This is a genomic window from Paraburkholderia sp. GAS199, from assembly GCF_050436585.1.
Taxonomy (GTDB): domain Bacteria; phylum Pseudomonadota; class Gammaproteobacteria; order Burkholderiales; family Burkholderiaceae; genus Paraburkholderia.
Window position 1 is genome coordinate 345587 of record NZ_JBNDMM010000006.1, and the last position, 57170, is coordinate 402756.

The 57170-nt window shown below is 64.6% G+C and carries 49 protein-coding genes and 2 riboswitches (2 of these 51 running past the window's edge); of the genes, 20 read left to right on the forward strand and 29 right to left on the reverse strand.

The features are described from left to right. Nucleotides 1–693 carry the 3' portion of a hybrid sensor histidine kinase/response regulator gene (locus tag P3T18_RS23540; protein ID WP_429302364.1) on the forward strand. 603 nt of this gene lie to the left of the window's left edge, so the window shows 693 of its 1296 coding nt (coding positions 604–1296); its start codon lies beyond the left edge, outside the window; the stop codon is at nt 691–693. Here the strand turns inward: P3T18_RS23540 and P3T18_RS23545 are convergent. Further along, on the reverse strand, nt 677–3328 hold the full coding sequence (locus tag P3T18_RS23545; RefSeq protein ID WP_429302548.1) for an ATP-binding response regulator: 2652 nt from the start codon (nt 3326–3328) through the stop codon (nt 677–679). The genes P3T18_RS23540 and P3T18_RS23545 overlap by 17 nt on opposite strands. A 17-nt stretch (nt 3329–3345) precedes the next feature. Continuing rightward, nucleotides 3346–4572, reverse strand: a complete 1227-nt coding sequence (locus tag P3T18_RS23550) for a hypothetical protein (protein WP_429302365.1) — start codon at nt 4570–4572, stop codon at nt 3346–3348. A 459-nt stretch (nt 4573–5031) separates the two neighbouring features. Between P3T18_RS23550 and P3T18_RS23555 the strand changes: the two genes are divergently transcribed. Further along, nucleotides 5032–6375 carry an LLM class flavin-dependent oxidoreductase gene (locus tag P3T18_RS23555; RefSeq protein ID WP_429302366.1) on the forward strand — a complete coding sequence of 448 codons (1344 nt, stop codon included), beginning with the start codon at nt 5032–5034 and terminating at the stop codon, nt 6373–6375. Between the two features lie 47 nt (nt 6376–6422). Here the strand turns inward: P3T18_RS23555 and P3T18_RS23560 are convergent, their stop codons facing one another. The 8 genes from P3T18_RS23560 to P3T18_RS23595 all read right to left on the reverse strand — a co-directional run bounded on the left by P3T18_RS23560 (nt 6423) and on the right by P3T18_RS23595 (nt 14743). Continuing rightward, nucleotides 6423–7370: a TauD/TfdA dioxygenase family protein gene (locus tag P3T18_RS23560; protein ID WP_429302367.1), complete on the reverse strand. Its 948-nt coding sequence runs from the start codon at nt 7368–7370 to the stop codon at nt 6423–6425. 62 nt (nt 7371–7432) lie between these two features. Beyond that, nucleotides 7433–8821 carry an LLM class flavin-dependent oxidoreductase gene (locus P3T18_RS23565; protein ID WP_429302368.1) on the reverse strand — a complete coding sequence of 463 codons (1389 nt, stop codon included), beginning with the start codon at nt 8819–8821 and terminating at the stop codon, nt 7433–7435. Nucleotides 8822–8867: 46 nt separating this feature from the next. Further along, entirely contained in the window at nt 8868–9734 is an 867-nt protein-coding gene (locus P3T18_RS23570; RefSeq protein ID WP_429302369.1) for an ABC transporter ATP-binding protein, read from the reverse strand. A gap of 86 nt (nt 9735–9820) precedes the next feature. Continuing rightward, nucleotides 9821–10696: an ABC transporter permease gene (locus P3T18_RS23575; protein ID WP_429302370.1), complete on the reverse strand. Its 876-nt coding sequence runs from the start codon at nt 10694–10696 to the stop codon at nt 9821–9823. Nucleotides 10697–10743: 47 nt separating this feature from the next. Next, nucleotides 10744–11604 carry an ABC transporter permease gene (locus P3T18_RS23580; RefSeq protein WP_429302371.1) on the reverse strand — a complete coding sequence of 287 codons (861 nt, stop codon included), beginning with the start codon at nt 11602–11604 and terminating at the stop codon, nt 10744–10746. Nucleotides 11605–11641: 37 nt separating this feature from the next. Further along, nucleotides 11642–12709: an ABC transporter substrate-binding protein gene (locus tag P3T18_RS23585; RefSeq protein WP_429302372.1), complete on the reverse strand. Its 1068-nt coding sequence runs from the start codon at nt 12707–12709 to the stop codon at nt 11642–11644. Between the two features lie 262 nt (nt 12710–12971). Then, entirely contained in the window at nt 12972–13121 is a 150-nt protein-coding gene (locus tag P3T18_RS23590) for a hypothetical protein (protein ID WP_429302373.1), read from the reverse strand. A 155-nt stretch (nt 13122–13276) separates the two neighbouring features. After that, the gene (locus tag P3T18_RS23595) at nt 13277–14743 is read right to left on the reverse strand and encodes an amino acid permease (protein ID WP_429302374.1); all 1467 of its coding nucleotides are present in this window, start codon (nt 14741–14743) and stop codon (nt 13277–13279) included. Nucleotides 14744–15167: 424 nt separating this feature from the next. On the opposite strand from P3T18_RS23595, the gene P3T18_RS23600 reads away from it, so the two are divergent. From P3T18_RS23600 to P3T18_RS23615, 4 genes are all read left to right on the forward strand, one after another. Continuing rightward, nucleotides 15168–16463 (forward strand): acyl-CoA dehydrogenase family protein, encoded by a 1296-nt coding sequence (locus P3T18_RS23600; protein ID WP_429302375.1) that lies wholly within the window; start codon nt 15168–15170, stop codon nt 16461–16463. A gap of 84 nt (nt 16464–16547) precedes the next feature. Beyond that, nucleotides 16548–17024 carry a bacterioferritin gene (bfr, locus tag P3T18_RS23605; protein WP_429302376.1) on the forward strand — a complete coding sequence of 159 codons (477 nt, stop codon included), beginning with the start codon at nt 16548–16550 and terminating at the stop codon, nt 17022–17024. A 255-nt stretch (nt 17025–17279) separates the two neighbouring features. Beyond that, nucleotides 17280–18386 carry a catalase family peroxidase gene (locus P3T18_RS23610; RefSeq protein ID WP_429302549.1) on the forward strand — a complete coding sequence of 369 codons (1107 nt, stop codon included), beginning with the start codon at nt 17280–17282 and terminating at the stop codon, nt 18384–18386. Continuing rightward, nucleotides 18383–18928 carry a cytochrome b gene (locus P3T18_RS23615; RefSeq protein ID WP_429302377.1) on the forward strand — a complete coding sequence of 182 codons (546 nt, stop codon included), beginning with the start codon at nt 18383–18385 and terminating at the stop codon, nt 18926–18928. Before P3T18_RS23610 ends, P3T18_RS23615 begins: the two co-directional genes overlap by 4 nt. A 39-nt stretch (nt 18929–18967) precedes the next feature. Here the strand turns inward: P3T18_RS23615 and P3T18_RS23620 are convergent, their stop codons facing one another. The 4 genes from P3T18_RS23620 to P3T18_RS23635 form a co-directional block, all read right to left on the reverse strand. Further along, the gene (locus tag P3T18_RS23620) at nt 18968–20206 is read right to left on the reverse strand and encodes an NAD(P)/FAD-dependent oxidoreductase (protein WP_429302378.1); all 1239 of its coding nucleotides are present in this window, start codon (nt 20204–20206) and stop codon (nt 18968–18970) included. 69 nt (nt 20207–20275) lie between these two features. Continuing rightward, nucleotides 20276–20629: a RidA family protein gene (locus tag P3T18_RS23625; protein ID WP_429302379.1), complete on the reverse strand. Its 354-nt coding sequence runs from the start codon at nt 20627–20629 to the stop codon at nt 20276–20278. 5 nt (nt 20630–20634) lie between these two features. Next, complete coding sequence (locus tag P3T18_RS23630) at nt 20635–22161, reverse strand: amidase (protein WP_429302380.1); 1527 nt, start codon at nt 22159–22161, stop codon at nt 20635–20637. A 60-nt stretch (nt 22162–22221) separates the two neighbouring features. Next, nucleotides 22222–23517, reverse strand: a complete 1296-nt coding sequence (locus tag P3T18_RS23635) for an MFS transporter (protein WP_429302381.1) — start codon at nt 23515–23517, stop codon at nt 22222–22224. 106 nt (nt 23518–23623) lie between these two features. Between P3T18_RS23635 and P3T18_RS23640 the strand changes: the two genes are divergently transcribed. Beyond that, entirely contained in the window at nt 23624–24262 is a 639-nt protein-coding gene (locus P3T18_RS23640) for a helix-turn-helix domain-containing protein (RefSeq protein ID WP_429302382.1), read from the forward strand. Nucleotides 24263–24289: 27 nt separating this feature from the next. On the opposite strand, the gene P3T18_RS23645 is transcribed toward P3T18_RS23640, so the two are convergent. From P3T18_RS23645 to P3T18_RS23665, 5 genes are all read right to left on the reverse strand, one after another. Beyond that, on the reverse strand, nt 24290–25918 hold the full coding sequence (locus P3T18_RS23645; protein WP_429302383.1) for a hybrid sensor histidine kinase/response regulator: 1629 nt from the start codon (nt 25916–25918) through the stop codon (nt 24290–24292). A gap of 43 nt (nt 25919–25961) precedes the next feature. Then, nucleotides 25962–26651 carry an MEDS domain-containing protein gene (locus P3T18_RS23650; protein WP_429302384.1) on the reverse strand — a complete coding sequence of 230 codons (690 nt, stop codon included), beginning with the start codon at nt 26649–26651 and terminating at the stop codon, nt 25962–25964. Nucleotides 26652–26797: 146 nt separating this feature from the next. After that, nucleotides 26798–27388 carry a TMEM165/GDT1 family protein gene (locus P3T18_RS23655; RefSeq protein WP_429302385.1) on the reverse strand — a complete coding sequence of 197 codons (591 nt, stop codon included), beginning with the start codon at nt 27386–27388 and terminating at the stop codon, nt 26798–26800. Nucleotides 27389–27397: 9 nt separating this feature from the next. Further along, nucleotides 27398–27580: riboswitch (yybP-ykoY riboswitch) on the reverse strand. Between the two features lie 105 nt (nt 27581–27685). Then, nucleotides 27686–28252 carry a manganese efflux pump MntP gene (gene mntP, locus P3T18_RS23660; protein WP_429302386.1) on the reverse strand — a complete coding sequence of 189 codons (567 nt, stop codon included), beginning with the start codon at nt 28250–28252 and terminating at the stop codon, nt 27686–27688. Between the two features lie 10 nt (nt 28253–28262). Beyond that, a riboswitch (yybP-ykoY riboswitch) is annotated at nt 28263–28427 on the reverse strand. Between the two features lie 84 nt (nt 28428–28511). After that, a complete protein-coding gene (locus P3T18_RS23665; RefSeq protein ID WP_429302387.1) occupies nt 28512–29744 on the reverse strand; it encodes an NADH:flavin oxidoreductase/NADH oxidase family protein in 1233 nt (410 codons plus the stop codon). Nucleotides 29745–29930: 186 nt separating this feature from the next. Here P3T18_RS23665 and P3T18_RS23670 point away from each other — a divergent pair, with 186 nt between their 5' ends. From P3T18_RS23670 to P3T18_RS23680, 3 genes are all read left to right on the forward strand, one after another. Next, nucleotides 29931–30413: a MerR family transcriptional regulator gene (locus P3T18_RS23670; protein WP_429302388.1), complete on the forward strand. Its 483-nt coding sequence runs from the start codon at nt 29931–29933 to the stop codon at nt 30411–30413. Nucleotides 30414–30655: 242 nt separating this feature from the next. After that, on the forward strand, nt 30656–31639 hold the full coding sequence (locus P3T18_RS23675) for a LysR family transcriptional regulator (RefSeq protein ID WP_429302389.1): 984 nt from the start codon (nt 30656–30658) through the stop codon (nt 31637–31639). A gap of 107 nt (nt 31640–31746) precedes the next feature. Further along, a complete protein-coding gene (locus P3T18_RS23680) occupies nt 31747–32901 on the forward strand; it encodes a porin (protein WP_429302390.1) in 1155 nt (384 codons plus the stop codon). A 55-nt stretch (nt 32902–32956) separates the two neighbouring features. Here the strand turns inward: P3T18_RS23680 and P3T18_RS23685 are convergent, their stop codons facing one another. After that, nucleotides 32957–33244, reverse strand: coding sequence for a DUF4148 domain-containing protein (locus P3T18_RS23685; RefSeq protein ID WP_429302391.1), 288 nt, complete (start codon nt 33242–33244; stop codon nt 32957–32959). Nucleotides 33245–33498: 254 nt separating this feature from the next. Between P3T18_RS23685 and P3T18_RS23690 the strand changes: the two genes are divergently transcribed. From P3T18_RS23690 to P3T18_RS23705, 4 genes are all read left to right on the forward strand, one after another. Beyond that, nucleotides 33499–34158, forward strand: coding sequence for a response regulator (locus P3T18_RS23690; protein WP_429302392.1), 660 nt, complete (start codon nt 33499–33501; stop codon nt 34156–34158). Further along, nucleotides 34158–35510, forward strand: a complete 1353-nt coding sequence (locus P3T18_RS23695; protein ID WP_429302393.1) for an ATP-binding protein — start codon at nt 34158–34160, stop codon at nt 35508–35510. Before P3T18_RS23690 ends, P3T18_RS23695 begins: the two co-directional genes overlap by 1 nt. A 108-nt stretch (nt 35511–35618) precedes the next feature. Further along, the gene (locus tag P3T18_RS23700) at nt 35619–36296 is read left to right on the forward strand and encodes a heavy metal response regulator transcription factor (RefSeq protein WP_429302394.1); all 678 of its coding nucleotides are present in this window, start codon (nt 35619–35621) and stop codon (nt 36294–36296) included. Then, nucleotides 36296–37867, forward strand: a complete 1572-nt coding sequence (locus P3T18_RS23705) for a heavy metal sensor histidine kinase (protein WP_429302395.1) — start codon at nt 36296–36298, stop codon at nt 37865–37867. Before P3T18_RS23700 ends, P3T18_RS23705 begins: the two co-directional genes overlap by 1 nt. On the opposite strand, the gene P3T18_RS23710 is transcribed toward P3T18_RS23705, so the two are convergent. From P3T18_RS23710 to P3T18_RS23720, 3 genes are read right to left on the reverse strand one after another with little or no spacing between them, the layout of a single operon-like run. Beyond that, the gene (locus P3T18_RS23710; protein ID WP_429302396.1) at nt 37845–39437 is read right to left on the reverse strand and encodes an efflux transporter outer membrane subunit; all 1593 of its coding nucleotides are present in this window, start codon (nt 39435–39437) and stop codon (nt 37845–37847) included. The two genes, P3T18_RS23705 and P3T18_RS23710, sit on opposite strands and share 23 nt — an antisense overlap. Before the next feature lie 27 nt (nt 39438–39464). After that, nucleotides 39465–40724: an efflux RND transporter periplasmic adaptor subunit gene (locus P3T18_RS23715; protein ID WP_429302397.1), complete on the reverse strand. Its 1260-nt coding sequence runs from the start codon at nt 40722–40724 to the stop codon at nt 39465–39467. A 19-nt stretch (nt 40725–40743) separates the two neighbouring features. Beyond that, nucleotides 40744–43971, reverse strand: a complete 3228-nt coding sequence (locus P3T18_RS23720) for an efflux RND transporter permease subunit (protein WP_429302398.1) — start codon at nt 43969–43971, stop codon at nt 40744–40746. Between the two features lie 371 nt (nt 43972–44342). On the opposite strand from P3T18_RS23720, the gene P3T18_RS23725 reads away from it, so the two are divergent. Next, nucleotides 44343–44648, forward strand: a complete 306-nt coding sequence (locus P3T18_RS23725; RefSeq protein ID WP_429302399.1) for a DUF4148 domain-containing protein — start codon at nt 44343–44345, stop codon at nt 44646–44648. Between the two features lie 24 nt (nt 44649–44672). On the opposite strand, the gene P3T18_RS23730 is transcribed toward P3T18_RS23725, so the two are convergent. The 4 genes from P3T18_RS23730 to P3T18_RS23745 form a co-directional block, all read right to left on the reverse strand. Beyond that, nucleotides 44673–45398 carry a hypothetical protein gene (locus P3T18_RS23730; protein WP_429302550.1) on the reverse strand — a complete coding sequence of 242 codons (726 nt, stop codon included), beginning with the start codon at nt 45396–45398 and terminating at the stop codon, nt 44673–44675. A 72-nt stretch (nt 45399–45470) separates the two neighbouring features. Then, complete coding sequence (locus tag P3T18_RS23735; RefSeq protein WP_429302400.1) at nt 45471–48002, reverse strand: TonB-dependent siderophore receptor; 2532 nt, start codon at nt 48000–48002, stop codon at nt 45471–45473. A gap of 115 nt (nt 48003–48117) precedes the next feature. Further along, the gene (locus P3T18_RS23740) at nt 48118–49107 is read right to left on the reverse strand and encodes a FecR domain-containing protein (RefSeq protein WP_429302401.1); all 990 of its coding nucleotides are present in this window, start codon (nt 49105–49107) and stop codon (nt 48118–48120) included. A 3-nt stretch (nt 49108–49110) separates the two neighbouring features. Continuing rightward, the gene (locus P3T18_RS23745) at nt 49111–49623 is read right to left on the reverse strand and encodes a sigma-70 family RNA polymerase sigma factor (protein ID WP_429302402.1); all 513 of its coding nucleotides are present in this window, start codon (nt 49621–49623) and stop codon (nt 49111–49113) included. 250 nt (nt 49624–49873) lie between these two features. Between P3T18_RS23745 and hpnJ the strand changes: the two genes are divergently transcribed. The 3 genes from hpnJ to P3T18_RS23760 all read left to right on the forward strand — a co-directional run bounded on the left by hpnJ (nt 49874) and on the right by P3T18_RS23760 (nt 53640). Continuing rightward, a complete protein-coding gene (hpnJ, locus tag P3T18_RS23750) occupies nt 49874–51295 on the forward strand; it encodes a hopanoid biosynthesis associated radical SAM protein HpnJ (protein WP_429302403.1) in 1422 nt (473 codons plus the stop codon). Further along, nucleotides 51292–52452: a bacteriohopanetetrol glucosamine biosynthesis glycosyltransferase HpnI gene (gene hpnI / locus P3T18_RS23755; protein ID WP_429302404.1), complete on the forward strand. Its 1161-nt coding sequence runs from the start codon at nt 51292–51294 to the stop codon at nt 52450–52452. Before hpnJ ends, hpnI (P3T18_RS23755) begins: the two co-directional genes overlap by 4 nt. Nucleotides 52453–52578: 126 nt before the next feature. Next, nucleotides 52579–53640, forward strand: coding sequence for a lysylphosphatidylglycerol synthase domain-containing protein (locus tag P3T18_RS23760; protein WP_429302405.1), 1062 nt, complete (start codon nt 52579–52581; stop codon nt 53638–53640). Nucleotides 53641–53718: 78 nt separating this feature from the next. Here the strand turns inward: P3T18_RS23760 and P3T18_RS23765 are convergent, their stop codons facing one another. Continuing rightward, entirely contained in the window at nt 53719–55164 is a 1446-nt protein-coding gene (locus P3T18_RS23765; protein WP_429302406.1) for an ATP-binding protein, read from the reverse strand. Further along, nucleotides 55161–55823, reverse strand: a complete 663-nt coding sequence (locus tag P3T18_RS23770; RefSeq protein WP_429302407.1) for a response regulator — start codon at nt 55821–55823, stop codon at nt 55161–55163. The genes P3T18_RS23765 and P3T18_RS23770 overlap by 4 nt, the downstream gene beginning before the upstream one ends. Before the next feature lie 357 nt (nt 55824–56180). On the opposite strand from P3T18_RS23770, the gene P3T18_RS23775 reads away from it, so the two are divergent. After that, complete coding sequence (locus P3T18_RS23775; RefSeq protein WP_429302408.1) at nt 56181–56525, forward strand: hypothetical protein; 345 nt, start codon at nt 56181–56183, stop codon at nt 56523–56525. 12 nt (nt 56526–56537) lie between these two features. Further along, a protein-coding gene (gene hpnI, locus P3T18_RS23780) for a bacteriohopanetetrol glucosamine biosynthesis glycosyltransferase HpnI (protein ID WP_429302409.1) crosses the window boundary here: on the forward strand, nt 56538–57170 show its 5' portion. The gene runs 609 nt beyond the window's last position; the window shows 633 of its 1242 coding nt (coding positions 1–633); it begins with the start codon at nt 56538–56540; its stop codon lies beyond the right edge, outside the window.

Sequence of the window (57170 nt, forward strand, 5' to 3'; positions counted from 1 at the left end):
TCGTCGTTCTGGGCCACGGTGCACAAGAGCGGCGCGCAGCAGTCGGCGTCGGCGCCCGGCAGCCGCGAAGTGCGGGCCACGCGCCTGATCGCCACGCTGCTCGACACCTATCCGTTCGCCGGGCCGCAACGGGACTGGATCGGGCTCGACGTGCAACGCGACTTCGTCGTGCACGCCATGCCGAATTGCGTGGCGCTGGTGTTGTCTTCGTTATTGTCCAATGCGTTGCGCGCGCTCGCCGGCATGGCGGCGCCTTCGTTGCGCATCGAAGTGGTGGCCGAGCCGGAACCGCAAATCCGTGTGCGCGATAACGGCCCCGGCATCGCGCCGGACATCAAGGCGCGTCTGCTGCTCGATCCCGTCACCACGCACGCCGGGTCGGGCGGTCATGGCATGGGCATGATCTTCTGCAACCGGATCATGCAATCGTTCGGCGGTTCGATGCGAATTGAATCGACGGTCGGTGAGGGGACCACCGTCGTGATGGGCTTTCCGAATTTCCACGGCCACGCCCGCGCAATCGCCGCGAGCAACGTGGAAGAAAGCGAAAATGGGAGCGGCAAGCGCACCGCCAGGGTCGTCGGTATCGATAACCTCGGCGACAAGCTTGGCGCCAACGCTAATGCCAACGTCAGTGCGAACATCGGCGGCCCGGTGCCGCCCGTTTATCCGTCGCTCAGCGCGTCGCTGTAATCGGCGCTGGGACTTTCGTGCGGCCCGGTTTGGCTGCCGAAAAGTAATTCTGCAAGGCGTCCGCCGAACGCTCGCCCAGCGAGCCGATGCGTTGCAGCCAGTCGGACTCGGACGGCCATGCGCCTTCCACGACACGCGGATAAATCTGCCGCGCATACTGATGCAAGGCCTTCGCGCCGATATTGCCGCTCACGCCGAGCAACAGATGCAAGGCGCTGTGCACGGCGTCGAGATCCTGTGCCGCTTCGCTCGCCGCGAGTTGCACGAGCGTCGCACGAATCTGCGCGATACCGTTGAGGAAAGTCTGATCGAGCAGGTCGAGCGAGACCAGTTCTTCCAGATGCCTCTCGTCGAGTAAGGGCGTTTCCGCGGCCGCCGCGAGCCGGGCGAGCGGCACCGGTTGCGCGACCGGCGACTCGGCGTTGGCCGCCGCGTTCAGGCTCGGGTCCCGGTCGCGCTCGCGTGCGCCCGTGGCGCCCGATCCTGCCGCCATGGCCGCCAGGCCCGGTGCCGCGCTCGCGCCGCGTGTGCTGGTGGTGCGCTGCTGCGCGAATTGCCGCGCGAGCGAGGCGTACAGCGATCCCACCTGCACCGGCTTGACCATGACCTCGTTCATGCCCGCGGCAAGACAGCTTTGCACCGCGTCCATGTCGGACTGACTCGTCAGGGCGACGATCGGCACCCTGGCATAGGCGTCGCTGCGCACACGGATCAGCGCGGTGGTTTCCACGCCGCCCATGCCCGGCATGTTCAGGTCCATCACGATGGCGTCGATGCCGCTTTCGGCGTTCAAGCGCGTCAGCACCGCGCGGCCATGCTCGGCTTCGATCACGCTCGCGCCGTAGCGCTCCAGATAGCCCTTGGTGACGAGCCGACTATAGGTGTCGTCGTCGGCCACCAGGATCGTCTTGCCGGCAAAGCCGTCGAAGCGCTGGCTGCGCTGATGACGGTTGCCGTTCTCGAACAGCGTCTGCAGCGAGGTGATGAGTTCGACCACCGTGGACGACTTGCTGATCATGTCGTCCATGCCGGCGCGCCGCGCGAGCACGCGGGTCACGTTGCCCGGTTCCGCCGTGTAGGCGGCGATCAGCACGTTCCAGTTCGGACTCCGATGGTCGGCGCGGATCTTCTCGGCGGCGGTATAGCCGTCTTTCACCGGCATGTTGATGTCCATCAGCACGAGATCGCAGGGCAGCGGCTGGCGCAGCATGACGAGCGCCTGCTCGCCGTTCTCCGCCTCGCGCACCTGCGCGCCGACCTTCGAGAGCGCGCGTGCGGTGCGGGCGCGCTGGGTCGGTTCGTCGTCGACGATCAGAATATGCTTGCCGCTGAAAAACGGCCTGGCGTGGTCGAAGATTTTCTGTTCGTGTTCCGCTACTTCGCTTTCCGAGACGAGCGGGAACTGCAGCGTGAACTGGGTGAACTTGCCGAGTTCCGAGCGGCAGGCGATGCTGCCGCCGAAGGCGCGCATGGCGCGCTGGCAATAGGCCAGCCCGAGTCCGGTGCCGGCCGAGTTGCCGGCGGTGCGGAACGGCTCGAACAGGTGCGGCAGAATCTCCGGGGCGATGCCGGGGCCGGTGTCGTGCACGATCACGGTCTGGCGCTCCACGGTGAGCGTGAGCGTGGCCGACGCCTGCGTGGCGATGTGATGCAACGCGTTCTTGATGAGGTTGAACAGCGTGAACAGATAGACGGTTTCGTCGACCTTGAAGGTGAAGTCTTCGATCACCACGAGCCGCACGCGGCCGCGCTCCACCTGGTCGGCAAAACCGTATTCGTCGAGCGCCTTGCGGGTGGTCGCCGCGGCGCTCAGATAGGCGAGGTGATCGGAGCGGATGGGCTTCGCGCTCACTTCGTCGAGCGTCATGGCGATGATCCGCAGGCCGCGTTCGATCGACAGTTGCCCGTGCGCGAGATGACGGTACAGCGACGCGGCGCGTTCATGCGACAGCACCGGCGCGCGGCTCGACTCGGACGCCGCCGGCAGCACTTCTTCCACACGGTCCAGCACGTGACGCAACTGGCTGAGCGGGTTGCGCATCTCGTGGGCGATCGAGCCTGCCAGTGCCTTCAGCGCCCGGTTTTTCTCGACGAAGATACGGCCTTTGCTGATCGCATGGCTGAACGCCATGCTGCACAGCACGACCACCGGCAGCACGGCCAGGTCGGACTGGTTGGCGGCCGTGAGCACGATGGGCGCGGGCGAGCTGAATATGGCCGCGAGCGAGCCGGAAAAGATGCCGGCGCCGATGCAGCCCATCAGCAAAATCGGGTTGTCGATACACAAGGCCATGATGAAGAGCATCATGACTTCGGTCATCATCCACATGGTGGAGAAACCGTTGCGGATGGCGAGGAACGTGCAGACGAAGGGCAGCACGTAGATCAGGCAGCAATGCCAGTAGATCAGCAAGGCGTTGTTCAGCCGCTTGGGCCAGCGCGCCTGAAAGATCAACGGAATGCACACGGCAGCCGCGCTCAGGCGCAGCGCCAGGTTGTCGTACGGCTGGGGCAGGACGTAGGTCCAGACGATGTAATAGATGGGGTGGCACAGGAGGCCCAGTGCGCCGCCCCATCGAATTGCAAACCGGCTTCTTTCCAGCAAATCCCGCATGCTTTCCCGCGGCATCACCATCAGGCCTCCAATGATGTTCACGACCCCATCAGTTCATGTTTGTCGCGATGTTGGGCATCGAGCGTAATCGCCTGGCCGTTTTTCCCGTGGAACGGCCCAACCGAAAACCCGTATTTTTTCAGCAAGCCGTGGGTATAAGACACCGACCACACAGGCGGGCTGCCGATGATGAAATCGGAAGCGATGCCTTCTTGCCAGGCTGCATAACCTTCGGCGAAACAGGTGTAGCAATCGCGTGTGCTGGGCAGTCTGAACGGGAACATGGTGTTCAATCCGGCCGGGCCACGCGCGAAACACTCAATATATAGCGTATGGCCGCGGGACGCGAGTTCCGCCTCGACGCTCGCCGCCCGTGGATGCGAGTCGTCGATCCAGAACTGGGCCCGTTTGAGGTCGGCGGCGGTGAGATACGGCACGCTGGTGCTGCTCGCGAGAATGGCGCCGTCGAAGGCCGGCAGGGGCGTGTCGGGGCTGAACGTGTGGACCGAGACGCGGGTGCGGCCGCGCGGGTCGGCGGCCAGCAGCTCCTGCGCCTGGTCGCGCAGCAGGTTCAGCTTGTCGGGCAGGTCGATCAGGATCAGCTCTTTCGGCGCGTCCTTGTAGAGCAGGTATTTGGCGACCGTCGTGCCGAGCCGTCCGGCCGCGCCGAACAGGGCGAGGCGGGTCTTGCCGAATTCGAGGTCGAGCTCGTTGCAGCAGTGCATCGCCCAGTCCTTGAGCATGGCGCCGGTAGCGGCATGTCCCGTGGTGATGTGGGGCGGTTTGGTGGGACGGGCCAGCGCGCCGTAGTTGCACGCATACGGCGTGGAGGCGCCCATCGCCACCATGTTCAGGCCGGCCTGGCGAGCCAGTTCCAGCGCAGGAAAGAATTGCGTCTCGCGAAAACGCTTGATGCCGCGCGGACTGCCGAGCCACATTTCGAGCGGCACCGGACATGCGATATTCGCGCCGATCATTTGCGAGCCCTGATAGATCGGCGAGGCAATAAACGGACTGGTATTCCATAGCTCTTCTTCGAAAGCGCTATTCCGGTGTTTTACATTGTGGAAAGAAAAGGAAAGCGTTTCCCAATCGGTCGCGTGAAATAAAAACCCGATACCGCCCTGACCGGCGGGCAGGTTGTCCCGTATTTCTTCTGGTTGAATGGTGTGCTTGAGCGCGAGCGGAGCACTATTGGCGTGCAGGATAGGGCTGAGCGCCTCCATGGAGTCGGTCAACGCTACCTGGTGAACGGATGTTCTCATTGGTTTTCCCTTGGGTTGAATCCGCATTGAGAGAAGTCAATGCGATGTTGTCCGTCGGAATTGACCGACAACCCTTCAACTCTAGAGAAATCCATAAAGAATTGTCCGTGTGTTCGTTCGCATGGACGTGAGAATCAAACGGCTTTCGCGCTAAAGCGTCGTGAAGCAGGCAATCCGGTTTCATGCGATTTGCATAAACCCGATAGTCGCTCCGCCCCGGTTCGATGTGATCGCAACGGGATACGGCCGGCTTGCCAGGCCGGCTTTTCAACGGGCTTTCGTTAGCGCGCTCACGAATATGGTTTCGTGGATTTGTTCGTGGCGGCGCGCGCGGTGTGCACTGAGAATCACGTGAGCGGCCGCGCGGCTGCCTGCACGGTGCGCCGCCCGTCGGTCCCGGCATGGCGGCGGCAGCAGTGGCGCGCGCCACCCCGGACCCCTTCCTCTTCGCGGACTTCCATGAGCAGACGTAGCGGACACCTGCGCCTCGGCGCGTTTCTCTATCCTTCCGGACACCACATCGCGGCCTGGCGGCATCCCGGCGCGCAGGTGGATGCCGGCGTGAACTTCGGCCACTACGTGCGGCTCGCGCAGACCGCCGAGGCCGCGAAATTCGACCTCGTGTTTCTCGCCGACGGCGTCGGCACGCGCGGCGACGACGTCGAGTTCCTGAGCCGCACCGCGCACAGCTACGTCGCGCAGTTCGAGCCGATCACGCTGCTCTCGGCGCTCGCCGCCGTGACGGAGCGCATCGGTCTGGTCGGCACGGCCTCGACGAGCTTCAACGAGCCGTATCACATCGCCCGCAAATTCGCGTCGCTCGATCACATCAGCGGCGGCCGCGCGGGCTGGAATCTGGTGACGTCGTCGAGCGAACACGAAGCGAAAAACTTCAACCGCGAGCGGCATTTCGCGCACGCCGAGCGCTACGAGCGCGCGGCCGAATTCGCGGAGGTCACGGCAGGCCTGTGGGACAGCTGGGAAGACGATGCCTTCGTGCGCGACCGGCAGGAAGGGCGTTTCTTCGACCCGGCCAAGCGTCACGTGCTGGATCACAAGGGACGCTTCTTCCAGGTGAAGGGGCCGCTGAACGTCGCGCGTTCGCCGCAGGGGCATCCGGTGGTGGTGCAGGCGGGTTCGTCCGACGCGGGGCGCGAACTGGCCGCGAAAACGGCCGAAGTGATTTTCACGGCGCAGCAGACCTTGCCGGACGCGATCGATTTTTACGCGGACGTGAAAGGGCGGCTGGAGGCATACGGCCGTCGCCCGGACGATCTGAAGATCATGCCCGGCGTGCTGCCGATTGTCGGGCGCAGCGAAAGCGAGGCACGCGAGAAGTTCGAGGAGTTGCAGTCGCTGATCGATCCGACCGTGGGACTCGCGCTGGTGTCGGTGCTGACCGGCGGCTTCGATCTTTCCAGCTATCCGCTCGACGGTCCGATTCCCGAACTGCCGGAAACGAATGCGAGCAGGAGCCGCCAGACGCTGACGATCGAACTCGCCCGCCGCGAGAATCTGACCATCCGCCAGCTTTACCTGCGTGTGGCCGGCGCGCGCGGCCACTGGCAACTCGTCGGCACGCCCGCGCAGATCGTCGATCAACTCGAAGAGCGCTTCGTCAACTATGGCGCGGACGGCTTCAACGTGATGCCGCCGGTGCTGCCCGACGGTCTGACCGATTTCGTCGAACTGGTGCTGCCCGAGTTGCGGCGGCGCGGGCTCTTTCGCGAAGAATACGAAGGCCGCACGTTGCGCGAGAACCTCGGCTTGCGGCGTCCGCAAAACCGGTACTTGCGCGCCTGAAGCTGCGGCGTGCGCAACGGCGGCGATTCAGCCGCCGTGCGCGTCGATCAGTTCAGCGCGACGGCCGCGGCGGCGCTCACCGGCGAACCTTCGATCGCCACCGACCGCCGGCCATCCGTCCCGACCGGCACGTCGCCGACCAGCGTGGTGCGATACAGCTGCCGGTCGAACTCCAGATCGAAGATATCGGTGGGCGCGAGATGGGCGGTTGCGCGGTTGTCCCAGAAGGCAACGCTGCCGGCTTCCCACTTGAAACGCACGGTGAATTCCGCACGCGTGACATGCTCCCAGAGCAATTCGAGCAGAACCTGGCTCTCGCGCGGCGTCACGCCCACGATGGACTTCAGGAAACTCGGGCTCACATACAACGCGCGTTCGCCCGTTTCCGGATGCACTCGGACGAGCGGATGCTCGGTCACGAGGATGCGTTTTTCGACGGCCTTCGCAAATTCCTCGGTGCCGCTCGCGCCGGCCGGCGGCGTGAAGCGGTGCAGTCCACGCAACCCGTCGACGAAATCGCGCAGCGGCGCCGAGAGTTTCTGGTAAGCCGTCACGAGATCGGTCCATTGCGTATCGCCGCCATACGGCGGAATCGTCACGCCGCGCAGGATCGATGCCCACGGCGGATTGACGGCGGCGGTGACGTCGGTGTGCCAGCCGGTCCATGGCCGCAACACCGCCTGTCCTTCGAAACGCGTGGCTTTGCGGTACTTCGAGATCGAATAGATTTCAGGGTGCCCGTCGACATGACCGAATACCGGATGACCCAGCGTCAGTTCGCCGAATTGCGCAGCGAAGGCCACATGCTGCTCGTGCGTGAGGAACTGCTCGCGGAAAAACACCACGCGCCATTTCAGCAGGGCGGCGCGAATCTGCGCGACCTGCTGCGTGTCGAGTTTTTGCGTGAGATCCACGCCGTGAATCTCGGCGCCGATGTGCGCGGAGAGCGGCTTGATCTGGATCGACTGCACTTCCTGCAATGCGGCTGCGCTCATGCGAGCCTCCGTCGTGAGATGAATGTGGGGGACAGGTAGCTGTTTTCTGAACCTTGACGATGCTAGCGGCCGGCCGCCGCGGCCGTCTGCCTGCGCGCGTCGGTATGGCGATTCACCGGCTTCGGCAATCCGAGGTTGTCGCGCAGCGTGCTGCCTTCGTATTCGGTGCGGAACAGGCCGCGCCGCTGCAATTCCGGCACGACCTGATCGGCGAACTCCGTCAGGCCGCCCGGCAGCCACGGCGACATGATGTTGAAGCCGTCCGCGCCTTCTTCCTCGAACCATTGCTGCAACTGGTCCGCGATACTTTGCGGCGTGCCGACCACCTGCTGATGACCGCGCGCGCCGGCAATGCGCAGATACAGGTCGCGAATCGTGAGGTTTTCGCGACGCGCCAGATCGAACAGCAGCCGCTGGCGGCTCTTGCCGCCGTTGGTTTCCGGCAACTCGGGCAGCGGGCCGTCCACGGGGTATTGCGACAGGTCCACGCCGCCCGACATGTTCGACAGCAGCGACAAGCCCACGGTGGGATGAATCAGATCCTGCAACGCCGCAAACTTCTCATCGGCTTCTTCCTGCGTGCGTCCAATGATCGGAAAGATGCCCGGCATGATCTTCAGGTGATCCGGCGCGCGGCCGTATCTGGCGAGCCGCCCTTTGACGTCGCGATAAAAGGCTTTCGCTTCGTCGAGCGTCTGATGGGCGACGAAAATGACCTCGGCGGTTTGCGCGGCGAGTTCGCGTCCCGCTTCGGAGGCGCCGGCCTGCACGACAACCGGCCAGCCTTGCGGTGAACGCGCCACGTTGAGCGGTCCGCGCACCTTGAAGTGCTTGCCGGCGTAATTGAGGGCATGCAGTTTTTCCGGGTCGAAATAGAGGCCGCTTTCCTTGTCGCGCAGAAAGGCGTCGTCTTCCCAGCTGTCCCAGAGACCCGCGACGACGTCGTAGAATTCGCGCGCGCGCTCATAGCGAACGGCGTGATCCGGATGACGATCGAAGCTGAAATTCAGCGCTTCCGATTCCGTGCTCGACGTGACCAGGTTCCAGCCGGACCGTCCGCCGCTCAGATGGTCGAGCGAGGCGAACTTGCGCGCGAGGTTGTACGGCTCGTTGAAGGTGGTCGAGACCGTCGCGATCAGGCCGATGTTTTTCGTGACCACGGAAAGCGCGGACAGCAGCGTGATCGGCTCGAAATGATCGGCGCGCGCGGTGCGCGACAGCGAGGGCAGATTCGTATCGCGCACGCTCACGCTGTCGGCGAAAAACACGGCGTCGAATTTGGCGCGCTCGGCGATCTGCGCCAGCTCCGCGTAATGCGAGAAGTCGAGGCCGCCGCCCGCGTGCGCATCGGGATGCCGCCATGCGGCGATGTGATGGCCGGTCTCCATGAGGAATGCGCCGAGTCTGATCTGCCGCTTCGGCGCGCCGTTCGATTGCTTGTTGCCGCTCATTGTCTGCTCCGTGTTCTGTTGATCTGAGAGGAAGGCCTGCCGTGGCTCACCACGCAAGCCGCCATTCGGTAATCGGCGGATTCGCGGCCGGCACCCGTGAGCCGCCGCGCGGCACGTCGTCGTCGGTCGGCGGTTCATGCGAGGCCTGCTGTTCCGCGAAATCGGCCAGCACTTCCTCGCGTAATTGGATGAAGCGCGGGTCGTTGCGGTCGCGCGGACGCGGCAGGGCCACGTCCACGATGCGCTTGATGCGGCCCGGCCGCGGCGCCATGGTGACGACGCGGTCGCCGAGATACAGCGCTTCGTCCACGTCGTGAGTGACGAGAATCATCGTGATGCGCTCGTGTTCCCAGATACGCTGCAATTCGTTTTGCAGACGCGCGCGCGTCAGGGCGTCGAGTGCGCCGAACGGTTCGTCGAGCAGCAGCACGCGTGGCCGGTTCACGAGGCCGCGCGCAATCGCTACGCGCTGCGCCATGCCGCCCGATAGTTGATGGGGATACGCGTTTTCGAAGCCGTTCAGTCCGACCAGCGCGATGTGCTGCGCCACGGCATCGCGTTTTTCATGCGTCGAGAGCGGCGCGTTGCGCAAGGCGGCGAGAATGTTCTGCGAAGCCGTGAGCCACGGAAACAGACGGTGGTCCTGAAACACGATGCCGCGTTCGAGCGATGTGTCGCGCACTTTCTCGCCGGCCACGACGATCTCGCCGGTGTAGTCGGTATCGAGCCCCGCGATGAGCCGTAGCAAGGTGGATTTGCCGCAACCGCTCGACCCCAGCACGCTGACGAATTCGCCGGGACGTATGCGCAGATTGATGTCGTCGAGGACGGCAAGCGGTGCGCCGCCTTGCTGCGTATAACGCTTGCTCACATGAAGAATGTCGATGCTTTCGGACAGCGTGGAAGAGGTCATGGCGCGATGGATATCCGTGCAGATTCAAAGGAAATTCAGTGGCACATTCGTATGCGAGTACGGCTTGGACGCGGTCCAGGTGCGGTCTAGGCACGACGGGCAAAGATCGCGCGTTCGACCGCGCGGGCCAATGCGTTCAACGCCCAGCCGGTCACCCCCACCACGATGACGCCGAACAGCACGAGGTCCATGCGGAACTGTTCACTGCCGTCGATCAGCGTGTTGCCGATGCCGCTGCCCGCCACCAGCAGATATTCCGCGCCGAGCGTGGCGAGCCACGAATAGATCAGCGCGAGATAGATGCCGGTGAAAATCGAAGGCAGGGCGGCGGGCAGAATCACCGCGCGAATCAGTTGCCAGCGTGAATAGCGGAAGGCGCGCGCGACTTCGATGTAAGCGCGCGGCACGGCGTGTATGCCGTCGCAGGTGTGAGCCGCTACCGGCAGCAAGGCCGCAAGCGAAAGAAACACCACTTTCGCGGCGTCGCCGAGACCGAACCAGACGGAGATCAGCGGAATCCACGCGAATAGCGAGATCTGCTTGAACGTGTCGAAGCTCGGTCCGATCATGCGTGTGGCGAGCCGCGACAAGCCGAGCACGCTGCCGAGCAGCAGACCGCCGAGCGAGCCGATCACGAACCCGCTGGCCTCGCGCGCGAGCGAAGCCGACAACGCCTTCAGCAGCGCGCCGCTTGCGATCTGCTGCCGCGCGGTGTCGAGTACCTGCGCGGGGCTCACCAGTAAGCCGCTTTTGACGACATGCGCCTGCGACACGCCCCACCAGATTGCGACGGCGATCAGCGGCAGGACGGCGCCCCGCGCGTCGATGCGGGACAGGCGCGCAAGCAGCGAGCGGCGCGGGCGCGCGGCGCGCTGGAACGACGAGGGCACGTCGGCGCATTCGCACGACGTTCCGGTTGGCGGCTGCCGGTCGATAAAGCGTTTGAACATGGCGAGACTCATCGTGGAAACCTCTTTGATGCGACACGGGGTGACCGTCGGGACGACGGCTATTGCTCGCGGAATGCCGACGGTTGACCGCGCCGCAGACGCGCTTCGATCGCGTCGAGCGAGCGGTTCATCGCATAACCGATGGCGCCGACCACCACCACCGAGGCCATCACCAGATCGAGCTGGAATAGCTGGCGGCCGTAGACGATCAGATAGCCGAGTCCTTCGGACGACGCCACCAGTTCAACCACGACGAGCGCGAGCCATGCCTTGGTGAACGCGAGACGCACGCCGGTCGCGAGTGTCGGCACGGCGGCCGGCAACACCAGATAGACGATGCGTTGCCAGCCGCGATAGGCGAAAACGCGCGCGACTTCATCGAGCGCAGCGGGTGTCTGGCGAAATCCCTGCAGCGTGCTCAACGTCACGGGGACGAGCGCGGCGTGCGCGATCAGGATGTACTTGAGCGGCTCGCCCACACCGACGAGCAGCAGCAGGAACGGCAGCCAGCCGAGCACGGGAATCTGCACGAGGGCGTTGAAACTCGGCAATACGTAGGCTTCGAGCGTGCGCGACAGGCCGAGCGCAGCGCCGAGTGCGAAGCCCAGCAACGTGCCAGCCGCAAAGCCGAGCAGCACGCGTTGCAGGCTGATGAAGGTATTGCGCGCGAGGTCGCCGCTCTGCGCCAGTTCGATGAAGGTATCGACCACCCGTTCGGGCGGCGGCAGGATTTGCGGCGCGATCCAGCCACGCTCGCAACCCGTCGCCCACAAGGCGAGCAGGACGGCGGGCAGCAGCCACGGCGCAAGACGCCAGGCCACTGCACGCAGCCGCGCATGGCGATAAAGCGGCTGAGGTGGCGCGGAATGATCCGGCGTGCCGAGTCGTTCGCTATCGGCGTGGAGTGCGGTTTCGCTCATCGTGCGAGTTCCTGGTGACGGGGTCGCGGTGTCTGTTTCAGCCGAGCGGTTTGCCGGTGGTGTCGTAGCGCGTCCAGTAGTGGTCGAGCTTTTGCGTGCGCAGGGCGTTGTCGAGATACTTCGTCTCGAACCAGCCGTCCACCTGAACCGGCTGACGGATGAGCTTGAGCTTCAGCGCGTCGGCAGCCACGGCCTTGTATCGCCCGACGATGAACGGGTCGATCAGCGGCGAGTTGCGGTCTTTCAGGCTCTGATTGGCGAATTCGGCTTGCCACGAGGAATAGGGAACGCCGCTTTTCGCCCACAGTTTGAAGAGCGCATCGCGGTTCGCCTCGTCGGACGACCACTGCGCGCCTTGCACGAATACGTTCACCACGCGTTGCACGATATCCGGATGCGCGTGATCGAAATCGTCGACCACCAGCAGATGCGATTGACGCGTGAACTGCGGGCCGTCGTTCTGCGATTCGTAGACCACTTTGGCGAGGCCCTGATCGCGGAGCTTGTACACGTGGTAATCGTTGACCGACGCGTCGATGCCCTTCGACGCCAGCGCGGCGAGCGAGCTGGCCGTATCCAGATTGATGACGCGCAGGTCGCGTTCGTCGAGTTGATTGGCGGCCAGTGCGTTATCCGCTACCAGTTGCAGATTGGTGCCGCGAAAGATCGAGACGCGGCGGCCTTTGAGGTCTTTCAGCGAGTGCACGTCGGAGTCGGTCGGCACGGCGACCTTGATGCCGGTCCGCACGCCGGAAGCGAGCAGGAGGTGTGTTTTCAGGCCGTTGGCGCGGGCCAGCACGGAGGGCAGGTCGCCCTGAAACGCGAAGTCGAGCGATTTGTCGGCAATGGCTTCGTTGACGGCCGGCCCGGCGCCTTTGAAGAACAGCCATTCGATCCTGATACCGTCGGCGGCGAATTCTTTTTCCAGCGACTGCTGCAATTGCACCGTCGCGGCCGGCGAGCCGCCGAAGGTGGGTGGGTCGCCGGTGCCTTGCTGTGCGACGCCAATGCGGATCGTGGCGGGTTTGTCGGCGTAGGCGTGAACCGCGGCAAGCGAGAGCGTTGCCATGGCAACGAAAGACTTCAGCAAACGGAAATAGCGCATGCGGCGATACCAGTCAGTGGAAGGAATGGAGTGCGTTTTGCCGGTTCGTGCAGTGCTTCGCAGTGCATCAGGGCATGGCACCACACGTTAGATTCACGCTGCTCCGAATCCAACCAATGAATGCTGATAAGAAAATATGCAGTAGTTCGAACCTCCTGTCAGGATTGCGTTGAATGAACCGCCGCGGTTTCCGCCGCTGCGCGAGCGCGTCTAACTTCCTGGACGAACCGGCGCGATGACGCGGCTTGTGTGTTGGTGGTGGCTAATGGGCGTGGTGATCGTCGGGCAGACTGCGCTTCATGAAGACGTCGATATCGTCGGCGCGCGACGATAGAAATGCGCGGACGACTGTAAAACCGATCACGCCCAGTACGATGACGACAGCGGGAATATCGAATACGGTGGTGTCCATGAAAACCTCCTCGTCTTCGGAACGACAGTTGACATCTACCAGTGTAGGCAGGTGCAACCGTGGCCCTAAACGAGCATTTTTCACGGCTATGTGAGAAAGATTGCGATGGTGCCGGCATGGCGCCGGGGCGGCGCCATGCGTGCGTCAGGCGACGCTCATTGACGTTCCGGATAACGCAGTTTCGAATGGCTGCGCCCGTAAGAAAGATAGATCACCATGCCGATCACGAGCCACACCACCAGCCGCACCCAGGTGACGAGCGGCAGTCCGGCCATCAGCAGCAGGCAGAACAGAATGCCGAGCACCGGCACGATCGGCACACCCGGCACGCGGAACGGCCGCGACGCGTCGGAGTCGCTGCGGCGCAAATAGATCACGGCGCCGCAGACGAGAATAAAAGCGAACAGCGTGCCGATGCTGACCATCTCGCCCAGCACGTTGATTGGGGTCAGCGCCGCGACGATCGCCACGATCGTGCCGATCATGATCTGGCTCAGATGCGGCGTTTGCAGGCGCGGATGAACGCGCGCAAAAAGCGGCGGCAGCAAGCCGTCTTGCGACATGGTGAAGAAGATACGGCTCTGGCCGTATAGCAGCACCAGAATCACCGTAGTGAGACCGGTGAGCGCACCGATCTTGATGAGCACCGAAAACCACGTCAGACCGATGGCGTCGACGCCTTTGGCGATCGGGTCCGGCACGTTGAGGTCCGCGTAAGGGACGAGGCCGGTGAGCACGCCGGCAACGAGGATATACAGCAAGGTGCAGATCACCAGCGAACCGAGAATGCCGATCGGCATGTCGCGCTGCGGCTTTTTCGCTTCCTGTGCCGCAGTGGAGACCGCGTCGAATCCGATGAAAGCGAAGAACACCACGGCCGAGCCGCGCAGAATTCCGCTCATGCCGAAGTTGCCGAATTCGCCGGTGTTGGGAGGAATGAACGGATGCCAGTTGGCCGGATTGATGAAGAACAGGCCGAGCGCGATGAAGGCCACCACCACGACCAGTTTGACCGCGACCATGATGTTGTTCAGCCGCGCGGATTCCTTCGTGCCGAGCACGAGCATGGTGGTGAGAATGGCAATGATCACCACCGCCGGCAGATTGATGATCCCCGTTACCGTGGTGCCGTCGGCGAGTTTGACGACAGTGCCGGGCGCGGCGGCGAACGCGGGCGGAATGACGATGCCCACGTTGTGAAGCAGACTCACGATATAGCCGGACCAGCCCACGGCGACGGTGGCCGCGCCCATGGCGTATTCGAGAATCAGATCCCAGCCGATGATCCAGGCGAAGATTTCGCCGAGCGTGGCATACGTGTAGGTGTAACTGCTACCGCATACGGGCAGCATGGCGGCGAGTTCGGAGTAACACAGACCGACGAACGCACAGGCTATGCCGCCTAATATGAACGAGAGAATGATGCTCGGTCCGGCGAATTGCGCGGCAGCCGTGCCGGTCAGAACGAAAATACCCGCGCCGATAATCGCGCCGATACCCATTGCCGTGATGCTGGTGGCGCCGAGGGTTTTCGACAGCGCGTGGTCGCCGTGCGCTTGCGCGTCCGCACTGCCCACGATATCGGCCACGGACTTCCGTGCCATGTAGCTCGTATCAGCCATGATGAGTCGTCCCGTTCGAATGGTGACTGGACACGAGCCGACCCGACTGCTTCGCCTCGCGGAGTACGACAAAACCATCTGTTACCGAAGACTGGCAGGCATGAAAAACACGCTAACGTTGAATTCAGTGTAGTCCGAATTTAAACCGCTGTAAAAGAAGCGGGTTCGGCGTCGCGGCAGAGAGCGAAAAGCCGATACACGGCGTGATGCGCGTTGGCGTGACGCATAGCAGCAAGCGCGTCGTGTCGCGATTGCCGGTTTTGCGAAGTACTTCGATATCGCGGCACGGAAACATGGGAAGCAGAGTGGCGGCTTCGACGAATTCTTCTCACGCGCAACGAGATATACAAAGCAGGTTTGCTTGGTTGCCCACGAAATCCGCCAACCGTATTCTCGACGATCATCTCTTCAGGATACCGTAGCTATGACCAGCACCCAGTTGACCGACGCGCAACTCGACGAACGCTATGCACCGATTTTCGAGCGCATTGCCGATGGCAGTATCGAGCGCGAGCAGAATCGCGAACTCGCGTACGACGCCGTGAAATGGCTCAAGGAATCCGGTTTCACCGCGTTGCGCGTGCCGCGTGCTTATGGTGGTGGCGGCATTACGTTGCCGCAGTTTTTCCGTCAATTGAGCAGACTCGGTGCCGCCGATTCAAACCTGCCGCAAATCCTGCGCGCGCACTTCGGCTTCATCGAATACCGTCTGGAAAGTACCGATGAAGCGCAGCGGCGCCGATGGCTGGAACGCGTGGCCAATGGCGAGACCGTGGGAGCGGCGACCTCCGAGCGCACCGGTTCGACGCACAACTCGGTGCTGCTCGCCCACGACGCGGCAAGTGGCGTGCTGCGCCTGAATGGCGAGAAGTACTACAGCACCGGCACGCTCTACGCCGACTGGATCGGCGTCGCGGCGCATGACGACGAAAGCGATATCAACGTGGTGATCCCGGCCACCGCGCCAGGCGTCGAACGGATCGACGACTGGGACGGTTTCGGTCAACGCCTGACCGCGAGCGGCACGACGCGTTTCACCAACGTCGCGGTCGCCGAGGAATGGGTGCTGTCGCGCTACAAAGCGTCCGAGCCGCGCCGCAACTCGTTTCTCAGCGCGTATTTTCAGGCTGTTCATCTGGCGACGCTCGCGGGTATCGTGCAGGCCATCGTGCGCGACAGTGTCGCGTTCACGCAAGGCCGTACGCGTACCTTCGGCGTGGCCGGTCAATCGAGTCCGCGCGACAATCCGCTGGTGCAACGCGTAGTGGGACGGCTTGCGAGTCTCGCTTATTCGACGCGCAGCATTGTCGAGTCCGTGGCGCACAGCCTCGAAGCCGTGCATCAGAAGCGCGAGCAGGGCATTGCCACGACGGACGACTACATCGCCGTCGATGTCGAGGCTTTCCAGGCGCAGCAGATCGTGATCGAGCAGACGCTCGAAGCGGCGAGTCTGCTGTTCGAAGTGGGCGGGGCGTCGGCAACCAGCGAAACGCGGCGCTTTGATCGGCATTGGCGTAATGCGAGAACGATCGCTTCGCACAATCCGGCCGCGCAACGCGAGGCCCTGATCGGGCGTTATCACCTGAACGGCACGCCGCCGGAAGAGCGTTTCAGCTTGCCGCATGCCGGCAGCACGATTCTTTCCGCCACCGCAGCGAACGAGAGCGAGCGTCGGCCCGCTTTTGCCGATGCGGTCGTCGAGGTTGCATCCCAGGAATGAGTACGCTTCCCATTTTCAGCATTGCCTGACGTATGGACTATGCTCGATTAACGGCGTAAATCCATCTGATGCAGGGAGGCGAAGATGCAAGGCGATGCCAAGGTACTCGAATATCTGAATTCGCAATTGAAGAACGAGCTGACCGCGATCAACCAGTACTTCCTGCATGCGCGCATGTACAAACACTGGGGACTGGACGCACTCGGCAAGCATGAGTATGACGAATCCATTGGCGAGATGAAGCATGCCGACCAGCTGATCGAACGTATTTTCATGCTGGACGGTCTGCCGAATCTGCAGGATCTGCACAAGTTGCTGATCGGCGAGGAAACCCAGGAAATCCTGGAGTGCGATCTGAAACTGGAGCGGATCTCGCAAGCCACCTGCAAGGAAGGCATCGCTTATTGCGAAACGGTGCGCGACTTCATTTCACGGGAAATTCTCGTGCACATTCTCGATGAAACGGAAGAACACATCGACTGGCTCGAGACCAATCTCGCGCTGATCGACAAGGTCGGCATCCAGAACTATCAGCAAACCGGCATGGGCTCGGTGGAATAACTTCGCCAGCCGCGCGGCGTTTCGGACAGAATCGCCTCGCACCGGTCGCCCGTCCGCTTCGATTCATGCGCTGCGCACCTTTTGGGTGCGTCAGCACGTGTCTTCATGTCTTGATGTACATTGATAACCCGGCAGCACTGCCGGACCCCACACCGTCTCCCTGCAATACGCGTCACCGACGTGATGGGTTACCGTCGCCGGTAGTAGTCGTGCGTGGTTTGTGCATACCCAAGGAGCACACAAGTGCCAGACAATATGCGGGAAACGGGCGGCGGCCGCGCCAGCCTGAGTGCGGGTGCCGTGGTAGTGAGGCTCGGTGTGATCGGCGTGGCGGTACTCGCCGTGGCCGCCGCCTTCGCCTATACGGGCGGTTGGCTGTCGCCCGACCGGCTGACCCAGAAGCGGGTCATCGACGCCTTCGAGGCGACCAACGGGCCGCATCCCGGCTTCAGACGGAATCACGCCAAGGGCGTGTGCGCCACGGGCTATTTCGATAGCAACGGCGCGGCCAGTGCGATTTCGAAAGCCGCGCTGTTCGCCCCGGGCAAGGTGCCGGTGGTGGGCCGCATCGCGTTCGCGGGCGGCATGCCGTTCATTCCCGACGAACCCGCCACCGTACGCAGTCTCGCGCTGCGCTTCGTGCCCGCCAGCGGGCAGGAGTGGCGCACCGGGATGATCAATATTCCGGTCTTTCCGTTCAGAACGCCGCAGGCGTTCTACGACCAGATGGTCGCCGTGCTGCCCGATCCCGCCACCGGCAAACCCGATCCTTCGAAAATGCAGGCGTTCGTGGGCGCGCATCCCGAGTTCGGCGCGGCCATCTCGCTCATCAAGGCGCGCCAGGTGTCGTCCGGTTTCGCCGACGCAACCTATAACGCGCTCAACGCTTTCCGCTTCGTCAATGCGAGCGGTGTGGCGACGCCGGTGCGCTGGTCGGCGGTGCCGGTTCAACCGTTCGTCGCCGCCGGCGCGGGCGGTCCCGCCGCCGACAAGAACGCGCTCTTCGATGCGCTGATTGCCCAGGTGGTGCAGCATCCGGTGCAGTGGAAACTGATCCTCACGCTCGGCCAGGACGGCGACGTGACGTCGGACCCGACCGTGCCGTGGCCGGCCGATCGCAAACAGATCGACGCCGGCACGGTGACGATCGACAAACTTTCGAGCGAGGACGACGGCCCCTGCGTCGACGTGAACTTCGACCCGATGGTGCTGCCCGATGGCATCGAAGCCTCGGACGACCCGATCCCGAGCGCGCGCTCGGCGGCTTATTCCCGGTCTTTCACCTTGCGCGAAGGCGAGCGCAACGCGAAGCCGCCAAGCGCGGTTACGCCGCAGGAAGTCAACGCGGGAGGTCGGTCATGAGCATTCAAACCACGGGTTTTCCGGCAACGTCGCGTATTCTGCATTGGCTCATGGCCGTGCTCATTCTCGCCATGCTGTTCATCGGCGTCGGCATGGCTGCGTCCAATACCGGCCAGTACAGCACGCTCGTGTCGATCCACAAGCCGCTCGGCATCGCGATTCTGATTCTCGCGGCGCTGCGCCTCGTGAACCGGCTGATCAATCCGCCGCCGCCGTTGCCCGCCGATCTGCCGGGCATCCAGCGGTTCGCGGCGCACGCGTCGCATCTCGCGCTGTACGCGTTCATGTTCGCCTTGCCGCTCGTTGGCTGGAGCATGCTGTCGGCAGCGGGCTATCCGATCGTGCTGTTCGGTCCGCTGCAACTGCCGCCGATCCTGCCGAAGAGTCCGTCGGTCTACGCGAGCTTGCGTGAGCTGCATACCGTGCTCGCATATCTGCTGTTCGCCACGGTTCTGCTGCATTTCGCGGCGGCGCTGTTCCACGGCTTGATCCGGCGCGACGGCGTGCTCGAAAGCATGACGTCGGTGCGCGTCGGCAAATAAGCGCGAGCCCGGCTCGCGCGGTTCACGACGTTCGCGCTTCTAGAAGCGGTCGACCCGGAATGGCGCCGGGTCGACGAGCGTTTGTGCGCCCGTCATCATTTCCGCGACCATGCGGCCGGTGATCGGGCCGAGCGTCAGGCCGTGATGCGCGTGACCGAAGGCGAACCACAAATCCCGATGACGCCTGGCCGGTCCGATGATCGGCATCATGTCGGGCGTGCAGGGACGGCGGCCCAGCCACGGTTCGTCGTCGACACGTTGGCCGAGCGGAAACAGCGTCCGCGCGATGGGCTCGACGGCCGTCAGTTGATCGGGCGTCTTCGGCGCATCCCGATGCCCCAGTTCCACGCCGGTCGTGAGCCGGATACCGCGCGCCATCGGCGTGATCATGTAGCCGTTCTCGACGTCGAGCACCGGATGATTCAGGCGCGCTTCACCCTCGGGCGCGTAGTGCATGTGATAACCGCGCTTGACCGCGAGCGGCAGGCGGTAGCCGAGCTTCGTGCTCACCACGTCGGACCACGGACCCATCGCCACCACGGCCGCGCGCGCGTCGATCCGGCCTCGTTCCGTGTCGACCGTCCAGCCGGGCTGCAAGGTGGTCGCGTCGCCGATCAAAAATTCGCCGCCGAGTTTTTCGAACAGCCCGGCATAAGCCGTGACCAGGGCGTTCGGGTCGCTCACGGAATCCGACGCGGTGTAGTGCAGCGCGCCTTGCAGCGATCCGCGCAGCGCCGGTTCGATCTCACGCAGGCGCGCCGCGTCGAGCGAGTCGAACGCGACGCCGAATTCCGCGTGCCAGCGCTCGGCGTTGCGTGTTTCCTCGTCGCGTACCTGGGCGCTGCGGAACACCTTCATCCAGCCCGACTGGCGGATCAGGTCGCTTGCACCCGCGGCGGCCGCGAGCGTGCGATGCTCGCTCACGCAATGCTCGATCAGCGTCGCGTATGAACGCGCGATCGCGGCATGGCGCGCGGGCTGCGAATGGTGCCAGTAGCGGACCAGGAACGGCGCGAAGCTGGGCATCGCGCGCGGGTGATAGCGCACGTCGGACGAACGGTTGCGGGCGTAGCGCAGCAGCGTGCCGAGTTCGCGCGTGAACGCGTACGGATAGACGCCTTCGCGCTGGATCAGGCCGGCGTTGCCGAGCGACGTCTCGTTGCCGGGCCGCTTGCGATCCACCAGCGCCACCGAGCGGCCGCGCTGTTGCAGATGCACGGCGATCGACACGCCCACAATGCCGCCGCCGAGCACGACGGTATCGAATTTCTTTGCCATGTTTCCTTGCCTTCGGACGCGCCGCCGACGCGGCGCGAGCGGATGGATTCTGCGCTCGAACGGACCTGCTCAGGCAAGCGCCGTCACGGCGATCTCGACATCGAGACCGGCCTTCATCAGTAAGGCCTGCACGCATGCGCGGGTCGGCGCGGCGCCGGCCGGCACCCACGCGTCCCACACGGCGTTGAATTCGTCGAAATGCTTCGGGTCGCTCAACCAGATATTGGCGGTGACGAGCCGCGTTTTGTCGACGCCGGCCGAAGCCAGCAGCGAGTCGATGTGGGTGAGAATTTCCGTGGTCTGCACGGTGATCGACGCGCCGGCCGTGTCGGGCACCTGTCCCGCGAGATGCACGATGCCGTTGGCAATCACCACCTGGCTCATGCGGGCGTTGGTCTGAAGACGTTGAATCGGATTGGACATGATGGTTATACCGTCGAAGGACCGGTGTGACTTTCACCGGTCGAGTTGAAAATGGGCGGCGCCGTGACGATCGATTTGAGCGACGGCGTCGGTTGCGTGAGCTTGCTCAGGTCCGGGCGCGGACGACGCAGCGCGGGTACGGTGTCGAAGGCCGCTTCGAAAGCCTGCGCGACGGCGAGCGTCTTGCGGTCGCCGTGAAACGGGCCGACGATCTGCAGGCCGAACGGCATGCCCGCATGATCGACGCCGCACGGCAGCGAGAGCGCGGGGTGCGTGGTGAGCGTCACCACGTAGGTGAGGGCAAGCCAGCGGTAATAGTTTTCCTGCGCGCGGCCTTCGATCTGCGCGGCGTAAAGCTGCTGCCACGGAAAAGGCGAGACCGGCGTGGTGGGCGAGAGAATCACGTCGTAGCGCTCGAAGGCGGACTGGAAGCGCCGGAAAATGCGCGTCTGCTCGGCTTGCGCCCACGCGCTGTCCGAGAGCGTCATGGTCGCGCCCATTTCGTAGTTGGCGCGCGTGTTCGGCCCGAGCGCGCCGGGATCGCGCTCGTAGGTGTCGCGCAGACCGGCCACGAAACTCTCCGCGCGGATCACGTCGAAACAGCGGTGCACGTCGCCGAGATCGAAATTCACCGGCTCGCACGAGTGGACCATCGGCGCGATGGCGGCGATGCGCGAGCGGAAGGTGGCGCGGATCGATTCGTCCACGTCGCAGCTGCCGAAGTCTTCGGTGTAGCCCACGCGCAGCGACGCCAGATCCAGGTTGCCGGGCGTCGCGAACGAGAGCGCATCGACTTCGTAGCTGAGCGGATCGGTGGCCGAGAGGCCGGCGGTCGCCGCCAGTTGCAACGCCGTTTCGCCGACGGTGCGTCCCAGCGGGCCGACCACCGAGATCGGCGTCCAGCCGAGCAGACGACGCGAGTTGGGTACGAGTCCCGCCGACGGCCGGAAGCCGACCACGCCGCATTTGGACGCGGGAATACGCAGCGAGCCGCCGGTGTCCGAGCCGGTGCAGACCGGCAGCATGTCGCAGGCGAGGGCGGCGGCCGAGCCGCCCGACGAACCGCCCGCGTTCAGTTCCGGATTGAACGGATTGCCGGTCGCGCCCCACACCGGGTTGCGCGTGTTGGCGCCCGCGCCGAGTTCGGGCACGTTCGTCTTGGCCACCAGAATCGCGCCCGCCGCCCGCAGCCGCTCGACCAGCAGCACGTCGCGCGAGGGCACGTTGCCGCGCGACGGTGGCGAGCCATAGGTGGTCAGCAGTCCTGCCGTGTCCTCGAGGTCTTTCACGCCGAGCGGCAAGCCGTGCAGCAGCCCGAGCGGTTCACCGTTCATCACGGCCTGCTCGGCGGCTCGGGCGGCGTCGCGTGCCGCGTCGAAACAGGTGGCCGTGATCGCGTTCACGGCCGGGTTGATGGCCTCGATCCGTGCGATGCAGGCGTCGAGCAACTCGACCGGCGAGATTTCTTTCGCACCGATCATGCGGCGCAGTTCGACAGCGGAGCGGCTGACCAGGTCGGCGTTTTCATTCATGAGGCGCAGTCCTTCTCAAAGATCCATTCAGAGCAGCTTCGGATTATCGGCAAACGGCTTTCAATCGAGCGCTTCGCCGGTGCGGTCGCGCAGCCAGATCACCGGCACGAGCGAGATCGCGCACGCGGCCGCCACATACCAGGCCGGCGCGAGCGGATTGCCGGTCCGCGCGACGATCCAGCTCGCGATGAAGGGCGAAAAGCCGCCGAAAAACGATGCGCTCACCACGTAAGTCAAGGCGATGCCGGTGGCGCGCACTTCCTTCGGAAACAGTTCCGGGATCATCACGAGCACCGGCACGATCTGTCCGGCGACGAAGACCGCGAGGAAGGCGGAGACGAGGCACAGCATCAACATGGAAGGATAGGCGCCCAGCAGCGCGAACGCCGGATAGACCGACAGCAGCAACACCACCCGCGACGTCACCAGCACATGCTTGCGGCTGACGCGATCGGCGAGCCGGCCGGCGAGCGGCGCCGCGACGAACAGCGTGAGCGAACTCACCACGCCCGACACCACCGCTGCCGTCGACGACAGATGCAAGGCGCGCACCGCATGACTCGGCAGAAAGAAGGCCGTGATGTACACCGACACCGAGCCGCCCAGTTCGGCGAACGTACCGAGGATCGTGAGCTTCAGATGCGTGGTGAGCGCCGCCTTGAGCGCGCCGTTTTTCGGCTTCGGCGCCGAGGTGGCGGCACGCTCGTGCGTGAGCGTTTCTTCCAGACGCCGGCGGATCAGCATGCCGACCGGCGCCGCCACGATGCCGAGCAGAAACGGCACGCGCCAGCCCCATTCGAGCACCGCCTGCTTCGGCAAGCTGACGTTCACGAGCGTCGCGACGAGAGCGCCGAGCGCCAGCCCGAGCGCGGTGGCCGCGAAATTCCAGCTGGCAAAGAAAGCGCGCGTGTTGTTGCTCGCGTATTCGACCAGCAGCGTGGTGCCCGGACCGAACTCGCCGCCCGCGGCAAAGCCTTGTATGAGCCGCGCGGCCAGCACGATGAAGGGCGCCGCCATGCCGGCCATGGCGTAGGTCGGCGCGCAGGCGATCAGCGCGCAACTCAGCGCCATCAGCATGATGGTGAGCACCATCGCTTTCTTGCGGCCCACGCGGTCCGCGTAGGCGCCGATCACGATGCCGCCGAGCGGCCGCACCACGAAACCGACGCCAAACACGCCGATGGACAGCAGGAACTGGTTGACCGGCGACGCGCCGGGGAAAAACAGCTGGCCGATCTGGATCGCGAAGAAGCTGTAGATCGTGAAATCGTAGTATTCGAGCGCCGTGCCGAGAGTGGTCGCGACGATCACCTGCCGTTTGGTCAAGCTGGGCTTATCTAGTGCGAGGGTTGACACGTGCGCTCCTCGGTTGGGGAATTGACGTGAGTTATCATATACGAGAAAAAATAAATTCTCGTATACGAAAAAACCCTTCTGAATTCGTGTCGTGGACAAACCCCCTATGCCCAACAAGGCAGCCTCCGATTCACCGTCAGCCCCGGCGGCGCAGATCGATCACAAGTCGGTCGGCGCGCGGCTGCGCCAGGCGCGCAAGGCGCGCGGTCTGACACTCGCGCAACTCTCCGAGCAGTCCGGCATCGCCGTTTCCACCATTTCGAAGAGCGAGCGCGGCGATATCGCGCTGACGTACGACAAATTCGCGGCGCTCGCGCATACGCTGAAACTCGACCTCGACGCGGTCTTCGGACGTCCCCGGCGCGGTTCGGTGACGCCGATGACGCCGTCGTTCACGGCGTCCGGCAAACAGATGATCTACGACACGCCGAACTACGAGTACGGCATGCTCGCGAACGATCTCACCGGCAAGCGCATGGTGCCGATGCGCGCGCATGTGCGTGCGCGCACACTCGCCGATTTTCCCGATTACATCCGCCACGCGGGCGAGGAGTTCGTGTTTCTGCTCGGCGGCACCCTGGAGTTGCGCTTCGAGAATGGCAAGGTGTTCACGCTCAATCCCGGCGACAGCCTGTATTTCGACAGTTCAGTCGGGCATGTCTATCTGAGCGTCGGCGAGGGGGAGGCCGAGGTGCTGGTGTGCTGCGTCGACACCGACGACGCGCGGCCGGCGGGCGCGATGTAAGCGCGCCATGCCGTGCGCCGCGACCTGTCAGCGAGAGGGCGGTTGAGTTTCCTTCAAGGCTTCGACCAGCTCCATCAACGCCACCGGCTTCACGAAATGCCGCTCGAAGCCGGCTCGCGCGGAACGTTTCAGGTCTTCGGCCTGGCCATAGCCGGTCAGCGCGAACAGGCGGAGTGCCGCGTGCTGCGGCTGCTCGCGCAGCGCCACGGCCAGTTCGTATCCGTCCATGCCGGGCAAGCCGATGTCGAGAACGGCGACGCCCGGGCTGAACTGCGCGGCCAGATCCAACGCCTGCACCGGATCGGATGCGGTGATCACGTCGAAGCCTACGTCGGTGAGAAAGGCTTCCATGGAGAACAGGCCGTCGAGGTTGTCGTCGACCAGCAGGATGCGCGTGTCCGGGCGGGCAGACAACGGCTCGGGAACGCGGATGCGTTGCGGCGCCGCGTTGGCGATCTGGCTGCCGGTTGCCAGCGGCAACGTCACCGTAAAGGTGGCGCCTTTGCCCGGACCTTCGCTGCTTGCGCGCACCGAGCCGCCATGCAGTTCGATCAGATTCTTGACCAGCGCGAGGCCGATGCCCAGGCCGCCTTCCGAGCGGTCGATGGTCGTGCGTCCCTGTTCGAAAATCCTGAACAGCTTCGGCATGAGTTCGGCGCTGATGCCCACGCCGTCGTCGCTGATCGAGACGGTCACATGACTGCCCGTGGTGCGTGCGCTGACGCGTATTTCGCCGCCGACGTCGGTGTATTTGGCGGCGTTGTTGAAGAGATTGCTGAAGGCCTGGGTGAGGCGCGTCAGGTCGCCGTAGATCTGCGCGCCGTCATCGGACAGCATCACCGACAAGCGCTGCCGGCGCTGCTCCACGAGCGGGCTCGCGGCTTCCACGGCGCGCGTGATGACCGAAGCGATACGCAGACCTTCGCGCTGCAGTTCGATCTTGCCGCGCGTGATGCGGCTGACGTCGAGCAGATCTTCGACGAGGCGCGACAGATGCGCGACCTGCCGCTCGAGAATCTCGTGGTATTTGTCGGCGGCGTTGCCGTTCTCGCGACGGATCAGTGCGAGCGCGGTCGAGATCGGGGCAAGCGGATTGCGCAGTTCGTGACCGAGCATCGCGAGGAACTCGTCTTTCGAACGGTTGGCTTCTTCGCGCTCGTGCGCGGCGCGCGCGGCCAGAATGCCGGTTGCCGCCTGCGAGGTGGCCGCACGCAAAAAAGCGATCTGGTTGACGGTGGGGAAGGCGGCGTTGACGGGATCGTTGAGCGCGCCGAACCAGATGCTGCCTTGTCCGGAGCTGAAACCCATGCTGAGCCGGATCACTCTGACCTGACCGATCGGCGTGTCGCACAGATTCACTTTCGTGCCGATAGGCAGCCGGCGCCATGCGGCGATGGCGTCCTGCCAGTGCTCTCTTTCGTCCGTGCTCACCGTCGCGCCGCGCACTTGCAGTTGCACGAGCGGCGTGGTTTCCGGCAGCAGCGGGACGTCCACGTAGCAGATATCGAGCGGCACGATCCGCTCGATGGCCTGCGTCATCAGCGCGACAATGGCGTTGCCGTCGCGGCCGGGCCACAGCGCCGGCAGCGCGAGCAGGCCCATGAGGTCTCTCAGAGCGCTCTCCGGGCTCTCGTTGTGGTAACGGTCGATGCTCATCAGGTGCGTTTGTTCATGACGCCGGAATCGCTGGCTCGCTGCGTCAGGCGCCGGCCTGGTTCTGGGCTTGCGTCTGGGCTTGCGTCTGAGTCTGCGTCTGGGTCTGTGACTCGGTTTGCGTGCGGCGGGCCTTGAGTTCCTTGAGCATTTCAGACGGCGGAATGAAGAACGGGTTTTCCTGCACGATTCCGTTGATCAGCGTGAGCGGGTGCGTGCGCAACACGTCCATCAGCATCGCGCCGGACAGTTTCGCCATGTCGTAGACGCACACGGCGGGCTGCCGGTTGCGTTCGATGATCTCGTTGACTTCGGCCTCGTACTCGATCAGATCCGGCGCGCTGGCGAGATCGCCGAACGCCCAGTCCATATTGCCCATGATGCGCAGCCGCGAAAACCCTGCGTCGCGTCCGGAACCGGTGAGGTGATCGACCATGCGCAGCATCTGCTGTTTGTCGAAACGGCCTTCTTCGTCGAGATAGGCTTCTGGCCAAGTCACGACTTCGAGCTGACCGCACGCTTCGCAATGCGCGACGTCGATGCCCGCCGCGGCGAGCCTCGCGCGGTGATCTTCCGCGAGATTGGGCGCGACGATATGGAAGTTCTTCTCGCCGGATTCCACGGCCTGCCGGTAATACGGAATCAGGGCTTCGTATTCCTGGTCGCGGCTGTCGAAGAACGCGCAGACGTGGTACGCGTCCATCAAAGTGCCGGCGATAGCGATGCGATCGTCCATTGAATGCCCCTGGGTGACGGCGGGTCGTGCGGTCTGATGACGGGAAGTGGCAGCCCGAAGGGCGCCACCCGTCCCGAATCGGGCAACGCATGCCTATGGTATGGCATTGCCCGCTGAAATATGCTTTTTTCTGCTTGCCGTGCGGATCAGAACATCGGGTACTGCTGCGGATACAGCGCGGTTCGCAGCGCCAGGCCACCGAGCACGACGAAGATGACGGCCGCCAGAATGTGCACGGCCTTGGTCGGCAGACGGTCGGCGAATTTGTGACCCAGGTAGATCACCGGCACGTTCGCCAGCATCATGCCGAGCGTCGTGCCGGCCACCACGCCGAAAAACTCGTGAAAGCGCGCGGCGAGCGCGATCGTCACGACCTGGGTCTTGTCGCCCATCTCGGCGAGAAAGAACGTCAGGGCCGTGGTGCCGAAAACGCCCATCGGATGTTTGGTGGACACGGCATCGGCGCCGTCGAGCTTATCGGGGATCAGAATCCAGACGGCCATCACCGCGAACGAGGCAACCACCGCCCAGTTCAGAATGGCCGGGCTGAGAATGCTGGCGAGCCACGCGCCGAGCGCGCCGGACGCGGCATGATTGATCAGCGTCGCGACAAACACACCGAGAATGATGGGGATGGGTTTGCGATATCTCGCGGCCAGCACGAGGGATAGAAGCTGGGTCTTGTCGCCGATCTCAGCGAGGCCGACCACGCTGGTCGATACGAGGAATGATTGCATGTATTGTGGGCCGGGCCGCTCTATAAGAACGCAATGACACGCACTCCGGCGACCCGGTCAGGTCGGAATGCGAGTCATCGGTCTTGCCAGGCAAAGTGCTGTGCACGCCATGGCGGTCTGGCGACCTCCAAGTATGTTGACGTGCACCCTCGAACATTGCAGTCGAGGCGGCTACTCCCCAATGAGAGCCGCGATTCTACCGCGCCGTCAGCGAGCGGCGCAACTTACGCCATTAATCGGTTCGCGGCGCGTGGGGTGGGGCGCGCGCACTTCAATGAGAGCGCCGCGCAGCCGGATTCACAACACCTGCAGATGCTCGGCGAGAATCACGCAGCCGATGCCGATCAGCACGACGCCGCCCGCCAGTTCCGCGCGTCGTCCCACCACGTTGCCGATGACGCGGCCGAGCAGCACGCCGATGGTCACCATGGTCGCGGTGGCGAGGCCGATGGCCGCGGCGGTGGAGTAGATGTTGACGTTGACGAAGGCGAGGCCGGCGCCGACCGCCATCGCGTCGATGCTGGTCGCAAAACCGGTGAGCGCAAGCAGCCAGAACGAATGGGCGGTTGGTTTCGTCTCGTGAGTTTCGCTGGCGGAAAAGCTGTTGAAGATCATGCGCGCACCGAGCACGCCGAGCAGCGTGAACGCAATCCAGTGATCCCAGGCCGATACGTATTGTGCCGCGGCGCGGCCGAGAAACCAGCCGATCAGCGGCGTCAGCGCTTCGATGACACCGAAGATGAGGCCGGTGCGTAGCGCTTCGCGCCAATGCGGACGATGCAGGGTCGCGCCTTTGCCAATCGCAGCCGCGAAGGCGTCGGTGGACATGGCAAAAGCGAGGAAAAGCGTTGCAACAGGGTTCATGAGAGAGGTGGCTCGTGGTCGGGCGGAAACCGCGACACACCGCCGCGCCCGACCGGTCGCGTGGTGTGTCGATGGTCTTGCCAACTAAAGGGCTGCCTGCACCACGGTCTGGCGACCGAGAATGTTGACGCAGGCGCTTCTGGGTAGAAGCCGGCTACTCCCCAAAGACAGCACGAGCTTATCACGTCAGAAAGCTTTTTGTAATTAAACTGGCCTTACGGGTCGGCAATACGAGTCGGCCAAACGCGTGGCGCAGCGTTCAGGCCGCGCGTTGCGACATCCAGCGCCGGTAACGGCGCGTGCGGCATGCGTCGGTGGCCTGTTGCAGAAGCAGGGCGCGCAGCGGGGACACCGCCGGGTCGGTCGTTTTGCCGAGACTCAGTTTGCGCAACTGGAACTTGACGGTCGCCATGTTCGCGAGCGACGCCAGCGTCTTGTTCCTCCAGACGATCGGCGGCAGTTCGGGCGCGCTGTCCTTGCCGCTTTTCCAGTCCCGCGGCAGATCGGGATGGATCGCGAGGGCCGTGCCCACGCCGACCATCTCCACGCCGCTCTCCACCACCTGCTGCGCGACCTGCCGCCGCCGGATGCCGCCCGTCACCATGACCGGCATCCTGGCGACCTTGCGGATGTCGCGCGCGAATTCCAGGAAGTAGGCCTCGCGCGCCAGAGTGCGGCCGTCGCGTGCTTCGCCCTGCATGGCCGGCGCTTCGTAGCTGCCGCCGGATAGTTCGACCAGGTCCACCTGCAACGCGCCGAGCCACTCGACCACCTGGCGCGCGTCGTCGGCCGTGAAGCCGCCGCGCTGGAAATCCGCCGAATTCAGCTTCACGGCAACGGCAAACGCCGGCGACACGGCGTCGCGAACCGCTTCGACGATGGCCAGCAGCAAACGCGCGCGGTTCGCCAGCGAGCCGCCCCACCGGTCGGTCCGGCGGTTGGTGAGCGGCGACAGGAACTGGCTCAGCAGATAGCCATGCGCCGCGTGGATTTCGACGCCGGTAAAGCCCGCCTGTTCCGCCAGTTGCGCCGTGCGGGCGAATCGCGCGATCACGTCGTCGATGACTTCCTGCGTCATGGCGAGCGGCGTATTGAAGCGTTTGGACAGCTTGCCCAGTTCGAGCGGAATAGCGGACGGCGCCCATGTCGGCTGACCGAGGCTGGCCTGCATCTGACGGCCCGGATGGTTGATTTGCAGCCAGAACTGCGCGCCGCCGGCGCGGCCGGTCTGCGCCCAGCGGGAGAATTTCGCCAACTGGCCGGCGTTCTCCAGCACGACGCCGCCGGGCCCCGTCATGGCGCGGCTGTCGACCATCACGTTGCCCGAAATCAGCAGGCCGGCGCCGCCGTTCGCCCACGCCGCGTAGAGGCGCATGAGTTTTTCGGAGGGCGCGTGATCGGCGTCCGCCATGTTTTCTTCCATGGCCGCCTTGGCAATCCGGTTCGGGATGACCGAACCGTTGGGGAGAGTGAGTGTGTCGAACACGTTCATGGGACCACCTCGATTGATCGTGCTGCACACTCTAAGGTTGAAGTGAAGTTTAATGTCAAGCGCTTTCGGTACGTGGACCCCGAGCGCCCGCTTGACCGCTTTTCGACTCGCGGATTAAAGTCGGCTTCGAGGTTTGCGCCATCCGGCACGAACGGCGCAACGCAGTCTTCACGGAGTATCGAGCCAATGAAAATCGGGGAACTCGCGGAACGCACCGGGCTTGCGCCGTCGCGCATCCGCTTCTATGAGCGCATCGGTCTGTTGAAGACCGTTCAACGCGAGTCGAACGGCTATCGCACTTATCCCGCCGAAGCCGCGCTGGTTCTCGATCTCATCACGAGCGCGCAGAAGGCCGGCTTCAGTCTCGACGAGATCGCCATGCTGCTGCCGCCCGATTCGGCGCAGTGGCAGCACGCCACCTTGCTCGACACGCTGCGTCTGAAGGTGCAGGACATCGAAGCGCTGGAGGCTCGCCTCGCGCAGAGCAAAACACATCTCGTGTGGCTGATCGAGGAGATCGAAGCCAGGCCCGCGGAGATGGATTGCGCCGCCAACGCGAAGCGCGTGTTGTCGCGCATACAACGCGGCGAAGTCGGCCGTCCGGTTCTCGCGAGCAAGGACGTCAAGGTGCTCGGCAAAACAAGCCGCCGCGCGGTCCGGTCCCGCTAGACTGCAATCGGCCGGCGTCGCGAATGAAGCTTCGCGCCACATGACAATTCGGTAATCTGCCGGTCGGACTCGCGTAAGCCCGTACCCGCTAAGCTCGAATTCATCCTCTATTCCAACTTCCAGGCTCGGGCGGCTGAAGGCCGGTGTGATGCCGCTTGATGCCGCACCATGGCCGCACCAAGCCGCGATGCCCGCGCATGGCGTCCACGCGATGGCCGACCCGGTGCGCGCCGGAGAACACGATGAATCAGCTGGCATCAATACGGATCTTCGCCAAAGTCGCGGAGTGCTTGAGTTTTGCCGAGGCGGCCAAGCAACTGAACATGTCCAACTCGGTCGTGACACGCAGTCTCGCGACGCTCGAAGAACATCTCGGCGTGCGGCTCGTCAATCGCACGACGCGGCATGTGTCGCTCACCGCCATCGGACAGATGTACTGGGAACGCAGCATCGAATTGCTGAGCCAGCTCGACGCCATGGACGAATGCATCGCGTGCGCCGTGGGACAACCCACGGGCTCGCTGCGAATCGCCGCGTCGTCGCTTTACGCGACCACCGACCTGCCGGATGTCCTGGCGACGTATCGTGCGCTGGAACCGCGCATCCGTTTCGAGCTGACGGTGTTCGACACCATGAGCGACGTGGCCGTCAGCGAGTTCGACGTCTGCTTCAGCGCGGAGCGGCGCTTGCGCGATTCGTCGCTGGTTTGCCGGCCGCTCGCGCAGATACGCGATGTCATCGTCGCCAGTCCTGACTATCTCGCGCGTTGTCCGGTGCCGTGCACGCCGGGCGAACTCGCCTTGCACGACGTGCTCGTCGCGTCGGATGCGCCGAGCCGTTACTGGGAGTTTCGCGACACGCACGGCACGCAGCGTGTCGTCGTGCAGCCGATCATGAACATACAGAGTCCGCAGGTGGTCAAGCGGGCCGTGCAGGCGGGACTCGGCATCGCGCGCCTGTCGCGTTCGTTCGTGCGCGACGAACTGGCCAACGGCAGCCTGCAGGCATTGCTCGACGACGCGCCCCTGTGCGACGACGAACGCACGGTCTGGCTGCTGTATTCGAGCCAGCCGCGCATGGCGGTCGCGTTGCGCGGCTTCATCGATTTCGTGGTGGAGCACTATCGTCGGATTCCACTGGAAAACAAGCCTGAAAACGATGCGCGCGTCGGCAAGGCGCCACACCTGGAGAGCAATACTGAATTGCTGGCGGGACGGATTTTGTAGGTCCTACAGTGCGAGCACCCGAGACCGGAGCCTATCTGCTGACGTGGCATGGCGCGCCATGCAGGCAGCTTCCGGCGCGGCGTTCTCACACTCAAGGATCTGCATTCATGAAAAAAATTCTGCTGGCCTCGGTCGTCAATGCGGCGCTCGGCTTTACGCTCACTCCAATCGCCGCGATGGCACAAAGCAGTATCACCTTGTATGGTTTGATCGACGAAGGCCTGAACTACACCAGCAATACCGGCGGCCATTCGAACGTCCAGATGGAAAGCGGATTCGCGCAGGGCAGCCGCTGGGGCCTGAAGGGATCGGAAGACCTGGGCGGCGGCACCAAGGCGATTTTTCAGCTGGAAAACGGCTTCGACGTCAACACCGGCAAGCTCGGCCAGGGCGGCCGCATGTTTGGACGGCAGGCCTATGTCGGCCTGAGTTCGGCGCAGTTCGGCACGTTGACGATGGGGCGGCAATACGATTCGGTGGTGGACTATCTCGCACCGCTCACGGCCAACGGCAACTGGGCCGGCTACATGCTCTCGCATCCCTACGATAACGACAACACGGACAACTCGTTCCGCCTGAACAACAGCGTGAAGTACACGAGCAACACCTACGGCGGCGTGACCTTCGGCGGCTTGTACGGCTTCAGCAACCAGGCGGGCGGCTTCGCGAACAACCGCTCGTACAGCTTCGGCGCGCAATACGTGGGCGCTGCCGTCAGCGTGGCGGCCGCCTATATGCAGATCAACAATCCGGGCGGCACCGCCGGCGGCTCGCTCTCGACCGACGACACCGACTTCTTCGCCTCGCGTCAGCAGGTTTGGGGCGCGGGGATCAACTACACGATCGGCCCGACGGTACTCGGCTTCGTGTACAGCCACACCACGCTGAACAATGCGACCGGTTCGGTCTACGTGGGCAACTTCGCGAACACCGCGAACAGCCTCAAGTTCGACAACTTCGAGGTCAACGCGAAATACCAGTTCATGAAGGCGGCCTATGTGGGCGCCATGTACAACTACACGCTGGCCCATTTCGACAGCAACGCGGGGAATTCCAAGCCCAAGTACCACCAGTTCGGCCTGATGGTGGACTACACGCTGTCGCCGCGCACCGACGCCTACGTGCAGGGCATGTACCAGCATGCTTCGAGCGGCGGCCTGGTCGCGATGCCGCTCAATACCGCATACATCACGGGCGCCGACGCACCGTCGTCGGGTCCGAACCAGTTCCTCGCCCGCGTCGGTATCCGCCACACGTTCTAAGCACCCGGGCGGACGGCCGCTCGAATCCGGCGCCGCCTTGCCGCGCATCGGCGTTTCAGTTTGCCGCCGATGCCGGATGGTCGGCGGCCGGGTTCTTCGTGTTCGCCAGCGGCGCGGCGTCGGAGCCATGCTGGATCGCATAAATTTCCCGGTTATGGGCGATGGCCTGCTGTGACGGCGGGTAATCGCCCTTCGGCACCGGCACGAAGCCCTCGGCCTGGGCCTGCACGAGTTGCGCCCGCACTTCGGCGCGGGTCAATTCATGCGAAGCCGACTGCGCAAAAGCAGGAGCGCCGAACGACAGGCTCAGCATGGCGGCGGTCAATACAGTGAAGCAGTTCATGATGTCTCTCCGGTAATGGATCGGGTGGCGGACAAGGAGCTTCGAGCCACGCCTGCCATTTTCGTCAGCGGGCTTGTCGCCTCACTGACCTTGCGATTACCGTTCTGTTATCTCCGCGAATCTCCGCAATCTTTTTGCGCGTCCCTCAGGCTGCCTGGCAGCAGGACTTAAGGAACGCCTAAGGAAGCGTTAAGCTTGCGCAGCGGACAATACGCGTATCGCACGATGCGGGCATAACGGACAGGGGAGACGCCATGCGGCTATTGCTGGTCGAAGACGACGAGATGATTGCGGAGACCGTGCTGGGCGCGATGCGCCGCTCGGGCTATGCGATCGACTGGGCGGCGGACGGCCGCGCGGCCGAGTTGTCGCTGGGCAATGGTGTCTACGACCTCGTGCTGCTCGATCTCGGCTTGCCGAAGAAAGACGGCATCGACGTGCTCAACGCCTATCGCAAGGTCGGCGGTGCGGCGCCGGTCATCATCCTGACCGCGCGTGACGCCGTCGACGAGCGCATCCGCGGGCTCGACGCGGGCGCGGACGACTACCTCATCAAGCCTTTCGACCTCGACGAACTGGCCGCACGCGTGCGTGCGCTGTTGCGCCGGCGCACGGGTCAGAAGCAGCCGGTCTACGCGCATGGTCAACTGACACTCGATCCCGCCGCGCACGAAGTCACCAAGGACGGCGTGCCCCTGCCGCTGGTGCCGCGCGAATTCGCGTTGCTGCAGGCGCTGATCGAAGAACCCACGCGCGTATTCACCAAGGCCGAACTCGAAGAAAAGCTCTATGGCTGGGGCGAGGAAGTCGGCAGCAACACCATCGAAGTGCATGTGCACAGTCTGCGCCGCAAGATCGGCGCGGAAGAAGTCGTCACCGTGCGCGGCGTCGGCTACCGTCTGAAGAGGTGCTGATGACGTCGATTCGCCGCTGGCTGCTGGGCTGGCTGATTTTCGGTCTGGCAGCGGCGTCGCTGGTCGCGGCTTACGGCATTTTCCACACGGCGCGCGAAGAGGCGAGCGAGCTGTTCGACTACGAACTGCGCACCGTGGCGCGCTCGCTGCCGTCGAATCTCGCGAGCACCGGCGACCGCGAATACAGCCGTCCCGATCTCGGCGATCTCGCCGACGACCGCATCGTCATCGAAATCTGGGACCGTTCGGGCGCGCTCGTCTATCACTCGTCGCAGGCGCCGGTGCTGTCGCGTTTGCCCGAGGGCTTCAACACGGTGGAGCGCGCCGAATATCACTGGCGCACGTTCGGGCTCGCGCGGCCCGATCATTACATCCAGGTCGCCCAACCGGTGTCGGTGCGCGAAGAACTCGCATTGCGGCTCGCGCTGCGCACCTTGTGGCCGCTCGCGCTGATGGTGCCGATGACGATCGTGCTGGTGCTGCTGGTCGTGACACGCGCCATCGCGCCGATCGGCGGTCTGTCTCGCGCATTGTCCACGCGCTCGATCGATTCTCTCGAACCATTGCGGCTGGATGCCAACGTGCCGGTCGAAATCAGGCCGCTGGTGGAGGCGCTCAACGATCTGTTGCAGCGTCTGGGCGAAGCGTCGCAGGCACAGCGCACGTTTATCGCCGACGCCGCGCACGAACTGCGCTCGCCGCTCGCCGCGCTGAAGCTGCAAATCCAGGCGGCGTCGCGCGACGGCTCGCTCAAGGGCGAAGGACAGACCCTGGAGCGCGTCGAAGGGCGCGTGAACCGGATCATCCATCTGGTGCAGCAGTTGCTGACGCTGGCGAGAGAAGACGCGCATCCGGTGACCTCAATGGTGCCGATGAGCTTGCGCCGCACGGCGGAGCAGGTGGTCGGCGATCTTTCGCTGCTGGCGGAGACGCGCCAGATCGACCTCGGTCTCGAGTGCGAAGAATCGCGCAGCGCGTCCGACGCCTACACCGTGCTGGCCGAAACGCACGGCATGAGCGTGCTGCTGGGCAACCTCGTCAACAACGCGATTCGCCATACGCCGGCCGGCGGCCGCGTCGATGTGATTTTGCGGCGCACGGGCGATCAGGTCGGTTTCGACGTGGTCGACAACGGGCCGGGTATTCCGGAGGCGGAGATCGAACGCGTGTTCGACCGCTTCTATCGCGGCGAAGAGGCGCAAGGCGAGGGCAGCGGACTCGGACTCGCCATCGTGTCGCGAATCGCCGAGCGTCATCGGATCGGTCTTGCGTTGCGCAACAACGTGGGCGCGCCTGGTCTGCGCGTGTCGATCACCGGCCTTGCCGCTTACGAGGCGGTGGTGAAATCGTGAAAGACCTGTCACGCCCAATCTTCACGTCGACCCGTGACGTCGACCAGTCACGCCAGGCCGCCGGGCTTGCCGGTATGATCTGGCAGTGAACGCTACGCGGAGCCTGAAATGCGAATCCTGGTGATCGAGGACGAGCTGAAAACAGCCGCCTACCTGAGCAAGGGCCTGGAAGAATCCGGTTACGCGGTCGACGTCGCCAACGACGGCCCGCAAGGCCTCATTCTTGCGCAGGAAGAAGAGTACGACGTCATCGTGCTCGACGTGATGCTGCCCGGCATGGACGGCTGGACCATCGTCAAGACGCTGCGCACGACGCGCACCACGCCCGTGCTGTTTCTCACGGCGCGCGACGACATCGACGACCGCGTGCGCGGCCTCGAACTCGGCGCCGACGATTACCTCGTCAAGCCGTTCGCCTTCGTCGAATTGCTGGCGCGCGTGCGCACGCTGGCGCGTCGCGGGCCGCCGCGCGAAAGCGAACTGATCAAGGTCGGCGATCTGGAAATGGACGTGAATCGCCGGCGCGTCAAACGCGGCGGCACGCGCATCGACCTCACGCCGCGCGAGTTCTCTCTCCTGCAACTATTGGCGCGCCGTCAGGGCGAGGTGCTGAGCCGCACGCAGATCGCCTCGTACGTGTGGGACATGAACTTCGATAGCGACACCAACGTAGTCGAAGTGGCGATCCGCCGTCTGCGCACCAAGATCGACGACAACTTCCCGGTCAAACTGATTCATACCGTACGCGGTGTCGGCTACGTGCTCGAAGTGAAGGACGCCGGCTGATGCGCGGCCGCTCGCTCGCCGCGACACTCGCTCTTGCATTCGGCGTCACCACGCTCGCGGTGTTCGCCCTCGTCGGCAGTTATCTTTACCTCGCGCTGGACCGGCAGATCAAGACGCAGGACAACCTCGACATCGTGCTGGCCGCGCGTCACGCCCGCCGCCTCGCCGAGGAACTCGACACGGCCAAAGGCATTCGCGAACACAGCGACCGGCTCGTGAGCACGGTCCTCGGCAACGAAGCGATGTCGCTGGCGATGTTCGGCCCGGATGGGCAGCGGGTGATCGAGCACAACATCGCCGCGACCTTCGCCGTGCCGCTCGGTTCGAAAGACGCGGCGAGCGGCACCGCCAGCCGCGCCGACGCCGACATCGCGAGCCGCTTCGCCAGCGAAGCGGAAAACCGCGCCGCAAGCGACACCGAGGTGCCCGGCGCGGCGAGCGGCGCGCTATCCATCGCCGATCTGCCGCCGCTCAAACGCATTCCCTCGATGGCGCGCATCACCGAAACCGATATCGGCGACTGGACCGGCCGCGACGGCGCGCCGATTCGCGGCATCCTGACCGACGTGCGTCTGCGCGACGGCGAAGTGGCGAGCGTGCTGGTGGCGCGCAATATGAGCGACCGCTGGCTGCTGCTCGACCGCTATCGCGACGAACTGCATCTGGCCGGCGTGGTCGGCGTAGTGCTCGCCATCCTGCTGAGTTATCTGCTCATCCGTGCAGCGCTGCGTCCGCTGCGCGACATCGCGGCCAGCGCGAGCCGGGTGACGGTCAACCGTCTCGACACGCGTATCGAGACGGCGCGCGTGCCGAGCGAACTGACGGCGCTGGTGAGCGCGCTGAATGCGATGCTCGCGCGTGTGGACCTGGGATTCCAGCGCCTGTCGCGTTTTACCGCCGACCTCGCGCACGACATGCGCACGCCGCTGAGCAACATGCGCGGCGCGGCCGAAGTGGCGCTCGCACGGCCGCGCTCCACCGAAGAATACGAGGCGCTGCTGGCCTCGAACGTGGAAGAATGCGACCGCCTGACGCGCATGATCGAAAGCGTGCTGTTCATTGCTCGCGCGGAACATCCGCAATTCGTCAAACACATGCACGAATTCGACGTGGCGCTCGAACTGACGCATATCGCGGAGTACTTCGAAGGCATTGCCGAAGACGCGCGGGTGAGCGTGCGTGTCAGCGGCGCGGCGCGTCTCACCGCGGACCTCGAACTGTTCCGGCGCGCGGTCAGCAACCTGCTCGCCAACGCGATCCGCTACACGCCGCCCGACGGCGAGATCGTGCTCGACGCCAGCGCCTCGGAGCGCGGAACGCGCGTGAGCGTGACGAATCAGGGGCAGCCGATCGCGCCCGAACACATCGAGCGGATCTTCGACCGCTTCTATCGGATCGACCCGTCACGCAGCACGCTGCCGCAGGCCGGTGTGTCGCAAGCCTCGACGGGATCGACGGGGCTCGGTCTCGCCATCGTCCGCACCATCATGGAGCTGCATGGCGGCACCGTGCGCGCGGAAAGCGACGCGCACGGCACGCGCTTCATTCTCACGTTCCCGCGGGTCGGCTGACGGCGGCGGACGCCGTGGCCGCGTTTTCCGGCACGCTGCCGGTGGTGCTGGTGTTACTGCTGCCGGCGCCGTCGTCTTGCCATGTGCCGCCTAGCGCCTTCAGCAACAGCACACTCGACTCCAACCGGCGCGCGGCGATCTGATCCGCGTTGCGCTGGTTGGTGAGCGCAATCGTCTGGGCCGTCACCACGTCGAGATAGCTGACTGCGCCCGCATTGAAACGGTTGGTGGTGAGGCGAAGCGAGAGATCGGCGGCGCGGGTCGCGCGTTGCTGACTCTGGGCTTCGTCGGCGAGCGAGTTCAGCGCGGACAGATTGTCCTCGACCTGCTGGAACGCCACCAGCACCGATTGCCGGTAGTCGGCCACCGCGCCGTCGTACTGGGCGTTGGCGCCATGCAAGGTAGCGCTGCGGCGGCCGCCGTCGAACAACGTGCCGACCAGTTGCGGTCCGATCGACCAGAACAGACTCGGCGCGCTCAGCCACGGCGCGAAGAACGTACTCTCCAGGCCCGCGCTCGCCGACAGCATCAGATCCGGAAAGAAGGCCGCGTGCGCCACGCCGATCTGCGCATTCGCCGCTGCCACGCGACGCTCGGCCGCGGCGATATCGGGCCGCCGCTCCAGCATGCGCGACGGCACGCCGACGGGAATCGGCGGCGGTGGGACGGTCTGCGTATCTGGCGCCGCGGGCGCCAGCGTGAACGACGAAGCCGGCATGCCGATCAGCGTCGCGATGGCGTGCTGCATCTGCGCGCGGCTCACGTCGATGTCGGTGGACTGGGTGCGCGTCGCTTCGAGTTGCGCGGTGGCCTGCGCGACCGCCGAGGCGTCGATCGCGCCGTTCTGCAACTGCTGCTGCAACAGATGCAAGGCGGCGGCGTAGGCCTGCACGCTGTCGTCGAGCAGCTTCTTCTGCGTATCGAGCGAGCGCAAGGCGAAATAGTCGACGGCGAGATCGGCGCTCATCGCGAGGCGAACGGCTTCGAGATCCGCCGCGCTCGCGTCGGCATTGGCCCGCGCGCCGGCCACGCTGTCGCGCACGCGGCCGAACAGATCGGGCTCCCAACTCGCCGACACGCCCGCCGAATAGTCCGGCACGGTCTTGCCCGCGAGCGAGCGGCCTTCGACATTCTGCGACACCCGCGCGCGATTCTGCGACGCGCCGGCCGTGATGGTCGGGAAAAAACCGGCGCGCTGATAATCGACCAGCGAACGCGCCTGTTGAAGCTGGGCGACGGCCTTCTGCACGTTCTGGTTCGACACCGCGACACGTGCTTCGAGTTGATTGAGCACGGGGTCGCCGAAGATCGTCCACCACGGACCGCGCGGCGCGGCATCGGCGGGCGCGGCCTGGGTCCAGCCGGGAGTTGAGGCAGTAGTTGAATCGGTATTTGAGCCCGCGTTCGCATCGGCCTTCGCGCCGACGAACTGCGCCGGCACGTCGACCGCGGGCGGCTGGTAAGCGGGCAGCGTCGAGCAGGCAGCAAGCACACCGATCATGGCGAGCGTCAACGGACGGCGTAGCAACGGGCAGACGCGGCTCGTCAGCAGAGAAACAGTCAAACGCATGGCGAAATTCCTCACGATGGCCGCCGCTCAGCTATGCGCAGCCGGCGCGATCTGTACGGCCTGCCCAGCGGTCAGGGCGTCGCCGGGGTTGTCGATGACGCGATCGTTGGCCGCGAGTCCGGTGGTGATTTCCACGTGGGTGCCGAAATCGCGGCCGATATGCACGGTTTTCAGCACGGTTCGTCCTTGCGCATCGACCACCGCGACGGTCACGCCGTCCGGGCGGAACAGCAGGGCGCTGACGGGCAGATCGAGCGCCGGTGTCGACGACTGCAACGCCAGATGCACCTGCGCGTAGGCGCCGGGCATCAGCGCGCCATCCTGATTGTCGACGTCCACTTCGACGCGTAAGGTGCGGCTCGCGGGGTCGATCGAACCGGTGTTGCGGGCCACTCGCGCGGCAATGTGCCGGCCGGGATATTGCGGCGCGCTCAGATAGACGCTGGTGCCGGGCGTGACGAAGGCCGCGTCGTTCTGCGGCACGTCGACGAAAACGCGCAGCACGCCGGTCTGCTGGATATGGAACAGCTCACCGGTCATGCCGGCGGTGCCGGGCGTGCCGCCCGCCGTGACGAGCGCGCCGACATCCACGTTGCGCGCGGTGATCACGCCGTCGAACGGCGCGGTGATCTTCTCGTACGAGACCAGTTCCGCGAGATGCGCGACGTTGGCCTGCGCCGAGGCCAGCATGGCGCGGCGCGCCTGCATGTCGCTCGTCTTCGAGTCGGCGTCCTGCTGGGCGACCGATTGCGTTTTCAGCATGTCCTGCCAGCGCTGCGCGGTACTTTTCGCGTAGTCGTAGTTCGCCTGCGCCGTCGCTTCGTCGGCGCGCGCCTGACGCAACTGGGCGTCGAGTTCCGGGGCGTCGATGGTGGCGAGCGTCTGGCCGCTTTTGACGTGCGCGCCGATGTCGCTCGTCCAGTGCGCGAGGTAGCCGCTGGTGCGTGCATAGATGGACGCCTCGGCGAACGGCGTGATCGAGCCGGGCAGCAACAGTTCGTTGACCGCCGGCGCCGGACGCGGCGCGATGACGGACACCGTCAGCATGCTTTGCGCCTCGGTCTGCTGCGTCAGCGCGGCGCTCGCGTGCAGTCGCGGCACGATGCCGGCGAGCAGGAGCGCGCCCGCGACGCCGGCCAGCGCGAGCGGCCACCAGCGGCGTTGCGGCTGGCGGGCGTCGGTCGCAGCAGAAGCGGTGGACGATGAAGTAGTCGCCGCGGCGGCAGGGCCGGGCGTGGCGTCGGTGCCGGTTTCGTCGGGCCTTGGCGGCGGAGAGAGATCGTTCATGAGAGGGCTCTGGTCGGGATCAATGGGTGCGGGCGGCCACGGCGGCTTCCTGCCTGTCTTGCCGGGCGGCGCGGCGCTTGTCCAGCCACGCGTGCACCATCCCGTAGACGACCGGCACGAACAGCAGCGTGGACACCGTGCCGAGCGCGAGGCCGCCGATGACCGCGCGGCCGAGCGGCGCGTTCTGTTCGCCGCCGTCGCCGAGGCCGAGGGCCATCGGCAGCATGCCGATCAGCATGGCGAGCGCGGTCATCAGCACGGGACGGAAGCGGTTGAAGCCGGCTTCGAGTGCGGCCGTGAGGGGCGGCTTGCCGTCGTGGTGCAACTCGCGCGCGGTGTTGATGACGAGAATGCTGTTGGCGGTGGCAATGCCGATGCACAGAATCGTGCCGGTCAGGGCCGGCACGCTCAGCCGCGTGCCGGTGCTGAACAGCATCCACGCAATGCCCGCGAGCGAGCCGGGCAGGCCGCTGATGATGATCATCGGGTCGAGCCACGACTGGAAATTCACGACCATCAGCAGATAGACGAGGACGATGGCGAACACCATGCCGCTCGCGAGGCCGGAAAAGGAATCGTGCATGGCCTGCACCTGGCCGCGTACGACGATCGACGCGCCGGGCGGCAATTGCGGGCGAATCTGGTCGACGAGACGCGTGACGTCCGCCGCCACGCCGCCGAGATCGCGGCCTTGGGCCGAAGCGAAAATGTCCAGCACGGGCTGCACGTTGTAGTGCGACACCACGGCCTGCTGCGTGGCGCGTGAAAGCGTGCCGAGCGCGCCCAGCAGATTTTGCGGCGCAGGACGGTCGCCGTTGAGCGCCGCGGCATTCGCGCCGTTGCTGGATGCAACCGGCAGATTCGCGAGCGACTGCAAGGAGTTGATGTCGTATTGCGGGCTCATCGCGACCAGCGGATAGCTGACGCCGTTCTTCGGATCGAGCCAGAAATTCGGCGTGGTCTGCGAACTGCCCGACAACGCGATCAACAGATTCTGCGAGACCTCGCGCTGTTGCAGGCCGGCCTGGATGGCGCGCGTGCGGTCCACGTTCACGTTGATGGCGGGCTCGTCGCCCGGTTGCTGGATGCGCGCATCGACGAGGCCGCGCACGCCGCGCAACTGGGCAAGCAGTTTGTTCGCCACGACCCGGTTGGCGTCGAGCTTGTTGCCGACGATCTGGATATCGATCGGCGCGGGCAGACCGAAATTCAGAATCTGGCTGACGATGTCGGCGGGCAGGAACGCGAAGCTCACGCCGGGGAACTGCTTCGCGAGAGCGGTGCGCAGAGTCGCCACGTAGGCGGCGGTCGGCTTGTGTTTCGTGGCGAGCGTGATCATCACGTCGGCGTCTTCCGGGCCGATCGGATCGGACGAGTCGTACGTCAGATTGATGCCGCTCACCGGCACGCCGATGTTGTCGAGCACCGCCGCCAGTTGCGCTTGCGGAATCACCCGGCGCACGGCGGCCTCGACCTGGTCGGTCAGGCGCGCGGTGTCCTCGATGCGCGTGCCGGTCGGGGCGCGCATATGCAGACGGATTTCGCCGGTATCCACGGCGGGGAAAAAGTCGCGTCCAGCAAACGGAATCAGTGCAAGCGAGCCGACGCACAGCAGCAGAAAGATCGCCACGAAACGGCGCGGACTGGCAATCGCCGCGCCGAGCACGCCGCGATAGCGTTCGCGCAGCGCTTCGAAACGCCGCTCGAAGGCCGCCTGAAAACGCACGAGGCGCGCGATCGGTCCATTGCCGGTCACTGGCTTCGTGCTGCGCGCGCGCATCAGATACATGGCGAGCGTCGGAATCAGCGTACGCGAGAAAAAGTACGAGGCGATCATCGCGAACACCACGGCCTCGGCCAGCGGCACGAACAGATAACGCGCCACGCCCGAGAGCAGAAACATCGGCACGAACACGATGCAGATCGACAGCGTCGAGACGAAGGTCGGCACCGCGATTTCACCCGAGCCGTTCAGGATGGCGTCGTGCAGCGGCTCGCCGTTCTCCAGATGATGCGTGATGTTTTCGATCGCCACGGTGGCGTCGTCGACGAGAATGCCGACCGCCAGCGCGAGGCCGCCGAGCGTCATGATGTTGATGGTCTGGCCGAGTGCGCTGAGCGCGATCAGCGAACTGAGCACCGCGAGCGGAATCGACACGGCGATGATCAGCGTGGCGCGCCAGCTGCCGAGAAAAAGCAGGATCATCAGCGCGGTCAGGCAGGCGGCGATCAGCGCTTCACGCGCCACGCCCACCACGGCCGATTTGACGAACACCGACTGATCCGACAGCGCCGTGATGTGCAAGGCGGCGGGCAAACCGGCCGAGATATGCGGCAGCATCGCCTTGACCTGCTGGATGATGGTCAGCGTGGAGGTGCTACCGGATTTTTCGATGGTCAGCAGCGCGGCACGTTTGCCGTCGCTGCGCACGATGTTGGTTTGCGGCGCGTAGCCGTCGCGTACGTGAGCCACGTCGCGCACGTAGACCACGCCGCCGGCTACGGTCTTGATCGGCAGATCGTTCAGGGCGGCGACGGTGTCGGTGCTGCCGTTCATCTGCACGTTGTATTCCTTCGTGCCGATCTTCGCGGTGCCGCCGGGCAGGATCAGGTTCTGCGCGTTTACTGCGTTGACCACGTCGAGCGGCGCGAGACCCTTGGCCTGCAACGCGCGCGGATCGATATCCACCATGATCTGCCGGACTTTGCCGCCGAACGGCAGCGGCACGGAGGCGCCTTGCACGGTGGCGAGTTGCGTGCGGATCTGGCTGTTGCCGATGTCGTAGAGCTGCTGTTCCGACAAGGTATTGCTGGACAGCCCGAGTTGCAGGATCGGCACCGTCGAGGCGTTGTACGTGATGATGTTCGGCGGCAAGGTGCCGGGCGGCAGCACGCGCAGAATCGACGCGGAATTCGAGGCGGCCTCGGCAATCGCGCGGTTGATATCGGCGCCGGGATGAAAAAAGATCTTCACCACGGAGACGCCGTTCAGCGATTGCGATTCGATATGTTCGATGTCGTCCACATCGGATGTCAGCGCGCGTTCGTAGTTCGACGTGATGCGGTTCGCCATGTCCTGCGCGGAAAAACCGTTGTACGTCCAGACGATGCTGACCACCGGTATGTCGATGTTCGGGAAGATATCGGTCGGTGTGCGCAGGATCGCAAGCGGCCCGACGATAAAGATCAGCACGGCGAGGACCACGAAGGTATAGGGCCGGCGCAGCGCGAGCTTGACGATCCACATGACGGATTCCTGAAAAGAGACGAATGGAAGCGCCCGTCATTCGACGACTGCAATGCAACGGACGGCGCATGAGATGCGCTTCATAGGCCGGGAGTGTGACGGCCACGCGCTTACCGCTTGCGGTCCGGTAGATTACAAGTCTGTTATCTGGGAGAAGGAGGGGAAAAATGCCGCGCGATCGGGGCCGCGGGCGGGATGCAGCGCCTCGCCAACCGTCAGATAACAGAACGGTAATGCGCGGGTCAGTGCGCCGACAGGTGAAATGACAAGAATGAGAAGCGTGATTCAGGCGAGGTGGCCCGAGGTGGCCATTTGCCATTGGCCACTGGCCTGATTTCAGCTCACTTCCTGTCCACTATCGGAGAGACATCATGAAACTGCTTACCGCTATCTCGCTTACCACGATGACCGCCCTTGGCCTCACGTTCGGCGCGAACGCGTTCGCTCAATCGAATCCCTCGGGACTCACGCACGCCGAAGTCATCGCGCAACTCAGGCAGGCCCAGGCCGCCGGACTGGTGCCGACACCGAACAACGACTACCCGCCGTCGGCCAGCACGGTGGCGCGCAATCGCGAGGTCTACGCCATCCAGCATCACACCGATGGCCGCGACGGCGCACATCAGGTGGCGACACGCGGCATGCCGGCGTCGCATCCGGCGTCGTCCGCGGACTGATGTTGATGCGCTTCAGGCCACGCCCTAGGCCGCACCTTGGGCCGTACCCGAAGCGGCGGCCCAATCCACCGCCGCGTCGAACAGACGGGTGCCCGCGGCCGAGAGATTGCCGAAGGTATCGTTGTTCAGGAAAAACATCACACGCCGTGCCGGCGCGAGCGATTCGTAGTCCATCGTCGCGCCTTTCTCGTACGCGAAAATCGCCGCCTTCTCGGGCTGGCCGTATAGCGTCGCAATGATGCTCGCGCCGAGTCCCGGCTTGCCCCAGCTCATCGGCGCCTGCTTGCCGTAGACATTGGTCACGCCCGCGGGCAATCCGGCCGCGATCGGATGCGGCGCGTTGACGATCCACAGATAGCGCTCCTTCTCCGCTTCGCCGAAGTCGACATCGTGGCGCTTGCCGGTCATCGCGAAGTCGTCGAGCAGATCGTTTTCCCACGTCAGCAGCGGACGAGGGCAGGAACGCCAGCCGCCCGGCACCTCTTTGGACGACACCGTCGAGGACATCACGACCAGATCGGCGTCGCCGGTTGCCTGCGGCGATTGCGTCTGATCGACCATGCGCACGCTGTAGCCGCGCGCGCCGAGATGGGCGGCGATTGACTGGTCGACGGCGAGATCGCGGCCGTTCATCTGCACGACTAGCAAGACCTTCTTGCCCGCGACCGGCGCACTCGCCACGGCATTCGCCACCGCACGCGCTGCCGGCGCGGCGACGGCGAGCGCCGCACCGAGGCCGACGGCCGTCATGAAGGCGCGGCGCTCGCGCACCGTGGCGTGCGGCTGATCGGCACCGTGTTTCGTGAGGTCGGAACGTTTCATTTAAAACTCCAGAGTCGACAGCAGCGACACCTGACGCGCGTCGCCCACGGAAACGAAGTACTTGTTCACGCTCGACGGGTAGTAGGTCTTGTTGAACAGGTTCTTCACGTTGAGCTGGAACGACAGCCGGCGGTTGCCGAGTTTCGTGTCGTACGTGGCGAAGGCGTCGGCGACGGTATAGGCAGGCAAGGTGAAACTGTTGGCGGAATCGCCGGGACGCGAGCCGACGTAATGGGCGCCCGCGCCGACGCGCAACTGATCGCCGCCGAAGATCGTGCCGAAGTCGTACACGGCGGCCAGCGAGGCCGTGTTTTCCGCCACGTTCCACAGGCGATTGCCGGCGTAGAGCGGGTCCTGCGTGGTCTTCGCGTCGATGAAGGCGTAGCTCGCGATCACGCTCCAGTGCTGGCCGATCTGCCCGGACACGTCGAGTTCGACGCCGCGCGAACGCGCCTTGCCGGCGGTGCGCCAGTCGGTCTGTTTGGTGGCGTCGTTGTACTGCTGCACCAGCACGTTTTTCTTGTCGATATTGAATAGCGCAAGCGTGCCGCTCAGGCCGCCCGGCATGGCCATTTTCGCGCCCAGTTCCCATGACGTCGCTTCCTCGGGCTGCACCGACGAATCGATCACCACGCCGGTGGAAAGCGGCGCGATGGTCGAGGCCGGCTTGAGCGATTGCGTGTAGCTGCCGTAGAACGAGACCGTCTCGGTCAACTGATAGATCACGCCCGCGCGCGGCAGCCACTTGTTGCCGTTCAGATCGGTGTTGGCGACGAAGGGACGGCCCTTGCCCGCCACCTGGTTGTAGCTCATGAAACGCGCTCCGCCGACCAACGTCCATTTGTCGGTCAGGTGCAGGCTGTCCTGGAAGAACAGCGAGCGGTCGTGCAGCGTGTCGGTCTGATCGCTGTCGCTCGCGGACACCGTGCTCGACGGACTCTCCAGACCGTAGACCGGATTCAGATAGTTGAACGGATACTGCGTCGCCTGACGCAGCAGATCACGCCGATAGATGCGGCGATACTCGTCGTCCACGCCGACTTGCAGATCGTTGCGCAGGCCGGCCACGTCGAAATGACCGTCCACGTAAGCAATCGCGTAGCTGTCCGTGCTGAGCGCGCCGTGGGTCGCATCGTTGCTGCGCGACACGGCGCCAGTGGTGCTGTTGATGCCCTGCACGCGCAACTGGTTCGCGTCGTAGGTTTCGCGGTTGTAGCTGTAGCCGAAATGCGCCTTCCAGTTAGGGTTGATCTGATGATCGACGCTCAACTGGGCGAGGTGCGACTCGCCGTCCATCTCGTTGAAGGGTTCGTCGAGACGTTCGCGGCTGGGAATCGCCAGCGGCTCGTTGGTCTTCGGATCGAGCGCAGTGCCGCGATCGAACGGATAGAGGAATTTGCGGTATTCATACGAGGCGACCACCTGCGTATCGCGTCCGTACCACGCGAGCGACGGCGCCACCAGCGTCTCGCGGTGTTCGCCGAAATTGCGCCAGTACTGCTCGTTCACCTGATCGACGATCAACCGGTAGGCGAGGCCCGAGTCGCCGATCGGACCGGTCGTGTCGAGCGTGCCGCCCGCGCCGTTGCGGCCGTGGCCATAGGTCGAACCGAGCACGGAGATCGCGTGGTAGGGCTTCAGCAAAGGCTGTTTGCTCACCACGTCGATTACGCCGCCGGGGTCCATAATGCCGTAGAGAAGCGAGGCCGGGCCCTTGAGCACTTCCACGCTGTCGGCGGCGGCGTTCAGGCCGCGTCCCTGCACAAGCGGCATGCCGTTGTGCATGATCGAGCCGTCGCGATTGCCGCCGAAACCGCGCTTGAGCAGGGTGTCCTGCGTGCCGGCCAGCGTATTGCCCTGCACGATGCCGCTGACGTTGGCGAGCGCGTCGTCGAGATTTCGCGGACGCTGGTCGCGCAGCACCTGCGCCGGCACGACGTTCACGGCCTGAGCCGTGTCGAGCAGCGACGTGTCCGAGCGCATCACGACGGCTTCGGCGGGCTGCCTGTAACTGCCGGGTTTGATCGCCTGCGAATTCACCGAGACGGCGGGCAGGGTGGTGCCGTCGGCGCCGCTATCGGCGGATTGCGTCTGCTCGACCAGCGTATAGCTGCCGTTGCCTTGTTGCACCGCGCCGAGTCCGGTGCCGCGCAGCAACTGGCCGAAAGCCCGCGGTACGTCGTAATCGCCGTGCAGGCCTTGGGTGACGCGTCCGGCCGCCAGCGCGGCGGGAAACGACAGCAGCAGCCCGGTTTCGCGGCCGAAACGGTTGAGCGCGGCTTCGAGCGGGCCGGACGGAATGTCGTAGCTGCGGCGCGGCGCGGCCTGCGAAGTGGTGTCGCTAATGACATCCGCAGCGCCGTCCGCGGGAACATCTGCAGCCAGCGCCGCGTTGCACGGCAGACCCGCCGAAATGAGCGCCGCGGTGGCGATGTGCCGCGCGAAACGCGAGCGTGGCCGCGTGCGCCGTGCACCGCTTCGGCCGACGGTGTCTCCGGCGGTGGGTCCGCCGGTACGTTGATACTGTCCCATGTTCAAAGCTCGCAGAAGATAGACGATGTGTTGCTCTCATCTCCCTTGTCACGCGAGATTCGAAAACAGCTCATGAAAATGCGATTTTTTTCGTGCGCGGACGGGACGGCCCGTATCACGAGCGCGCGGCGCGCACTGTGCCCCAGTAACGCGTGACGAATACGACCTCGACGGGCAAGGTGTTCGTCACGGCTTGCAGCACGCGGTCGGTGTCGGCGAGCGGGAAAGTGCCCGAGATCCGCAATCCGGCGACGGCCGGATCGCAACTCAGACGGCCGCGTCGATAGCGGTCCAGCTCGGCCACGAAGTCGTCGAGCCGCATGCCGCTCGCGACGATCAGGCCGTCGGTCCAGGCGGCGTCGTTGTCGTCGATCGGCTCGACCGCGTCGACCTGTTCGCGCATGAAGCGCACGCGTTGACCGGCGCGCACCACGCGCGCGCGATCACGCGCGTCCGACGGCGTGACGCGCACCGCGCCTTCGAACACGTCGAGCCGGGTGAGCGTGCTCATCTGCCTGACTGCGAAGCGGGTGCCGAGCGGCTGCAAATCGCCCTGCGCTGTTTCGACCACGAACGGTCGTGCCGGCGCGCCGTCGCGATGACCGGTCGCGACCATGATTTCGCCTCTGACGAGCCGGATGCGCCGCTCGGTGCTGCTGAAGCGGACGTCGATCGCGGTGTCGGTGTTGAGCGTGAGGCGCGTGCCGTCGGCCAGCGTGACGGTGCGACGCTCGCCGACGGCGGTACTCAGGTCCGCGCGCCACGGCGCGTGTTCGCGCGCGAGCCAGCCGCCGCTGCCGACGAACAGCAGAACCGCGAGCGCCTTGATACCGGCGCGGCGTTTTGCGGCAGCGGGGTTGGTCAGCGCGGCGCGTGCGGCGCCTTGCGCGCCGGCCGGGCCGAGGGTGCGCGCCAGTCCCTTGAAACGCTGGCTGACGCTGGCGATGTGCTGCCATGCGCGGTCGTGATCGGGATGCTCCGCGCGCCACCGATCGAACGCGGCGGCATGCTCGGCCGAAGATTCGCCCGACTGCATTTCCATCCACCACTCGACCGCGCGCAGCGCGACGTGCTCGGGAATATCGGGTCGGGCGCTCGCGCTCATCGGTCAGGCGGCGCTCAGCGCAAAGAAACACTGCGCACCGGCGCGCACCAGATGGCGTTTCACCGTGGCAATCGAGATGTTCAGTTGCGCGGCGATCTCGGCGTGGGTCAGGCCGTCGAGTTGCGCGAGCAGAAAAGCGCGTTTGACCGCCACCGGCAGACGGTCCAGCAAGGCGTCGATCTCGCAGAGCGCTTCCAGAATCAGCGCGCGCTCCTCGGGCGAAGGCGCAAAGGCTTCGGGCGCATGCGCGATGGCGTCGAGATAGGCGCGCTCGATCTGCTCGCGACGCCAGTGATTGGCCATCACGCGCTGGGCGACGGTGGTCAGGAAGGCGCGCGGCTCGTCAAGCGTGAGCGGTTCGTCGCGAGCGAGCAGGCGCACGAAGGTGTCGTGCGCGAGGTCGGCGGCACGATGGGCGCAGCCGAGCTTCTTGCGCAGCCACGCCTGAAGCCAGCTGTGGTGATTGCTGTAAAGCACCTGCATGTCGTGATGCAGGAGCGATTTGTCTGCCGCCATGGGCTGCTGGCCGCAGCAGATGGTCTGCCTCGGCACCTTTGGTAAATGAGAATTATTCGCATAATAACATGTCAAAAACATGTGACAGGGACGGGAAGGATTACGCCGCGCGAGCCGGGCGGTCCTTCAGGTTTCCTTCAGCTTTGCTCCGTAGTATTTGCGCGATCGCTCGCTTCCCGGCGAGCAAATAGTTCCGACGGTGTTGCGCCGGGAACTCGAAGCGCCAATCAACAGGCTCGCTGGAGCGTCCATGAAAACCCTGTTCTTGCAGGCGCCGTCGTACGACGGCTTCGATGGTGGCGCGGGTTCGCGCTATCAGGCCAAACGCGAAGTCCGCTCGTTCTGGTACCCCACCTGGCTCGCCCAACCGGCCGCGCTCGTGCCCGACAGCCGCGTACTCGACGCGCCGGCCGACGGTCTCTCCGTACAGGCCACGCTCGACATCGCCGTGCAATACGATCTGGTGGTGATTCACACCAGCACGCCGTCCTTTCCCACCGACGCGCTTTTTGCCGAAGACCTGAAAAAGCGCAAGCCGCTCGTCGTGGTCGGCATGGTCGGCGCGAAGGTGGCCGTGGACCCGCACAACTCGCTCACGGCCAGCGAAGCGATCGACTTCGTCTGTCGCGAGGAATTCGATTTCACCTGTCAGGAAGTCGCGCAAGGCAAGCCGTTTGCCGACATCAAGGGTCTCAGCTACCGGGCTCGCGACGGCTCGATCGAACACAACGAAGCGCGCCCGATCCTCGAGAACATGGACGAGTTGCCGTTCGTCGCGTCCGTCTACAAGCGCGATCTGACGATCGACAATTATTTCATCGGTTACCTGAAACACCCGTACGTGTCGATCTACACGGGCCGCGGCTGCCGGTCGAAATGCACGTTCTGCCTGTGGCCGCAAACGGTGGGCGGGCATCGCTATCGCACGCGCTCGGTGGAAAACGTGCTGGCGGAAGTGAAGTGGATTCGCGACAACATGCCCGAGGTCAAGGAGATCATGTTCGACGACGACACCTTCACCGACTTCAAGCCGCGCGTGGAAGAGATCGCGCGGGGCCTCGGTCAGCTGGGCGTGACATGGTCGTGCAATGCGAAAGCCAACGTGCCGTACGCGACGCTGAAGATCATGAAGGAAAACGGCCTGCGCCTGCTGCTGGTCGGCTATGAGTCGGGCGACGACCAGATCCTGCTGAACATCAAGAAGGGCCTGCGTACCGATATCGCGCGCCGCTTCAGCGACGACTGCCGCAAGCTCGGCATCAAGATTCACGGCACGTTCATTCTCGGCCTGCCGGGCGAGACGCAGGACACCATCCAGAAGACCATCGAGTACGCGAAGGAAATCAATCCGCACACGATCCAGGTGTCGCTCGCCGCACCGTATCCCGGCACGACGCTGTACAACCAGGCCGTGGAAAACGGCTGGCTCGAAGAGAACAAGGTGATCAATCTCGTCAGCAAGTCGGGCGTGCAACTCGCGGCGATCGGTTATCCCCATCTGTCGCGCGACGAGATTTATCACCAGCTCGAAAACTTCTACAAGCGCTTCTATTTCCGCCCGTCGAAAATCTGGGAAATTCTTCGCGAGATGCTGACGAGCTGGGACATGATGAAACGGCGTCTGCGCGAAGGCGTCGAATTCTTCCGCTTCCTGCGCGCACACGAGGCGTGAGCGCCGCGCAGTGGGTGTCGCACGCGCTCGCCTATGCGTGCGCGGCGGGCGCGCTGTTCGGCGTGTGCTACACCGTGCTCGCGGCGGCGCTGATGGGGCGCTTCTTTGCGCGCGCCGTGTCCGAGCCGAGCAGCTTCCCGCCGGTGACCATCGTCAAGCCCCTGCATGGCGACGAATGGGCGCTGCTCGCGAATCTGTCGAGTTTCTGCCGGCAAGATTATCCCGGACCCGTGCAATTTCTATTCGGTGTCCACGATTCGAACGACCCGGCACTGCGCACCGTCGACGATCTGCGCCGTCTGCATCCGGCAGCGGATATCAGCGTGGTAGCGGACGCGCGCCTCTACGGGCCGAACCGCAAGATCAGCAACATACTCAACATGCTGCCGCAGGCGCGTCACGATCTGCTGGTGTTCGCCGATAGCGACGTGAGCGTTGCGCCCGATTATCTGCGCAACGTGGTCGGCGAATTGCAGAAGCCGGGAGTCGGGCTCGTGACCTGCGTGTATCGCGGGCTGCCGAATCCGGGCTTCTGGCCGCGGCTGTCGGCCAAGGGCACCAACTATCATTTTCTGCCCGGCGTGGTCATGGGACTGGCGCTCGGTCTGGCGCGCCCGTGTTTCGGACAGACCATCGCCATGCGCCGCGAGACGCTGGAGAAAATCGGCGGTCTGATGCCTTTCGTCAAGCATCTGGCCGAAGATCACGCGATCGGTGAGGCGGTGCGTCTGCTCGGCGAACAGGTGGTGATTCCGCCGTTCACGATCGCGCATGCCTGCGTCGAATCGAGCGCGACGCAACTGATCGCTCACGAGTTGCGCTGGAGTCGCACGATACGCCGCATCGATCCGCTCGGCCATCTCGGCTCGGCGCTGATTCATCCGCTCGCTTTCGCGCTGCTGGCCGTGGCGTTTTCCGGCGGTGCAGTGTGGGCGTGGCCGCTCGTCGCGCTGGCAATGGGCGCGCGTCTCGCGCTAAAAATGCTGTCGGACCGTGCACTGCAACAGGCGCGGCGCGATTTGTGGCTGCTGCCGCTGTGGGATATCGTGTCCTTTGCCATCTTCGTGGCGAGCTTCTGGTCGTCGCGCGTCATCTGGCGTGGTTTCTGCTTCGACGTGGATGGCGATGGCCTGCTGTCGGCCGCACCGGAAGAGTGAGCCTTGCGTTCGAACGTCGCGCATGAAAACAGAGTGGACAGGCATGAAGGACGACTTTCCGACACGGTGCGAGCGCCGCACGACGACGCGCCGGCTCCGTCATCGCATAGCACGCGGAGAGGCCGCATGATGAAGCATCTCGGTCGCGCGGCCGCGCTCGCCGGACTGCTCGGCGCGTTATGGCTGATCTGGCGGGACAATCCCGCCGCCGTACTCGGCGCGCTGCGAACCGCCGGCGCGGGTCTGCTGCTGGCGGCCGTCGCTCACGTGTTGCCGATGATCGCGAACGCCTGCGATCTGCGCTCGCTCATCAGCGACGCCAAGCGGCCCGGCTACTTCGCCATGCTGTATCTCGTGTGGGTTCGCGAATCGGTGAACAGCATGCTGCCGGTGGCGCGTATCGGCGGCGAGGTGGTGTCGTTCCGCATGCTCAAACGCTGGGGCGTGGAAGCGCCGATGTCGGTGGGCAGCATCATCGTGGACATGCAGCTCACCGTCATCAGTCAGCTGCTTTTCACGATGGTCGGCATCGGCTTTCTGTTCGCGCACGCGCAGTCCGAGACATTGCGGCTGGCCGGGCAACTCGCGTGGGGCGTCGTGGTCATCACGCCGCTCTTCGTTCTGTTTGCGCTGGTTCAGCACGCGAGTCCGTTCGAGCGCATCACGCGCATGCTCAATCGTATGACGAGCGGCAAGCTCGCCGAACTCGTCGGTCAGTCGGCGCAGATCGATCAGACGATCAAGCTGATCTGGCGACAGCGCGGCGTAGTTTTACGCTACCTGTTCTTCTGGCAGCCGTTGCAGTGCTTCCTGACTTCGCTCGAAATCTGGCTCGCGCTGTATTTTCTGGGCGTGAAGGTGTCGCTCGTGGAAGCGGTCGTGATCGAATCGCTGATCCAGGCGGTCAGCAGCGCGGCGTTCTTCGTGCCGGGCGGTCTCGGCGTGCAGGAAGGCGGCTTCATTCTGATCGGCGGCGCGCTGGGACTCGATCCGTCCACCTGTCTCGCGCTCGCTGCCGCCCGGCGTATTCGCGATCTCGTGATGTTCGTGCCGGGACTCGTCGCCTGGCAGTTCGCCGAGGCGGCCAATCGCGCGCCTGTGCAGCCTCTGCAGCCTTCGCAGCCTTTGCAGCACGCGGAACGGCTGCCGGCATCGGAACGGGCGAGGGCGTCGGAGGCGGGCCGTTAGGACGTTCATTAGCAACGTGGTAGCGGCAAGTTAATTACCGCCGTGACAACCACAGCCATAGCAGCCGCCCATGTTTGCTCAAGCCGGCTTGCGCACGAGCATCGGCTCGCCATCCGTCCCGCTGACGGGCGCCGCCCGATGCGCCGGAAACGAGATGTCGACGCCCAGCCCGTCGCCGCCGATGCCCGTTCCCAGGTTCAGGATTGCGTCGAAGTGCTCCGCGATACGCGCGACGATCGAGAGGCCCAGACCACTTCCGGTTGCCTGATTGCCGGTCGCACGAAAAAAACGATGCGTCAGATGATCGAGGTCGGCGGGCGCGACGCCGGGGCCGTCGTCGCGTACCGTCAGCAGCACGCGCTGGTCGGCCTGACGTATGTCGATTTCGACCTTGCCGCCGGTTTTGCCGTACTTGATCGCGTTGTCGAGCAGGTTATCGAGCAGGATGCCGATCAGCACGGGCTCGGCGTCGATCTCGGCGCGCGGGTCGCCCGTCAAGGCCACACTGATGCCTTTTTGCTGGGCGTTGCGCTCGTTGGCGAGCAAGGCGTCTCTCGCGATGGACGCGGCCACGATCGGTTCGCTCGACAGTTTTTCATGGGCATCGAGCCGCGCGAGCAGCAACAGCTGTTCGGCGAGCCGCGCGCTGCGATCGACCCCGAGCACCACGCGCTCCATGGCGAGACGCTGCAAGGCGGCATCCGGCTCGGCGAGCGCCACTTGAGCCTGCACCTTGATGGCGGCGAGCGGCGTTTTCAGTTCGTGCGCGGCGTCGGCAGTGAACGCGCGTTCGCGTTCGATCGAATGCCGCAACCGCGACAGCACGAGGTTGATCGCGTCGACGAGCGGCCGTACCTCGGTCGGCGCGCGGCCAATATCAACCGGTTCGAGGCGGTTGATGTCGCGCACGCGGATCGCGCCGGAGAGGGTCTTGAGCGGCGCGAGGCTCAGGCCGATGCTGATCCATACCAGCAGCGCGAGCACCGGCAGCGCGACGAGCGTGGGCCGTGCGATACGGCTCGCCACGCCGCTCACCAGGTCGCTGCGCGTATTGGCCGGTTCGAAGACGCGCACGGTATGGCCGAGCGCGGTGTCGCGCAAGGTGAACGAATGCCACATCTGACCGCCGAGCGTAATGGTTTGTGCGCCGCTTTCGGGTGGGACGGGCAGGTCCCAGGCGTGCAGATCGCGCAGTTGCGGACTGCCGGCAAGCACGTCGCCATTCGCGTTGCGCACCTGGAATAGCGCGTCGCGCGGCAAGGTGTCGTCGTCGTCATCGTCGTTCGCGCCGGGGTCGCCGCCTTTTTCTTCTTCCCGCACGTCGATACGCGCATTCGCCAGCGTATTCAGGTTGTGCTGATCGAGTATCGCGAGGATTTGCGCGAGTTCGGCGAGGCGCGCTTCTTCCCATTCGCCGACTTCGCGCGTGGCCTGCCGGTAGCTCGACATCAGCGCGATACCCCAGATCAGCACGATGCTGGCGAGCACCAGCAACACGAGCCGCCGACGTATCGAGCCGATCACGACGCTTTCTCCACCACGTAGCCGATATTGCGCACCGTGCGGATCAGCTTGGCACCGAGTTTTTTGCGCAGATTGGACACATGGACTTCGATCGCATTGCTTTCGATTTCTTCCTGCCAGCCGTACAGGCTGTCTTCGAGGCGCGCACGCGATTGCGGTATTCCCTGGTGCGTGAGCAACTGCATCAGGATCGCCCATTCGCGTGAAGTTAATGAAACGCGTGTTTCGCCGACCTCGACGGTTTGCGCGGCCGGATTGACCGTGAGGTCCTGATAGCGGATCACTTCCACGCTACGGCCTTGCGCGCGGCGCAGCAGTGCCCGGCAGCGGGCGATCAGTTCGGTCAGATCGAAGGGTTTGCCGAGATAGTCGTCGGCGCCGGCTTCGAGGCCGTTCACGCGATCCACCACGGTGCCTTTGGCGGTCAGCACGAGCACCGGCACGTCCTTGCCGGACAGACGCAAGCGGCTCAGTACTTCCATGCCCGAGAGCCTGGGCAGCCCCAGATCGAGCACGACGAGCGCATACGCCGTGGTGGATAGCGCGAGATCGGCCTTGTGGCCGTCGCGGGCCCAGTCGACGGTGAAACCGGCCTGTTTCAAACCGGCTTCGATACCGCAGCCGATCAGGTCGTCGTCTTCTACGAGGAGTAGGCGCATGGGTGAGAGTTTCCGTTCGAGGTGCCGGACACGGTGGTGACGATTATCGGGCAAGCGTCGTGCCGTGTGCGAAGTTTAGATCGCCCGTTCATTACAGAATCGTTGCTACGTCAGGCCATTTCGTGCGGCCATGCCGTGCTTTATACCGCATCGATGCTTAAGGTTTCCTTCAGCTTGGATCGCTAGTATCGCCACTCAACAGATTGCGTTCGACGCGCCCGTCGCGTCACCCAACAAGCTGTTGTGCGGCGGCGCGGCGCAAGCCCGCCGTCAGCGCTTCGATGGAGGTCCGACAGGATCGCTGCCGGTCAATCCTTCAATCGCGCACTGCTTATCGTCAGGCCACGAGACCCAGCCATGAAGCCAGTCACCGTCGACATGCTGCGAGCCCATCTGATGGCGGCGTCGCTCACGGCCATGGGCGCCGAGGCCGTGGCCGGTCTTGCGCTGCTGGTGCTGCCCGTGTCGCAGCACATGTTCAGCACGACACCGTTTCGCCTCGTCGCCATCGCGGTGATCGTGGGCGGCGTGGCCGTCATCCGGCAACTTGCGCACGCGGCGTTCGATCTCGCGGTGCAGAGCCGGCATGCAACGGTCCGATCCACGCGGCAGGTGTCGATCGCGGAAGACTGTCCACGCCGCTGGCTCGTGGTTCTTCATTTACGGTTTATCGGCAGACCATTCGTGCTTGGCGGACAGTAACGGAATCCGGCAATGTCGGCGCACGCATTGACGGTCATTCAATGGGTTCTGCTGGCCGGCTGTAGCGCCGCGGCGCTGTACGCCTCGCTCGCCGCGGTGGCGATGCCGTTCTTCTCGGCACGGCGCACGCGAGCATCACGCGGGTCCGACGCCGATCCGTTCGCGACCGTCGGCGTAAGCGTACTCAAGCCCTTGTGCGGTGCCGAGCCGCGTCTCTACGAAAACCTGCGGACCTTCTGCAACCAGCGGCACGCGCATTTCCAACTGGTGCTCGGCGTCTCGTCGCCAGACGATCCCGCCATCGCGGTGGTGCGTCGCCTGCAAGCCGCGTATCCCCGGCACGACATCGAACTCGCGATCGACACCCGCGTGCACGGCAGCAACCTCAAGGTCAGCAATCTGATCAATATGGCGGGGCACGCGCGTCATGACGTGATCGTCATCGCCGACAGCGATATCGCCGTCGAGCCCGACTATCTGGACAGCGTCGCCGCGCCGCTCACGGACGCGCGGGTGGGCGTGGTCACCTGTCTATACGTGGCGCAAGGCGTGGGCGGCTTCTGGCCGCGCGTGGGCGCGTTGTTCATCAACGAATGGTTTGCGCCCTCGGTGCGCGTGGCGCATGCGGCGGGCTCGCGCCGTTTC

Excerpts from the sequence above, each read along its gene's own strand:
- P3T18_RS23645 (WP_429302383.1), bottom strand. The coding sequence starts at position 25,918 with ATGAGCATCGACCGTTACCACAACGAGAGCCCGGAGAGCGCTCTGAGA.
- mntP (WP_429302386.1), bottom strand. The coding sequence starts at position 28,252 with ATGAACCCTGTTGCAACGCTTTTCCTCGCTTTTGCCATGTCCACCGAC.
- P3T18_RS23740 (WP_429302401.1), bottom strand. The coding sequence starts at position 49,107 with ATGAGCGCGAGCGCCCGACCCGATATTCCCGAGCACGTCGCGCTGCGC.
- P3T18_RS23595 (WP_429302374.1), bottom strand. The coding sequence starts at position 14,743 with ATGGCTGATACGAGCTACATGGCACGGAAGTCCGTGGCCGATATCGTG.
- P3T18_RS23665 (WP_429302387.1), bottom strand. The coding sequence starts at position 29,744 with ATGAACGTGTTCGACACACTCACTCTCCCCAACGGTTCGGTCATCCCG.
- P3T18_RS23735 (WP_429302400.1), bottom strand. The coding sequence starts at position 48,002 with ATGGGACAGTATCAACGTACCGGCGGACCCACCGCCGGAGACACCGTC.
- P3T18_RS23650 (WP_429302384.1), bottom strand. The coding sequence starts at position 26,651 with ATGGACGATCGCATCGCTATCGCCGGCACTTTGATGGACGCGTACCAC.
- P3T18_RS23655 (WP_429302385.1), bottom strand. The coding sequence starts at position 27,388 with ATGCAATCATTCCTCGTATCGACCAGCGTGGTCGGCCTCGCTGAGATC.
- P3T18_RS23680 (WP_429302390.1), top strand. The coding sequence starts at position 31,747 with ATGAAAAAAATTCTGCTGGCCTCGGTCGTCAATGCGGCGCTCGGCTTT.
- P3T18_RS23675 (WP_429302389.1), top strand. The coding sequence starts at position 30,656 with ATGAATCAGCTGGCATCAATACGGATCTTCGCCAAAGTCGCGGAGTGC.
- P3T18_RS23630 (WP_429302380.1), bottom strand. The coding sequence starts at position 22,161 with ATGAATGAAAACGCCGACCTGGTCAGCCGCTCCGCTGTCGAACTGCGC.
- hpnJ (WP_429302403.1), top strand. The coding sequence starts at position 49,874 with ATGAAAACCCTGTTCTTGCAGGCGCCGTCGTACGACGGCTTCGATGGT.
- P3T18_RS23685 (WP_429302391.1), bottom strand. The coding sequence starts at position 33,244 with ATGAACTGCTTCACTGTATTGACCGCCGCCATGCTGAGCCTGTCGTTC.
- P3T18_RS23670 (WP_429302388.1), top strand. The coding sequence starts at position 29,931 with ATGAAAATCGGGGAACTCGCGGAACGCACCGGGCTTGCGCCGTCGCGC.
- P3T18_RS23710 (WP_429302396.1), bottom strand. The coding sequence starts at position 39,437 with ATGCGTTTGACTGTTTCTCTGCTGACGAGCCGCGTCTGCCCGTTGCTA.
- P3T18_RS23770 (WP_429302407.1), bottom strand. The coding sequence starts at position 55,823 with ATGCGCCTACTCCTCGTAGAAGACGACGACCTGATCGGCTGCGGTATC.
- P3T18_RS23690 (WP_429302392.1), top strand. The coding sequence starts at position 33,499 with ATGCGGCTATTGCTGGTCGAAGACGACGAGATGATTGCGGAGACCGTG.
- P3T18_RS23615 (WP_429302377.1), top strand. The coding sequence starts at position 18,383 with ATGAGCATTCAAACCACGGGTTTTCCGGCAACGTCGCGTATTCTGCAT.
- P3T18_RS23555 (WP_429302366.1), top strand. The coding sequence starts at position 5,032 with ATGAGCAGACGTAGCGGACACCTGCGCCTCGGCGCGTTTCTCTATCCT.
- P3T18_RS23610 (WP_429302549.1), top strand. The coding sequence starts at position 17,280 with ATGCGGGAAACGGGCGGCGGCCGCGCCAGCCTGAGTGCGGGTGCCGTG.
- P3T18_RS23715 (WP_429302397.1), bottom strand. The coding sequence starts at position 40,724 with ATGAACGATCTCTCTCCGCCGCCAAGGCCCGACGAAACCGGCACCGAC.
- P3T18_RS23695 (WP_429302393.1), top strand. The coding sequence starts at position 34,158 with ATGACGTCGATTCGCCGCTGGCTGCTGGGCTGGCTGATTTTCGGTCTG.
- P3T18_RS23545 (WP_429302548.1), bottom strand. The coding sequence starts at position 3,328 with ATGGTGATGCCGCGGGAAAGCATGCGGGATTTGCTGGAAAGAAGCCGG.
- P3T18_RS23725 (WP_429302399.1), top strand. The coding sequence starts at position 44,343 with ATGAAACTGCTTACCGCTATCTCGCTTACCACGATGACCGCCCTTGGC.
- P3T18_RS23620 (WP_429302378.1), bottom strand. The coding sequence starts at position 20,206 with ATGGCAAAGAAATTCGATACCGTCGTGCTCGGCGGCGGCATTGTGGGC.
- P3T18_RS23705 (WP_429302395.1), top strand. The coding sequence starts at position 36,296 with ATGCGCGGCCGCTCGCTCGCCGCGACACTCGCTCTTGCATTCGGCGTC.
- P3T18_RS23590 (WP_429302373.1), bottom strand. The coding sequence starts at position 13,121 with ATGGACACCACCGTATTCGATATTCCCGCTGTCGTCATCGTACTGGGC.
- P3T18_RS23600 (WP_429302375.1), top strand. The coding sequence starts at position 15,168 with ATGACCAGCACCCAGTTGACCGACGCGCAACTCGACGAACGCTATGCA.
- P3T18_RS23640 (WP_429302382.1), top strand. The coding sequence starts at position 23,624 with ATGCCCAACAAGGCAGCCTCCGATTCACCGTCAGCCCCGGCGGCGCAG.
- P3T18_RS23565 (WP_429302368.1), bottom strand. The coding sequence starts at position 8,821 with ATGAGCGGCAACAAGCAATCGAACGGCGCGCCGAAGCGGCAGATCAGA.
- P3T18_RS23775 (WP_429302408.1), top strand. The coding sequence starts at position 56,181 with ATGAAGCCAGTCACCGTCGACATGCTGCGAGCCCATCTGATGGCGGCG.
- P3T18_RS23745 (WP_429302402.1), bottom strand. The coding sequence starts at position 49,623 with ATGGCGGCAGACAAATCGCTCCTGCATCACGACATGCAGGTGCTTTAC.
- bfr (WP_429302376.1), top strand. The coding sequence starts at position 16,548 with ATGCAAGGCGATGCCAAGGTACTCGAATATCTGAATTCGCAATTGAAG.
- P3T18_RS23550 (WP_429302365.1), bottom strand. The coding sequence starts at position 4,572 with ATGAGAACATCCGTTCACCAGGTAGCGTTGACCGACTCCATGGAGGCG.
- P3T18_RS23720 (WP_429302398.1), bottom strand. The coding sequence starts at position 43,971 with ATGTGGATCGTCAAGCTCGCGCTGCGCCGGCCCTATACCTTCGTGGTC.
- P3T18_RS23570 (WP_429302369.1), bottom strand. The coding sequence starts at position 9,734 with ATGACCTCTTCCACGCTGTCCGAAAGCATCGACATTCTTCATGTGAGC.
- P3T18_RS23575 (WP_429302370.1), bottom strand. The coding sequence starts at position 10,696 with ATGAGTCTCGCCATGTTCAAACGCTTTATCGACCGGCAGCCGCCAACC.
- P3T18_RS23585 (WP_429302372.1), bottom strand. The coding sequence starts at position 12,709 with ATGCGCTATTTCCGTTTGCTGAAGTCTTTCGTTGCCATGGCAACGCTC.
- P3T18_RS23625 (WP_429302379.1), bottom strand. The coding sequence starts at position 20,629 with ATGTCCAATCCGATTCAACGTCTTCAGACCAACGCCCGCATGAGCCAG.
- P3T18_RS23760 (WP_429302405.1), top strand. The coding sequence starts at position 52,579 with ATGATGAAGCATCTCGGTCGCGCGGCCGCGCTCGCCGGACTGCTCGGC.
- P3T18_RS23730 (WP_429302550.1), bottom strand. The coding sequence starts at position 45,398 with ATGACGGCCGTCGGCCTCGGTGCGGCGCTCGCCGTCGCCGCGCCGGCA.
- P3T18_RS23580 (WP_429302371.1), bottom strand. The coding sequence starts at position 11,604 with ATGAGCGAAACCGCACTCCACGCCGATAGCGAACGACTCGGCACGCCG.
- P3T18_RS23700 (WP_429302394.1), top strand. The coding sequence starts at position 35,619 with ATGCGAATCCTGGTGATCGAGGACGAGCTGAAAACAGCCGCCTACCTG.
- P3T18_RS23560 (WP_429302367.1), bottom strand. The coding sequence starts at position 7,370 with ATGAGCGCAGCCGCATTGCAGGAAGTGCAGTCGATCCAGATCAAGCCG.